The 57,671-nt window shown below is 68.0% G+C and carries 41 protein-coding genes (1 of these 41 running past the window's edge); 20 read left to right on the plus strand and 21 right to left on the minus strand.

All coding sequences use genetic code 11. The annotated features are described in order from the left end of the window. Positions 1 to 46: 46 nt before the first annotated feature. Together rhaS and LC066_RS04760 are read right to left on the minus strand one after the other, a co-directional pair. Entirely contained in the window at positions 47 to 1,042 is a 996-nt protein-coding gene (gene rhaS, locus LC066_RS04755) for a rhamnose ABC transporter substrate-binding protein (protein WP_224896842.1), read from the minus strand. Between the two features lie 43 nt (positions 1,043 to 1,085). Continuing rightward, on the minus strand, positions 1,086 to 1,892 hold the full coding sequence (locus tag LC066_RS04760) for a DeoR/GlpR family DNA-binding transcription regulator (RefSeq protein ID WP_222476376.1): 807 nt from the start codon (positions 1,890 to 1,892) through the stop codon (positions 1,086 to 1,088). Between the two features lie 191 nt (positions 1,893 to 2,083). Between LC066_RS04760 and LC066_RS04765 the strand changes: the two genes are divergently transcribed. After that, positions 2,084 to 4,186, plus strand: a complete 2,103-nt coding sequence (locus tag LC066_RS04765) for a bifunctional rhamnulose-1-phosphate aldolase/short-chain dehydrogenase (protein ID WP_224896844.1) — start codon at positions 2,084 to 2,086, stop codon at positions 4,184 to 4,186. 59 nt (positions 4,187 to 4,245) lie between these two features. Next, on the plus strand, positions 4,246 to 5,520 hold the full coding sequence (gene rhaI / locus LC066_RS04770) for an L-rhamnose catabolism isomerase (protein ID WP_224896846.1): 1,275 nt from the start codon (positions 4,246 to 4,248) through the stop codon (positions 5,518 to 5,520). A gap of 58 nt (positions 5,521 to 5,578) precedes the next feature. On the opposite strand, the gene LC066_RS04775 is transcribed toward rhaI, so the two are convergent. The 4 genes from LC066_RS04775 to LC066_RS04790 form a co-directional block, all read right to left on the minus strand. Next, complete coding sequence (locus LC066_RS04775; RefSeq protein WP_222476388.1) at positions 5,579 to 6,103, minus strand: winged helix DNA-binding protein; 525 nt, start codon at positions 6,101 to 6,103, stop codon at positions 5,579 to 5,581. Positions 6,104 to 6,105: 2 nt separating this feature from the next. Continuing rightward, positions 6,106 to 7,401, minus strand: a complete 1,296-nt coding sequence (locus tag LC066_RS04780; protein WP_224896848.1) for a TRAP transporter large permease — start codon at positions 7,399 to 7,401, stop codon at positions 6,106 to 6,108. Further along, positions 7,401 to 7,943 (minus strand): TRAP transporter small permease subunit, encoded by a 543-nt coding sequence (locus LC066_RS04785; RefSeq protein WP_224896850.1) that lies wholly within the window; start codon positions 7,941 to 7,943, stop codon positions 7,401 to 7,403. The genes LC066_RS04780 and LC066_RS04785 overlap by 1 nt, the downstream gene beginning before the upstream one ends. Before the next feature lie 106 nt (positions 7,944 to 8,049). Next, the gene (locus LC066_RS04790; RefSeq protein ID WP_224896852.1) at positions 8,050 to 9,027 is read right to left on the minus strand and encodes a TRAP transporter substrate-binding protein; all 978 of its coding nucleotides are present in this window, start codon (positions 9,025 to 9,027) and stop codon (positions 8,050 to 8,052) included. A 139-nt stretch (positions 9,028 to 9,166) separates the two neighbouring features. On the opposite strand from LC066_RS04790, the gene LC066_RS04795 reads away from it, so the two are divergent. Then, entirely contained in the window at positions 9,167 to 12,763 is a 3,597-nt protein-coding gene (locus LC066_RS04795; RefSeq protein ID WP_224896853.1) for a hydantoinase B/oxoprolinase family protein, read from the plus strand. Between the two features lie 77 nt (positions 12,764 to 12,840). On the opposite strand, the gene LC066_RS04800 is transcribed toward LC066_RS04795, so the two are convergent. Continuing rightward, on the minus strand, positions 12,841 to 15,036 hold the full coding sequence (locus tag LC066_RS04800) for a xanthine dehydrogenase family protein molybdopterin-binding subunit (protein WP_224896855.1): 2,196 nt from the start codon (positions 15,034 to 15,036) through the stop codon (positions 12,841 to 12,843). A 3-nt stretch (positions 15,037 to 15,039) separates the two neighbouring features. After that, positions 15,040 to 15,486, minus strand: coding sequence for a (2Fe-2S)-binding protein (locus tag LC066_RS04805; protein WP_224896857.1), 447 nt, complete (start codon positions 15,484 to 15,486; stop codon positions 15,040 to 15,042). A gap of 263 nt (positions 15,487 to 15,749) precedes the next feature. On the opposite strand from LC066_RS04805, the gene LC066_RS04810 reads away from it, so the two are divergent. After that, positions 15,750 to 17,420 carry a GMC family oxidoreductase gene (locus LC066_RS04810; protein WP_224896859.1) on the plus strand — a complete coding sequence of 557 codons (1,671 nt, stop codon included), beginning with the start codon at positions 15,750 to 15,752 and terminating at the stop codon, positions 17,418 to 17,420. Between the two features lie 394 nt (positions 17,421 to 17,814). Beyond that, positions 17,815 to 18,873, plus strand: coding sequence for a GlxA family transcriptional regulator (locus LC066_RS04815; protein ID WP_224896861.1), 1,059 nt, complete (start codon positions 17,815 to 17,817; stop codon positions 18,871 to 18,873). 209 nt (positions 18,874 to 19,082) lie between these two features. Here the strand turns inward: LC066_RS04815 and LC066_RS04820 are convergent, their stop codons facing one another. The 5 genes from LC066_RS04820 to LC066_RS04840 are packed head-to-tail and all read right to left on the minus strand — an operon-like array spanning position 19,083 to position 23,459. After that, complete coding sequence (locus LC066_RS04820; RefSeq protein ID WP_224896862.1) at positions 19,083 to 19,856, minus strand: gamma-glutamyl-gamma-aminobutyrate hydrolase family protein; 774 nt, start codon at positions 19,854 to 19,856, stop codon at positions 19,083 to 19,085. Then, positions 19,853 to 20,866, minus strand: coding sequence for an amidoligase family protein (locus LC066_RS04825; RefSeq protein ID WP_224896864.1), 1,014 nt, complete (start codon positions 20,864 to 20,866; stop codon positions 19,853 to 19,855). The genes LC066_RS04820 and LC066_RS04825 overlap by 4 nt, the downstream gene beginning before the upstream one ends. A 59-nt stretch (positions 20,867 to 20,925) precedes the next feature. Continuing rightward, positions 20,926 to 22,659 (minus strand): sensor histidine kinase, encoded by a 1,734-nt coding sequence (locus LC066_RS04830; protein WP_224896866.1) that lies wholly within the window; start codon positions 22,657 to 22,659, stop codon positions 20,926 to 20,928. 15 nt (positions 22,660 to 22,674) lie between these two features. Then, on the minus strand, positions 22,675 to 23,232 hold the full coding sequence (locus LC066_RS04835; RefSeq protein ID WP_224897497.1) for an RNA polymerase sigma factor: 558 nt from the start codon (positions 23,230 to 23,232) through the stop codon (positions 22,675 to 22,677). A gap of 50 nt (positions 23,233 to 23,282) precedes the next feature. Continuing rightward, positions 23,283 to 23,459 (minus strand): NepR family anti-sigma factor, encoded by a 177-nt coding sequence (locus tag LC066_RS04840; protein ID WP_224896868.1) that lies wholly within the window; start codon positions 23,457 to 23,459, stop codon positions 23,283 to 23,285. 96 nt (positions 23,460 to 23,555) lie between these two features. Here LC066_RS04840 and LC066_RS04845 point away from each other — a divergent pair, with 96 nt between their 5' ends. Then, positions 23,556 to 24,380, plus strand: a complete 825-nt coding sequence (locus LC066_RS04845) for a response regulator (protein ID WP_222476424.1) — start codon at positions 23,556 to 23,558, stop codon at positions 24,378 to 24,380. Between the two features lie 122 nt (positions 24,381 to 24,502). Here LC066_RS04845 and LC066_RS04850 read toward each other — a convergent pair whose 3' ends face one another. From LC066_RS04850 to LC066_RS04860, 3 genes are all read right to left on the minus strand, one after another. Then, on the minus strand, positions 24,503 to 24,700 hold the full coding sequence (locus LC066_RS04850) for a DUF1328 family protein (protein WP_222476425.1): 198 nt from the start codon (positions 24,698 to 24,700) through the stop codon (positions 24,503 to 24,505). Between the two features lie 147 nt (positions 24,701 to 24,847). Beyond that, entirely contained in the window at positions 24,848 to 25,873 is a 1,026-nt protein-coding gene (locus LC066_RS04855) for a biotin-dependent carboxyltransferase family protein (RefSeq protein ID WP_224896870.1), read from the minus strand. After that, on the minus strand, positions 25,870 to 26,610 hold the full coding sequence (locus LC066_RS04860; RefSeq protein ID WP_224896872.1) for a 5-oxoprolinase subunit B family protein: 741 nt from the start codon (positions 26,608 to 26,610) through the stop codon (positions 25,870 to 25,872). The genes LC066_RS04855 and LC066_RS04860 overlap by 4 nt, the downstream gene beginning before the upstream one ends. Positions 26,611 to 26,776: 166 nt before the next feature. Here LC066_RS04860 and LC066_RS04865 point away from each other — a divergent pair, with 166 nt between their 5' ends. From LC066_RS04865 to LC066_RS04880, 4 genes are all read left to right on the plus strand, one after another. Further along, a complete protein-coding gene (locus tag LC066_RS04865; RefSeq protein WP_412103229.1) occupies positions 26,777 to 28,042 on the plus strand; it encodes an N-acetylmuramoyl-L-alanine amidase in 1,266 nt (421 codons plus the stop codon). A 160-nt stretch (positions 28,043 to 28,202) separates the two neighbouring features. Beyond that, complete coding sequence (locus tag LC066_RS04870; RefSeq protein ID WP_222476433.1) at positions 28,203 to 30,734, plus strand: penicillin-binding protein 1A; 2,532 nt, start codon at positions 28,203 to 28,205, stop codon at positions 30,732 to 30,734. Positions 30,735 to 30,953: 219 nt separating this feature from the next. Further along, entirely contained in the window at positions 30,954 to 32,075 is a 1,122-nt protein-coding gene (gene prfB, locus LC066_RS04875; protein WP_222476435.1) for a peptide chain release factor 2, read from the plus strand. 448 nt (positions 32,076 to 32,523) lie between these two features. After that, a complete protein-coding gene (locus tag LC066_RS04880; RefSeq protein WP_222476437.1) occupies positions 32,524 to 32,739 on the plus strand; it encodes a hypothetical protein in 216 nt (71 codons plus the stop codon). 30 nt (positions 32,740 to 32,769) lie between these two features. Here LC066_RS04880 and LC066_RS04885 read toward each other — a convergent pair whose 3' ends face one another. Next, complete coding sequence (locus LC066_RS04885; protein ID WP_224896874.1) at positions 32,770 to 33,594, minus strand: lytic transglycosylase domain-containing protein; 825 nt, start codon at positions 33,592 to 33,594, stop codon at positions 32,770 to 32,772. 205 nt (positions 33,595 to 33,799) lie between these two features. Between LC066_RS04885 and LC066_RS04890 the strand changes: the two genes are divergently transcribed. Continuing rightward, positions 33,800 to 34,603, plus strand: a complete 804-nt coding sequence (locus LC066_RS04890) for a DUF2189 domain-containing protein (RefSeq protein ID WP_224896876.1) — start codon at positions 33,800 to 33,802, stop codon at positions 34,601 to 34,603. 194 nt (positions 34,604 to 34,797) lie between these two features. On the opposite strand, the gene LC066_RS04895 is transcribed toward LC066_RS04890, so the two are convergent. Beyond that, positions 34,798 to 38,967: a translocation/assembly module TamB domain-containing protein gene (locus LC066_RS04895; protein ID WP_224896878.1), complete on the minus strand. Its 4,170-nt coding sequence runs from the start codon at positions 38,965 to 38,967 to the stop codon at positions 34,798 to 34,800. Then, positions 38,967 to 40,829: an autotransporter assembly complex protein TamA gene (locus tag LC066_RS04900; protein WP_224896880.1), complete on the minus strand. Its 1,863-nt coding sequence runs from the start codon at positions 40,827 to 40,829 to the stop codon at positions 38,967 to 38,969. Before LC066_RS04900 ends, LC066_RS04895 begins: the two co-directional genes overlap by 1 nt. A 429-nt stretch (positions 40,830 to 41,258) precedes the next feature. Between LC066_RS04900 and LC066_RS04905 the strand changes: the two genes are divergently transcribed. The 3 genes from LC066_RS04905 to LC066_RS04915 all read left to right on the plus strand — a co-directional run bounded on the left by LC066_RS04905 (position 41,259) and on the right by LC066_RS04915 (position 48,812). Next, positions 41,259 to 44,645: a cytochrome c gene (locus LC066_RS04905; RefSeq protein WP_224896882.1), complete on the plus strand. Its 3,387-nt coding sequence runs from the start codon at positions 41,259 to 41,261 to the stop codon at positions 44,643 to 44,645. Between the two features lie 127 nt (positions 44,646 to 44,772). Next, the gene (locus LC066_RS04910) at positions 44,773 to 47,340 is read left to right on the plus strand and encodes a caspase family protein (protein WP_224896884.1); all 2,568 of its coding nucleotides are present in this window, start codon (positions 44,773 to 44,775) and stop codon (positions 47,338 to 47,340) included. A gap of 80 nt (positions 47,341 to 47,420) precedes the next feature. Continuing rightward, the gene (locus tag LC066_RS04915) at positions 47,421 to 48,812 is read left to right on the plus strand and encodes a hypothetical protein (protein WP_224896886.1); all 1,392 of its coding nucleotides are present in this window, start codon (positions 47,421 to 47,423) and stop codon (positions 48,810 to 48,812) included. Between the two features lie 68 nt (positions 48,813 to 48,880). Here the strand turns inward: LC066_RS04915 and LC066_RS04920 are convergent, their stop codons facing one another. Further along, entirely contained in the window at positions 48,881 to 50,113 is a 1,233-nt protein-coding gene (locus LC066_RS04920) for a ferric reductase-like transmembrane domain-containing protein (RefSeq protein WP_224896887.1), read from the minus strand. 126 nt (positions 50,114 to 50,239) lie between these two features. Further along, positions 50,240 to 50,941: an isochorismatase family protein gene (locus tag LC066_RS04925; RefSeq protein ID WP_224896890.1), complete on the minus strand. Its 702-nt coding sequence runs from the start codon at positions 50,939 to 50,941 to the stop codon at positions 50,240 to 50,242. A 487-nt stretch (positions 50,942 to 51,428) separates the two neighbouring features. Between LC066_RS04925 and LC066_RS04930 the strand changes: the two genes are divergently transcribed. The 6 genes from LC066_RS04930 to urtB form a co-directional block, all read left to right on the plus strand. Beyond that, complete coding sequence (locus tag LC066_RS04930) at positions 51,429 to 52,856, plus strand: circularly permuted type 2 ATP-grasp protein (protein ID WP_224896892.1); 1,428 nt, start codon at positions 51,429 to 51,431, stop codon at positions 52,854 to 52,856. A 5-nt stretch (positions 52,857 to 52,861) separates the two neighbouring features. Further along, a complete protein-coding gene (locus LC066_RS04935) occupies positions 52,862 to 53,803 on the plus strand; it encodes an alpha-E domain-containing protein (RefSeq protein ID WP_224896894.1) in 942 nt (313 codons plus the stop codon). A gap of 4 nt (positions 53,804 to 53,807) precedes the next feature. Continuing rightward, a complete protein-coding gene (locus tag LC066_RS04940; protein ID WP_222476468.1) occupies positions 53,808 to 54,614 on the plus strand; it encodes a transglutaminase family protein in 807 nt (268 codons plus the stop codon). Between the two features lie 52 nt (positions 54,615 to 54,666). Next, complete coding sequence (locus LC066_RS04945; protein ID WP_222476470.1) at positions 54,667 to 55,437, plus strand: proteasome-type protease; 771 nt, start codon at positions 54,667 to 54,669, stop codon at positions 55,435 to 55,437. A gap of 525 nt (positions 55,438 to 55,962) precedes the next feature. Further along, positions 55,963 to 57,228 (plus strand): urea ABC transporter substrate-binding protein, encoded by a 1,266-nt coding sequence (gene urtA, locus LC066_RS04950; RefSeq protein WP_412103230.1) that lies wholly within the window; start codon positions 55,963 to 55,965, stop codon positions 57,226 to 57,228. Positions 57,229 to 57,340: 112 nt separating this feature from the next. Continuing rightward, positions 57,341 to 57,671: the start of an urea ABC transporter permease subunit UrtB gene (gene urtB / locus LC066_RS04955; RefSeq protein WP_224896899.1), read on the plus strand. 1,667 nt of this gene lie beyond the right edge of the window; only the first 331 of its 1,998 coding nucleotides appear in the window; the start codon lies at positions 57,341 to 57,343; its stop codon lies off the right edge, out of view.

Below are 57,671 nucleotides of genomic sequence, written 5' to 3' on the forward strand. Positions count from 1 at the left end.
CGCGCGGGGCAGGGGATCTGCCCCGCGCGCGAACGGGATCAGAGGATCAGAAGATGCTCTTGAACTCGTCGATGTTGCTCGAGTCGTAGGTGAAGGGCTCGGACATGGCGGCGGTGTTGCTGTCGTCCAGCGTCACGCTGCCCATGCGGCCCGTCGGGATCTCGGCGCCCGGCTCGGCCTCGGCCGCGTCTGTGGCCAGGGCATGGGCGATCATCGCCGTGGTGTAGCCCAGGTCGACCGGGTTCCAGATGGCGAAGGACTTCGACGCGCCGCTTTCGACCGCGCCGGCCATTTCCGACGGAAGGCCCAGGCCGGTGACGTTCACCTCACCCACCTTGCCGGCGTCCTGCACCGCCTGGGCGGCGGCAACGATGCCGACAGAGGTCGGCGCGATGATCGCGTCGAGGTCGGGATAGGACTGCATCAGGCCCTGCGCCTCGCGGTAGGACTTGTCGGCCAGGTCGTCCCCATAGACCGTCGCCACGACTTCGATGTCGGGATACTGGTCCATGACCTTGTTCATTTCCTCGATCCAGGTGTTCTGGTTGGTCGAGGTCGAGGTGGCCGACAGCAGGGCCACCTTGCCACCATCGGGCAGCTGGTCGGCGGCCAGCTTGATGATCGTCTGGCCGATCAGCTCATCCGAAGAGGGCGCGAGGTGCATTTCCCGGCCCTCGGGCGCGACGCCGGAATCCCAGGAAATGACGGTGATGCCGCGTTGCATGGCCTTCTGCAGGGCCGGGGCGACGGCGTCGGGGTCATTGGCGGAAATCGCGATGGCGTCGACCCGCTGGGCGATCAGGCTGTTGATGACCTCGATCTGGCCCTCGGCGGTGGTCGAGGTCGGCCCGGTGTAGATGATCTCGGTATTGCCGAGCTCCTCGGCGGCCTCCTCGGCGCCACGCGCGGCGGCCTCGAAGAACCCGTTGCCCAGCGACTTGGCCACCAGCGCAATGCGGACATTGTCCTGCGCCATGGCGGTCGATCCCGTCAGCGACGCGGCAAGGCCGAGCCCGATGGCGAAACGTCTTGTCAGTGTCATTTGCATTCCTCCCTTGAAATGACTCCCGAAATGACCGGGCGGGTCAGCCCGCCTCGGCCTCCTCCTCGGTCGCGGCCCCCGAGGGCGCCACGACCAGTGTCACGCCGGCGCTTTCCAGCATGGCGGCGTGGACATCCGTGATGCGGTCGTCGGTGATCAGCGTGTCCACCTGTTCAAGCGGGCACAGGATCAGGCTCGACCGTTTCTCGAACTTCGAACTGTCGGCCAGGATCACCACCTCTTCCGCCTGTCCGATCAGCTTCTGCTCGGACTGGATGACCAGCGGGTCGGGTTCCATGATCCCCAGAGGCGCGATCCCCTGGCAGCCCATGAACATGCGCCGCGCGTAGAAATTGCGGGTCACGTCGTTGTCGAAGGGCGACAGGATGATGTTCTGTTCGCGGTAGATCGTGCCGCCCGGCAGGACGACCGTGTTCTTGGTCTGCTTCAGCAGGTGTTCGGCGATCGGGAACGAGTTGGTGAAGACCTGGCAGCGGCGCGTGGCCAGCGGGTGCACCATCTGGAAGGTGGTCGTGCCACCGTTGATGATGATCGCCTCGCCTTCCTCCAGCATCTCGACCGCGGCGCGCCCGATGGCGCGTTTCTGCGCGGCGTTCTTCGACTGGTTCACCGAAAACGGCCGGCCCAGCAGGCCCGTCACGGCAGGCGGCGCGACCGACTCGGCCCCGCCGCGCACCCGGCGCAGCTTCTTCTGCATGTGCAGCGTCGCGATATCGCGCCGGATCGTCGCCTCGGACGATTCCGTCATCTCCACCATCTCGGCGACCGATACGAACGGCTTGGCCTCGACGGCGGACAGGATCACGCGATGTCGCTCATTCTCGTGCATGGATGCCTCCCTTGGTGGTTCAGCATGACGCGGTGATCCGATCATTGTCAATCATAAATGATCGTAACCGATCTTTCTGCACCTGCATAATGATTGGTCTTGATCGTTTGTGATTGACAATGGCGGGCGGCGAACTCATCCTGCCCTCGACATCACGACCGGCCCTCGCGGGCCTGATGGGAGGAAACGCCATGCTCAAGACAGTGTCCGGAACCGGGCTCGATAACCTGTGGGACGACGCCAGGACGTCCGGGATGACCGAGTCCGACAAGTTGCTTTACCGTTCGAACCTGCTGGGCTCGGACAAGCGGGTCACCAACTACGGGGGCGGCAATACCTCCGCCAAGGTGATGGAAACCGATCCGCTGACCGGGGAGGCGGTCGAGGTGCTTTGGGTCAAGGGATCTGGCGGGGACATCGGCACCATGGACAAGTCGGGGTTCGCCACGCTTTACATGGAGAAGCTGGAGGCGCTGAAGGGCCTCTATCGCGGCCTCGAACACGAGGACGAGATGGTGGGCTACCTGCCTCACTGCACCTTCGATCTGAACCCGCGCGCCTCCTCGATCGACACGCCGCTGCACGCCTATGTGCCGAAGAAGCACGTCGATCACGTCCACCCGGATGCGATCATCGCCATTGCCGCCTCGAAGAACTCGAAGGAGCTGACGCAGAAGATTTTCGGGGATGAGATCGGCTGGCTGCCCTGGAAGAAACCGGGGTACGAACTCGGCCTCTGGCTGGAGGATTTCTGCAAGAAGAACCCGGACGCCAAGGGCGTCGTGCTGGAAAGCCATGGATTGTTCACCTGGGCCGATGACGCGAAAGAGTGCTACGCGCTGACCCTCGACACCATCAACCGTGCCATCGCCTGGTTCGAGGAACAGACCGAGGGCGTCGCCCCCTTCGGCGGGTCCGTGCACCCGACGTTGCCGGAGGCCGAACGCCGCCGCGTCGCCGCAGCCCTGATGCCCGCGATTCGCGGCATGATCTCCGAAGACAGCCACAAGGTTGGCCATTTCGACGACCAGGACGCGGTGCTGGATTTCGTCGGCGCCCAGGACATGCCGCGCCTCGCCGCGCTTGGCACCTCCTGCCCGGACCACTTCCTGCGCACCAAGATCCGGCCGCTGGTGGTCGACTTCGACCCGTCAAACCCGGACATCGACGCCACCCTGGACAAGCTGAAGGGCATGATCGAGGACTACCGCGCCGACTATGCCGCCTATTACGACCGCTGCAAGCATGCCGACAGCCCGGCCATGCGCGACCCCAACGCGGTGGTCTACCTGGTGCCCGGCGTCGGCATGATCACCTTTGCCAAGGACAAGGCGACGGCGCGGATCTCGGGCGAGTTCTACGTCAACGCCATCAACGTGATGCGCGGCTCTGACGCCGTCAGCGATTATCAGGGCCTGCCGGAGCAGGAGGCCTTCGATATCGAGTACTGGCTTCTGGAAGAGGCCAAGCTGCAACGCATGCCCAAGCCCAAGAGCCTGGCGGGCCGCATCGCCATCGTCACCGGCGGCGCGGGCGGCATCGGCATGGCCACCGCCGAACGCTACCTGGCGGAAGGCGCCTGCGCCGTGCTGGCCGACATCGACGCCGAGGCCCTGGCGCAGGCGACCGAGGCACTGGTACAGCGCTATGGCCGCGACATGGTGCGCAGTGTCCAGATGAACGTGACCTCGGAGGAGGCGGTGGCCGCCGCCTATGCCGACATGGCCGTGGAATTCGGCGGCGTCGACATCGTTGTGTCCAATGCCGGGATCGCCTCCTCGGCCAAGGTCGAGGACACCACGCTGGAGCTGTGGAACAAGAACATGTCGATCCTGTCGACCGGCTATTTCCTGGTCGCACGGGAGGCCTTCCGCGTGCTGAAGGCCCAGGGCATTGGCGGGTCGATGGTCTTCGTGGCCTCGAAGAACGGGCTGGCCGCCAGCCCTGGCGCCTCGGCCTATTGCACCGCCAAGGCGTCCGAGATCCACCTGGCCCGTTGCCTCGCGCTGGAGGGCGCGCCGGAGGGCATCCGGGTGAACGTGGTGAACCCCGACGCGGTGCTGCGCGGCTCGAAGATCTGGACCGGCGAGTGGCTGGATCAGCGCGCGGCGACCTATGGCACCGACAAGGACGGGCTGGAGCAGATGTACCGCGACCGCTCGCTGCTGAAACGCAGCGTGCTGCCCGAGGACATCGCCGAGGCCTGCTATTTCTTCGCCGCCGACACGAGCGCGAAATCGACGGGCAACATCCTGAACGTCGATGCCGGCAACGTGCAGGCCTTCACGCGCTGACACTGACGGGGCCGCGCCCGCCCGATGGGGCGGCGCGCACACCCCGAGGGAGGAGACCCATGATCGACGCAACCACTATCACCGCTGCCAACGCGGCGGCGGACGCCACCCTGCGCGCGGATTACGACGCGCTTGGCGATCACCTGGCCCGCCGCGGAATCGACATCGCCAGCATCAAGGACAAGGTCGCCGCCTATGGCATCGCGATCCCCTCCTGGGGCGTGGGCACCGGCGGCACCCGCTTTGCCCGTTTCCCCGGGGTGGGGGAGCCGGCCAGCGTCTTCGACAAGCTCGACGACTGCGGGGTGATCCACCAGCTGACCGGCGCCACGCCGCGCGTGTCTTTGCACATCCCCTGGGACGATGCCGACCCGGCCGACCTGCTGGCCAAGGCCGAGGAAACCGGGCTGGCCTTCGACGCGATGAATTCCAACACCTTCCAGGATCAGCCGGGGCAGGCGCACAGCTACAAGTACGGCTCGCTGTCGCATACCGATGCTGCGACCCGCGCCCAGGCGGTGGAGCATAACCTCTACTGCATCGAGCTGGGGCGGAAGATCGGCTCGAAGGCGCTGACCATCTGGGTTGGCGACGGATCGAACTTCCCCGGCCAGAGCAACTTCACCCGCCAGTTCGAACGCTACCTCGGCAGTGCCAGGGAGGTCTACGCCGGCCTGCCCGCGGATTGGCGCCTTCTGACCGAACACAAGATGTTCGAACCGGCCTTCTATTCGACCGTCGTGCAGGACTGGGGCACCAACTACATGATCGCGCAGGAGCTGGGGCCGCAGGCACAGTGCCTTGTCGATCTGGGCCACCATGCGCCCAATGTGAACATCGAGATGATCGTCGCGCGGCTGATCCAGTTCGGCAAGCTGGGCGGCTTCCACTTCAACGACAGCAAGTATGGCGACGACGATCTCGACACCGCCTCGATCGACCCCTACCGCCTGTTCCTGGTGTTCAACGAACTGGTGGAGGCTGAGGGCACGCCCGATTTCGACCCGGCGCATATGCTGGATCAGAGCCACAACGTCACCGACCCGATCGAAAGCCTGATGAATTCGGCGATGGAGGTGCAGCGCGCCTATGCCCAGGCGCTGCTGGTGGATCGCGCGGCGCTGGCGGGCCACCAGGACGCGAACGACGCGCTGATGGCGTCGGAAACGCTGAAGGCGGCCTTCCGCACGGATGTGACCCCGATCCTGAAGATGGCCCGGCTGGAGAAGGGCGCGGCGATTGATCCGGTCGCGGCCTACCGGCAGTCGGGCTACCGCGCGGCGGTGGCCGAAACGCGGCCGGTCTCGGACGGCAGCGGCGGCGGGATCGTCTGAACCCGGGGTAAACCCTGGTCCTGCCTGTCCCTGGGACGGGCAGGGCTGGCGTATCGCGTCAGAGGCTGGCGGCGGCGCGGGCGGCCTGGTCATAGCCGCCGGACATGGCCCGCAGGAGGGCGGCAAGGCGCGACACCTCCGCCGGGTCGATGCCCGTGGCCTTCAGCGACCGGATCAGCAGCGCCTCTCGCACCGTGCCGTACTTGCGGCACAGCTCGGCGCCCGCATCGGTGATCGAGACGGTCTTTTCCTTGCCCTTGCGCCCCGTGGTCACCAGCTTGCGCTCCACCAGCTTGCGCAGGGCGTAGTTGACCGTGTGGGTGTCCTCGATGTTCAGGACCAGGCAGATGTCGGCCAGGGTCTTGGGCCGTTCGCGGTGATGGACCAGGTGCAGCACCTGGATCTCCAGCGGGGCCATGCCGGACGCACCGGCGGCGTCCATGCAGCGGGTCATCCAGCGCTGGAAGGCGTGGTTGCCCATGGCCATGGCGAACTCCATCTCCGAGACCTCGGGCATGGCGGAGTTGGCGAGGTGGGCCGATGACACCACCGGCCCCACGTTGAAACGGTCTTCGTCGGTCATGGTCACATCGTCCTCGGCAGCCACAGCGCGATTTGCGGGAAAACCGACAGAAGTGCAACGGCCGCTACCAGGATCAGGAAGAAGGGCAGGGCGTAGCCCGCCAGCTGCAGGATGTCGCGCCCGGTGATCTTCTGCAGCACGAAGAGGTTGAAGCCGACGGGCGGGGTGATCTGGCTCATCTCCACCACGATCACCAGGAAGACGCCGAACCAGATCGGGTCGAGGCCCACGGCGGTGACCATCGGCAGGATGATCGACACGGTCAGCACCACGATGGAAATCCCGTCGAGGAACATCCCCATGATGATGAAGAAGACCGTGAGGGCGGCCAGCAGGGCGTAGGGCGACAGATCCATCGCGCCGATCCAGGCCGCCAGGGCACGCGGGATGCCGGTGTAGCCCATGGCGACGGTCAGGAAGCCCGCGCCGGCCATGATGAAGGCGATCATGCAGGTGGTGGTCGAGGCGGCCATCAGGCTGTCCCCGATGCCGCGCCAGCTGGCCGCGCCTGTGGCCCAGGCCAGGATCATCGCGCCGACGACGCCGATCACGGCCGCCTCGGTGGGCGAGGCGATGCCGGCGTAGATCGAGCCGATGACGGCAACGATCAGCCCCACCACGGGCAGCAGCCGGGCCAGCGCCCGCAGGCTGTCGCGCCCGTTCACCGCCGGTTCGATGTCGGGCATGCGGGTGGGGTTCAGCATCGCCCAGATCATGATGTAGCCGGAGAACATCGCGGCCAGCATGACGCCCGGCACAAGACCGGCGAGGAACAGCTGCGCGATGGATTGCTCGGTCGCGGCGCCATAGACGATCAGGATGATCGACGGCGGGATCAGGAAGCCGAAGGTGCCGGCGCCGGCCAGGGTGCCGATGGCCATCTTCGGGTCATAGCCGCGCGCCGTCAGTTCGGGGATGGACATGCGGCCGATGGTGGCCGTGGTCGCGGCCGACGAGCCAGACACGGCGGCGAACAGCGCGCAGCCCAGCACGTTGACATGCAACAGACGGCCCGGCAGGCGGCGGGTGAAGGGGGCCAGCCCCTCGAACATGTCCGACGACAGCCGCGAGCGGACCAGGATCTCCCCCATCCAGATGAACATCGGCAGCGAGGTCAGGTCCCAGACGGTCAGGCTGCCCCAGACCTTGGTGGCGAAGACCAGCGTGACCGGCGCGGTGGAGGCCGCCAGCATGGCCACGAGGCCCACGGCGATCAGGGCAAAGCCGATCCACAGGCCGGCGGCCAGGGCGGCGAAAAGGACGACGACGAGGAGCGGGGCAAGAACGGCGATTTCCATCAGGCCTCTCCCTGTTCCTGGGCCGCGTAGCCGGGCGTGCCGCCGCGCAGCAGCGTCACCAACCCGTCCAGCAGGGCGACCAGTAGCAGGATCAGGCCCAGGGTCATCACGCCCTGCGGCAGCCACAGCGGCACGCGCACCATGCCGAAGGACACGCTGTCATAGGCCCAGCTGTCCCAGGTCTGCAGCACCGAGGACCAGGTGGCGAAAAGGCACAGCCCGGCGGCGAGGATCAGCACCAGCGCCTCCAGCGGGCGGGCGACGCGCGGCGGCAGGGCCCCGGTCAGCAGGCCGACGCGGACATGGCCGCCCCGGCAGAAGGTGCCCGCAAGGCCCAGAAAGACCGCCGAGAGGAACAGCATCCCGCCGATTTCCGCCAGCGACGGCACGGTGATACCAAGGGGGGCGGCGCCGATCAGCCGGGCGCCCCGGTCGATCAGGCGGCCGAGGATCTGCACCAGCACCAGCGCGGCGATGGCGGCAAAGGCCGCCGCGGCCAGCATCAAGGCGCCGGTGTAAAGCCGGTCGAGTGTCTGTCTCATCTGTCTTGCTTCCCTGCGCGGCGCCGGTGTGCCCCGGCTTTGTCCATATGGAGGATGCAAACCGGCCGGGGCACGGCATCCGCGCACCCCGGCCGGTCCGGTGGTCTTACTCGGCGTGGTAGGCGTCGACGACCGACTGGCCTTCCTCGCCGGCTTCTTCCAGCCATTCGGCGGTCATCGTCTCACCGATCTCGGCCAGTTCCGCCGACAGGGTCTCGGAGGGATCCGAGATGGTCATGCCGTTCTCTTCCAGCACCGCCAGCTTCTCGGCGGTTTCGGCCATGGACATCTCCCAGCCACGGGTTTCGGCGGCGGCGGCGGCCTCCATCACGGCGGCCTTCGTGTCGTCCGACAGCGCGTCGAAGGCGCGGGAGTTCACGATCACCATGTTCTTCGGCAGCCAGGCCTGAAGTTCGGTGTAGTTCGACACGAAGTCCCAGGCCTGCGAGGAGACACCGGTGGAGGGCGAGGTGATCATCGCGTCGGCGCGCCCGGTGGAGAAGGCGGTGGGAATGTCGCCGGTCTCGATCTGGGTGGGCACGGCGCCCATCAGCTGCGCCAGGCGTTCGGTGGCGTTGTTGTAGGCGCGGAAGGCGGCGCCTTCGAGGTCGGCGGTGCTTTCCACGGGGCCGGCGGTGAACAGGCTCTGGCCCGGCCACGGCACGGCATAGAGCAGGGTCAGGCCCTGTTCGGCCAGCTTCTCTTCGACCATGGGGCGCGAGGCCTCCCACAGCTTCATGGCGTCATCGTAGTTGGAGGCCAGGAAGGGGATCGAGTCGATGGCGAAGATCGGATCCTCGTTCGCCAGGCGCGACATCAGGGTCTCGCCGATCGGGGCCAGGCCGCGACGCACGGCGTCCTTGATTTCCGGGTGCGCGAAAAGCGAACCGGCGGAGTGCACGGTGATCTCCAGGTCGCCATCGGTGGCCTCGGTGACGTCCTCGGCAAACTCGATGATGTTGGCGGTGTGGAACACGCTGTCGCCATAGGGCGTGGGCATGTCCCAGGTTTCCGCCATGGCGGCGGGGGCGGCCAGGGCGGCGAGGGCCCCGGCGAAGAGCGGCATGCGAAGGTGTTTGGTCATCTTGGGTCTCCCAGTTGTCGATTTTCTGAGCAGCGGATCGGGTCCGCCACCTCGCTTCGTGCCCCGACCTTGACAGATACACTGAAAGTTCGTCAACAAATTGTCAGCGAAATGACTGCGAGATGCAGGGAGAAGATGAATGAATAAGCAGCAGCGCGGCGCGGAATGGGATTTCTGGATCGACCGTGGGGGCACCTTTACCGATGTGATCGCCCGTTCCCCCGAAGGGGGACTGACCGCGATGAAGCTCCTGTCGGAGAATCCCGGAGTCTACGAGGATGCCGCAATCGAGGGGATTCGTCGCCACCTGGGCGAGGATGAGATTGATTCGTCCCGCGTCGGCACCGTCCGCATGGGCACCACCGTGGCGACCAATGCGCTGCTCGAACGCAAGGGCGACCGGACGCTTCTGCTGATCACCAAGGGGTTCCGCGATGCCCTGCGCATCGCCTACCAGGATCGGCCCGACATCTTCGCCAAGGAAATCATCCTGCCCGAACAGCTCTATGAACGGGTGATCGAGGTCGAGGAACGGGTGCGCGCCGACGGTACGGTCGAGGTCGCGCTGGATGCGGAAGGCACCCGCGCCCAGCTGGAAGAGGCGAAGGCCGACGGGATCGACGCGGTGGCCATCGTGCTGATGCACGCCTGGGCCGCGCCTGATCACGAACTGGCACTGGAGGCGCTGGCGCGCGAGGTGGGCTTCGGCCAGATCTCGGTCAGCCACGAGGTGTCGCCGCTGATCAAGCTGGTGGGCCGGGGCGATACCACCGTCGTCGACGCCTACCTGACGCCGATCCTGTCGCGCTACGTCGAACGGGTGGCCAGCGCCCTGGGCGCCACGCCCCCGGACGAGGCGGGGCCGACGCTTCTGTTCATGATGTCCTCGGGCGGGCTGACCGCCGCCGACCGTTTCAAGGGCCGCGACGCGATCCTGTCAGGCCCCGCGGGCGGGGTCGTCGGGATGGCGCGCACCGGGCAGATCGCCGGGCACGACAAGGTGATCGGCTTCGACATGGGCGGCACCTCGACCGACGTGGCGCATTTCGACGGCGCCTTCGAGCGTGCCTTTGAGACCCAGGTGGCGGGCGTCCGCATGCGCACGCCCATGGTTCAGGTGCATACCGTCGCCGCCGGGGGCGGGTCGATCCTGCATGCCGATCCGGGTCGCTTCCGCGTCGGTCCCGACAGCGCCGGCGCCCATCCGGGGCCGGCCTGCTACCGGGGCGGCGGGCCGCTGACCGTGACCGATGCCAACGTCATGCTGGGCAAGCTGAACCCCGACTACTTCCCCGCCATCTTCGGCCCTGACCAGGATCAGCGTCTGGACCGCGACACCGTGGCGGCGAAGTTCACCGAGATTTCCGATGGCCGCGCGCCCGAAGAGGTGGCCGAGGGATTCCTGCGCATCGCCGTGGAAAGCATGGCCAACGCGGTGAAGAAGATCTCCGTGCAGCGCGGCCATGACGTGACGGGCTACCTGCTGAACGCCTTCGGGGGCGCCGGCGGGCAGCACGCCTGCCTCGTTGCCGATGCCCTGGGGATGAGCCAGGTTCTGATCCATCCTCTGTCGGGCCTCCTGTCGGCCTACGGCATCGGCCTGGCCCGCGTGACCGAGGCGCGCCAGCAGGGGCTGGAAGGCACATTTGGCGAAACCACCGAGATCCCCCCGGCGCTGGAGCGGCTGGAGGATGAGGTGCTGACCGCCCTGGCCGAACAGGGCGTGCGCGACGGTGTCGAGATCCGCCGCCGGTTGCACCTGCGCTATGCGGGCACCGACACCGCCCTGCCGGTCGCCTGGGATGGCGACGAGCGGGCCGCGCGGAACGCCTTCGAGGCCGCGCACCTGGCCGAGTTCGGCTTCACCGATCCGCAGGCGGCCCTGATCGTCGAAGCGGTGGAGGTCGAAGGCGAGGCGCCCGAGGGCGATCGTATCGACGGCACCAGCGCCCTGACCGAAGGCGCGGCGGAGATCGAGGCCCGCGTGCCGGTCTTCTCGGGCGGCACCTGGCACGAGGCCGCCGTGGTGCGCCGCGACGCGCTGACGCCCGGCCGTCACGTGCAGGGCCCGGCGCTGGTGATCGAACCCAACCAGACCATCGTCGTCGAGCCCGGCTGGCGCGCCGAGGTCAGCCAGCATGACCACGTCATCATGACCCGCACCGAGGCCGCCAACCGCGCCGAGGCAGCGGGGACCGAGGCCGATCCGGTCCTGCTGGAGGTGTTCAACAACCTCTTCATGAACATCGCCGAACAGATGGGCGTCGCCCTGCAGAAGACCTCGCGCTCGGTCAACATCAAGGAACGGCTCGATTTCTCCTGCGCGGTCTTCGATGCCGATGGCGCGCTGGTGGCCAATGCGCCGCACATGCCGGTGCACCTCGGCTCCATGGACCGCTCGGTTGAGGCGGTGATCCGGCAGAACAAGGGCCGCGTCCGTCCGGGCGATGTCTTTGCGCTCAACGCGCCCTACAACGGCGGCACCCACCTGCCGGACATCACCGTGGTGACGCCGGTTTTCGAGGGGGAGGAGATCCTCTTCTGGACCGCCTCGCGCGGGCACCACGCGGACGTGGGCGGCATCGCCCCCGGGTCGATGACCCCGCGCGCCACCAGCGTCGACGAGGAAGGCGTTCTGATCGACAACTTCCTGCTGGTCGAGGGCGGGCGCTTCCGCGACGGCCCGCTGCGCGAGCTGCTGACGGATCACGCTTACCCCTGCCGCAACCCGGATCAGAACATCGCCGACCTGAAGGCCCAGGTGGCCGCCAACGCGCGCGGCGCGGCAGAGCTGCGCCGGATGATCGAGCAGTTCGGGCTGGAGGTCGTGCAGGCCTACATGGGCCACGTGCAGGACAACGCGAGCGCCGAGGTGGCGCGGGTGCTGGGCCGGCTGGACGACGGCGAGTACGAGTACCCCACCGACACTGGCCAGACGATCCGCGTGAAGATCACCATCGACCGTGACGCGGGCGAGGCCACGGTGGACTTCACCGGCACGTCGCCCATGGCCGAGAACAACTTCAACGCGCCGGAACCGGTGACGCGGGCGGCTGTTCTCTACGTCTTCCGGGTCATGGTCGAGGCGCCGATCCCGATGAACGCAGGCTGCCTGGGGCCCATCCGGATCATCGTGCCCGAAGGCTGCATGCTGGCGCCGACCTACCCGGCGGCAGTGGTGGCCGGCAACGTCGAGACCTCGCAGCATGTCACCAACGCGCTTTTCGGGGCGCTTGGCGCCATGTCGAACAGCGAGGGCACGATGAACAACCTGACCTTCGGCAACGACGCCTACCAGTACTATGAGACGATCTGCGCGGGCTCGCCCGCCGGTCGGTTCAACGACGGGCGAGAGTTCGCGGGCCAGGCGGGGGTGCATGTGCACATGACCAACTCGCGCCTGACCGATCCGGAGATCCTGGAAAGCCGTTACCCGGTCCTGCTGGAACGCTTCGGCATCGACGAAGGGTCCGGCGGGCAGGGCCGGGTCGCGGGCGGCGACGGCACCAGCCGGGTGATCCGCTTCCTCGAACCGATGGACCTGTCGATCCTGTCCTCGCACCGGGCGAACCCGCCGCAGGGCCTGAAGGGCGGCCAGCCTGGCCGCTGCGGCAAGACCGAGGTGCGGCGCCTGTCTGGCGAGGTCGAGGCGCTGAAGGCCTGTGACCAGACCGAACTGGCCGCCGGCGAGGCGGTGATCGTCACCACCCCCACCCCCGGCGGTTACGGCGACTGATCCCGGGGGCACGGCCTGAAACGAAAAAGACCGGCGCAGATCGCGCCGGTCTTCTTTATTCTTAAGGGCAGGTTGCCTCAGCCGAAGTCGTGTTTCGACAGCGGCAGGCTGCGCACCCGCTGGCCGGTCAGCTGGGCCACGGCGTTGACCACCGCAGGCGGCACCGCAGGCAGGCCGGGCTCGCCCACGCCACCCATCTGGGCGCCGCTTTCGATCACCTCCACGTGGACCTCGGGCATCATGTAGGGGCGCAGGATCTCGTACATGTCGAAGTTGCGCGCCGTCGGCTCGCCGTTCTCGTAGACCAGTTCCTCGACCAGCGTTTCCGACAGGCCAAGCGCCACGGCGGATTGCACCTGTGCCTCGATCACCGCCGGGTTCACGATGGTGCCAGGGTCGATGGCCGTCCAGATGTTGTGGACCCGCACCGCGCCCCGGTCGAGGGAGACCTCGGCGATGGCTGCTGCCTCCGACCCGAAGGGGGAGGCCATGGCGACGCCGCGGGCGCGCGTGGTGCCGTCCTCGGCCTCGTAGGGGCCGGGTTTCCAGCCGCCCGAAAGCTCTGCCGTGCGGGTCAGCAGCGTGGTCAGCCGGTCGTTGCCCGACAGCAGCTGCAGCCGCATCTCGTAGGGGTCCTGGCCGGAGGCCTCGGCCAGCTCGTCGAGGAAACCTTCGTACATGAAGTCATGCATCGAATGCCCGACCGAGCGCCAGTAGCCGATCACCGCTGGATTGGCGACGGGGATCTGGCCGATGGCCTTGTTGGCCAGCGCGTAGCTCTTGCCCGAGATCCCTTCGGAGGCCGAGGGGTCGCTACCCGGAGGAGCGTTGTACCAGCGTTGCGTCGGGCCTTCGCCGACCACCGTCGCCTCCAGCGAGACCGCGCGGTCCTCGCCCACGGCGCCGCGGAACTTCGCCAGGCCCAGAGGGCGGGGGGCGTCGCGCAGGAAATCCTCCTCGCGGGTCCAGATCAGCTTCACCGGGCGGCCGGTGGCCTGGGCCAGGGCGATCGCCTGCGGGAAGGGATTGGCCGTGCGGTAGAGGAAATGGCGCCCGAAGAAGCCGCCCAGCATCTGGCTGTGCAGGGTCACCTGCGCCGGGTCGATCCCGGCGGCCTCGGCGGCGGCGCCGACGAACTGTTCAGGGGCCTGGTTGGGCAGCCACAGCTCCAGCGTGCCATCGTCGTTGAAGCGCGCGGTGGCCGAGGGCGGCTCCAGCTGGCCGTGGACGACGAAGGGCGCGTCGTAGACCGCCTCGATCACCGTGTCGGCGGCGTCGAGGGCCGCGGCTGCATCGCCCTCCGCCTCGATCTCGACGACCTCGCCACTGGAGCCGGCCAGGGTGTCGCGGAACCCGGTGGAGGAGAAGTCGGCGGGCATCGGCCATTCGGCCTCGCCCTCGGTCCATTCGACCTCGGCCGCTTCGACGGCGCGGCGGGCCTGCCAGAACTTTTCGGCCACGACAGCCACGGCCCCATCCAGCATATGCACCGAATGCACGCCACGCATGCCCTCGATCTCGGCCTGGTTGGTCACGGCCGAGGGGGTCATGCCGAGGCGCGGGGCGTGCTGGACGGCGGCCAGCAGCATGCCGTCGACCTCGACATCCAGGGCGTAGCGAGCCCGGCCGGTGGACTTGTCGCGCACGTCGAGACGCGGCATGCCGGTCTTCAACCAGCGGAAGTCGGCCTCCTCCTTCAGCGTGACCTCGGTGGGCACGGGCAGGTCCATCGCCGCCTCGGCCAGCTCACCATAGCCCAGACGGTTGCCCGAGTCCGGATCGACCACGGCGCCCGGTTCGGTGATGAGCGTGGCGGCCTCCACGTCCCAGCGGGTCGCGGCGGCCTCGATCAGCATGGCGCGGGCCGAGGCGCCCAGTTGGCGCATGATCGGATAGGCCGTGCGGGTGGAGGCGGAGCCGCCGGTGATGCGGTAGCCGCCCATGACACCGAAGGGACCGCCCGGCGGGGCGCTTTCGACGGTGAAGGCCATGGGATCGAGGTCCAGCTCCTCGCCCACGATCTGCGCCATGGCCGAGTAGATCCCCTGGCCCCCTTCGATGAAGGGGCTGCGCAGGACGGCGGTGCCATCGGCGCGCAGTTCCAGGAAGGCCTGCACGGCGGCCGGTTCAGCCGCGGCGCCGGCCTCCTGCGCCTTCGTGGGGCGGACGGGCAGGGTGGTGGCCAGCACCAGCGCGCCGGAGCCGGCCAGGAAGCCGCGGCGCGAGACGTTCAGCGGCGCGGCACGGGCGGTGATCTTGTCGAGGATACCCATGGATCAGGCCTCCGATGCCTTGTGCACGGCGGCACGGATCTTGTTGTAGGTCCCGCAGCGGCAGAGATTGGTCATCGCCGCCTCGATGTCGCCATCGGTGGGCTGGGGCGTCTCGGTCAGCAGGGCGGTGGCGGCCAGGACCTGGCCGGACTGGCAGTAGCCGCACTGGGGCACCTGGTTTTCCACCCAGGCCTCGACCACGCGGCGGCCGGTTTCGGTTTCCTCGACCGTCTCGATGGTGCGGATCTGGGTGCCCTCGACGCTGTCGGCGGGGGTCACGCAGGACCGGGTGGCATAGCCGTCGACCAGCACGGTGCAGGCGCCGCATTGCGCCACGCCGCAGCCGTATTTCGTGCCCAGCAGGCCCAGTTCCTCGCGGATGACCCACAGCAGCGGGGTATCGGGTTCGACATCCACCTCATGTTCGGTGCCGTTGACTGTCAGCTTCATGGGAGCCTCCTTGCAGGTCCTCGTGTGGCATATCCGGCGCTGGCATCCCGCGAGGGGCAGGGCGCGCCGGCATAGGGTCGTCGGCGCAAAGATTACTCCCACGGGCGCCTTATGCTAAGGGCGGCGGCCCGATAGGACCAATGAGCCTGCCTCATGAATGGGGCGCCCCTGGGCCGCAGGACCGACGGCGGGGCGCGCATTTTCCGTTGGAAAGCGTCCGACGGCCCTGTAGCACCGAAGGGGTACAGGGCAGGGAGGGGGCCATGTCGCAGGCAACACCGGAGGCGGAGACCTTCGATTACGTCATCGTCGGCGCGGGCACGGCGGGCTGCCTGCTGGCCAACCGGCTGAGCGCCGATCCCGGCACCCGCGTCCTGCTGCTGGAGGCCGGTCCGAAGGACAGCTACCACTGGATCCATATCCCCGTCGGCTATCTCTATTGCATCGGCAATCCGCGCACCGACTGGATGTATTCCACCGAGGCTGCGCCGGGGCTGAACGGGCGCAGCCTGCTTTATCCGCGCGGCAAGACCCTGGGCGGCTGTTCCTCGATCAACGGCATGATCTACATGCGCGGCCAGGCGCGGGACTATGACGGCTGGGCGCAGATCACCGGAGAGGACGCCTGGGGCTGGCAGGCCTCGCTGGAGGATTTTAAGCGCCACGAGGATCACTATAGGCTCGACGGCGGGGCGGACCCGGCCACCGGTGACAACGGCCGCTTTTCGGATCTGCACGGGTCGGGCGGCGAGTGGCGGGTGGAGAAACAGCGCCTGCGCTGGGACGTGCTGGACAGTTTCGCCGAAGCCGCGGCCGAGGCGGGGATCGAGCCGACCGAGGATTTCAACACCGGTGACAATTCGGGCGTGGGTTATTTCGACGTGAACCAGCGCGCGGGCTGGCGCTGGAACGCTTCCAAGGCCTTCCTGCGGCCCGCGCGGCACCGTGCGAACCTGACCATCTGGACCGGCGCGCAGGCAGAACGGCTGACCTTCGACCGCAGCGGCGCCCTGCGCTGTGATGGCGTGGTGGTGCGGCGCGGCAGCGCCAGCGTGACGGCAAGGGCCCGGCGCGAGGTGGTGCTGGCGGCGGGGGCGGTGAATTCCCCCGCGTTGCTGCAGCTCTCGGGGTTGGGGCCGGCGGAGCTGTTGCGGCGTCACGGGATCGAGGTGCTGCGGGATATGCCCGGGGTGGGGGAGAACCTGCAGGATCACCTGCAGATCCGCGCCGTCTACAAGGTGGCCGGGACGAAGACGCTGAACGCGCTGACCGCCAGCCTCTTCGGTAAGGCGGCGATCGGGCTGGAATACGCCCTGCGCCGCTCGGGCCCGATGAGCATGTCCCCCAGCCAGCTGGGCGCCTTCACCCGGTCCGACCCGGACCGGGCGCATGCCAACCTGCAATACCACGTCCAGCCGCTGAGCCTCGATGCCTTCGGCCAGCCGCTGCACGGCTTCCCGGCGATCACGGTCTCGGTCTGCAACCTGAACCCTAGTTCGCGCGGGCATGTGCGGATCGGATCGGGGGATTTCCGCGACGCGCCGAAGATCGCGCCGAATTACCTGTCGACGGAGGAGGACCGCCAGGTCGCCGCCGCCAGCCTGCGCCAGGTGCGCGGGATCATGGAACAGCCCGCCATGGCCCGCTACCAACCAGAGGAATACAAGCCCGGGGTGCAATACCAGAGTGACAAGGAACTGGCGCGGCTGGCCGGCGACATCGCCAGCACGATCTTTCATCCCGTCGGCACGGTCCGCATGGGGGCCAAGGAAGATGCCAGCGCTCCGCTGGATCCGCATCTGCGGATGAAGGGGGTGGCCGGGCTGCGGGTGGTCGATGCCTCGGTCATGCCCCGGATCACCAGCGGCAACACCAATGCGCCGACGCTGATGATCGCCGAAAAGGCCGTCGGCTGGATCCGCGCGGGGGCGTGACGCGGCCGCGCCGCCATCACCGGGTCGATCCCCTTGGTCCGGGCGCCGCCGGCGACCGATCGACCGACCACGGTGGGGGGCTCCATGGTCTGCGCCCATGCCCTGAGCCTGCATCCGGGTGGCGTGCCGGAGATGCCAGCGCCGCGGGGCTGAGGGAAAGAGATTCGCTCCGGCCCTGCTGTCAACGGATCGCGGGGGCTGGCGTGAGCCTCTGAAACGGGGCGCAGGGGCGTCTGATGCCCGTCCGGTGGGCGGGTTTGCAGGGAAAGGGGCGGCCTCTCGCGCTTCTGTCTTGACCGATCTGTCATGCTGACGTCACACGGACGCGAAGGGCTGCCGTTCCGACACCCGTCCCCGACCCCCTGCCGCCTTGGCACAGCAGAAGGCTGATCCCATGGACAACAGTTTCAAGGACCGCTTCACCACCGCCGCCCCCGTGGTTCCGCAGGGCGACGCCTTCTTCCCCTTGCCGGCGCCGGAGAAGTCGACCGTCTTCGCCTTCCTGCTGGTGCCCGGGTTCACACTGCTGGCCTTTTCGGCCGCGGTCGAGGCGCTGCGCATCGCCAACCAGCTGTCGCAGCAACCGCTGTACCAGTGGCGCGTGCTGTCGGTGGATGGCGAGCCCGTCTATTCCTCCTCCGGCATCCCGATCGGGGTCGAGGGGGCGATCGACAAGCTGCCGCGCGACACGGGCCTCTTCGTCTGTTCCGGCAACCCGGCGGCAGAGGCGATGACGCCGGCCGTGGTGGGCGCGGTGCAGCGGCACCACCGCTTCGGCGGCATGGTCGGCGGGATCTGCACCGGCGCCGTGGCGCTGGCCCGCGCGGGCCTGCTGGGCGACAAGGCCTTCACCCTGCACTGGGAAAACCTGCCCGCCTTCCGCACTCATTTCCCCGATCTGCTGCCCAAGGAAACCAAGTACGAGATCGACGGCCGCCTGATGACCTGCGGCGGCGGCTCGGCGGCGATCGACATGATGCTGGACCTGATCGGCCGCGATCATGGCGAGGCCTTTGCCGCGATGGTGTCGGAGATGTGCCTGCGCAAGGTGGCCGTGGGCCGCGAGGAGGAGCAGCGCAGCTCGACCTCTGTTCTGATCCGCACGCGTCACCCGGGCCTGCTGTCGATGGTGGAACTGATGAAATCCCACCTCGAAGATCCGCTGACCATGGAAGAGCTGGCGCTGACCTCGGGCTATTCCCGGCGCCATATCGAGCGGCTGTTCATGTCGGTCTTCGGCAAGACCCCGGGGGAGTTCTACCGGGGGCTGCGGCTGGACCACGGGCGGATGCTGCTGAGCTCGACCGACCTGGAGCTGATCGACGTGGCCACCGCCTGTGGCTATGGCTCGGTCGGGCATTTCTCGCGCTGCTTCAAGGCGCGTTTCGGCGTGGCCCCCACGGCCTACAACCGCGCCCTGGGACGCGCGCGGCGCACGACGCGGCGGGGCTGACGGAGGTTCGCCTGTCTGGGACGCGAGCCTGGCTCGGCAGATATTGAAAGGGGGTAGGGCACCGGAGACGGGGGGACATGTCTCCGGTGCCAAGTCCGGGGGCGAGACGAGGAAAGAAACACGACCCCAGAACCGATGCACGATCTGTACGGGACGAGGACATCGGACGGAAAGCTAACGCGTGGTCTCGGCGCGGGTTCCAAGAAAAATCAGGATTTCTCGAAAAAAGTTGTCGGGGCGTCGACGGCGGGCATGCGGTCGACTTCCTGCATCTGGCCGAGGCCCTGCTGACGAGCCCGCGCGGCGGACACCAGGGCGCGGAAAATGCGGCGCTGACGGCGGGCATAGACCAGGTGTTCGGGGTGCCATTGCACGCCGATGGCAAAGGGATCCGACAGGCTTTCCAGGGCCTGGGGCATGCCTCCCTGGTCGCGGGCCGACAGGCGCAGCCCGTCGCCCAGCCGGTTCACGGCCTGGCTGTGCAGGGCGTTGACCTTCATCGGTTCGGTGCCGGCCAGGTCAGCCAGGCGGGTGCCGGGCAGCACCTCGACCTCGCGGCGGGGCAGGATGGTGCGGTAGCGGCGCGAGCTGTCGTAGACCTCGAAGGCATCCTGGTGCAGCGTGCCGCCCAGCACCACGTTCAGCATCTGGGCGCCGCGGCAGATGCCCAGCACGGGCAGGCCATGGCCGCGCGCTTTTTCGATCACCCGCGATTCCATCCGGTCGCGGGCCGGGTCCAGGGTGACGCCCGCGCGAACTTCGCCGCCGTAGAGCATCGGCGCAATGTCATCGCCGCCGCCGATGACCACGCCGTCGACCTTGTTCAGGTCGACCTCATCCTCCTGGATCCAGCGCAGGGCCTTGCCGCCCGCCAGGGCCACCTGCAGCCGGATCAGCGGAAAGATCCGCCAGGCCGACTTGGCCGAGACGGTGACACCGATCCTCGGGCGCGGGCGATCCCGCTTGCCGAACAGCAGGCTCATGAGCGCAGCGCCTCGGCCAGCTCTCGCAGATCGCCATGACCGGCGCGCGTCAGGATGTCTTCCGAGGCCTCGACCCAGCCGTTCAGCTGCAGGCGCAGCCGTTCCATCGGGTCGTCGCGCATCTCGCGCCAGCGGGTGCAGAGCGCCTCCAGCGTGTCGTGGTCCTCTGCCAGCCGTTCGACGGCGCACCACAGGGCCCATTCGCCGGCCAGGCTCCAGCTCGGCTCGTCGATACGGCAATCGGGCATGCGGTAGTGATAGGCGGGGCGGGCCGAAACTGTTCCCCCCGCGCCGCGGGCCAGGGCGTCGCGGGTCAGCTCCGGGCACAGGTGGGCGAAGATCGGGAGCATGTCGAGTGCATGGTTGCGCGAATGCGTGGCCCCCAGGTAGCTCTCCACCAGGGTATCCAGCCGCTCGGGACAGCCCTGGGCCAGGACATCCAGCAGGCGCTGCGGGTAGGGATCGACGAAGGGCAGGGCGCGACGCGACACGTCCAGGTCGTAGGCGTCGCGCAACAGCGGTTCGGCCATGGCGAAGGCGGTGGTGACGGACCACAGATGCGCAGCCGTGGGCGCGGCGATCTGCACGTTCAGATGCACGCCGAAGCCCAGCAGGATCCCGTCATGGGTGCCGCTGGCCCCGGCGGCACGATAGCGCGCCAGTACCTCGTCCAGCTGGCCCAGACGGTCGGGCGGGAAGGGGGAGGTGACCAGCTCCACCGGCACGACGTTGCGCGCCAGGTCCAGGGCGGCCCGGCCAAGCGCGGTGTCATCCTGATCGCGATAGGTCGTGTCCATGTAGAGCTTGCAGGTGCCGAAGGGCGTCTCCTCGACGCGGTAGTCTTCGTCGCCCTGCGTGACCTCGCGGTCCGTCATCCCGGCCAGGATCTCGGCGGCACGGCCCTCGGTCAGCCCACCGAATTCCACCTCGACGCCCAGCAGGCGGGTCTCGCCCTTCTCGTTCTGCGGAGAGGGCAGGGGGGAGATCGCGGAGCTGTGGTGCGAGGACATCGGGGGCGTTCCTTTCGGGGGAGCGGGCGGGGCCGCTGTCGGCGCCCGCCCGGTCGGGGTCAGTAGTCCAGCGGCTCCGGCTGGAAGCTGGCAACTTCGAAGCTGATCGAGGCGCGGTACTCCGTCTCGGTTTCCTCGATCTCGATCGCGCTGCCCAGCTGGGTTGCGAAGGCGCGGATCAGCTGGTTGCCCAGGCCCGTGCTTTCACCATCGGTTTCCAGGTGATGCGCGCCGCCCTTGGAGTTGACGACCACCAGGTGCGCCCGGGTCCCCTCCTGCACCAGCGACAGGGTCATCCAGGGCGGACCTTGGTCGCTGCCGGTGTATTTCACCCCGTTGGCCATCAGTTCCGAGGCCAGCAGCGACAGGGGCACGGCCTGGTCGGGGTAGAGGATCACGTCGGCCACATCGTATTTGACCCGGATGCGGTGCCCGCCCGAGGCGGAGGCCTGCAGGGTCTGGTTCGCGACTTCGCGCACCAGCTTGCCCACGTTGACCTGGCCCTGGCTTTCGACCTGATGCAGGTTGCGGTGGATCGACGCCATGGCCAGCACGCGATCCTGCAGGCGGGCGAGGATCGCCTTGGTTTCCGGCGAATGGGCGCGGCGGATGTTCATGTTCATGATCGAGCTGATCAGCTGAAGGTTGTTCTTCACCCGGTGGTGCACTTCCTTCAGCAGCACATTGCGCTGGCGCACGGCGTTTTCCAGCTCCGCCTGGTCGTGCAGGATCGTCTCGGCCATGAGGATGAAATCCTCTTCCATGTTCTTGAGCTCGTCGGCGGCATAGCGCATCGAGCGCTGACCTTCGAAGGTGCGCACCCGTTCGAAGCGGCGCATGCGGCGGCTGAGCTGGCGGATATGGCGGCCGGCCATGCGGTCGATGGCCACCAGCCCGACCACGGCGGAGGCAATCCACATCAGCAGCGGGAAGAGAATGACGGGGACCTGGACCTGGTCGCTCATGTTCTCGAAGGAGGGCCAGATCCCCAGGGCGAAAACCTCGTCCTCGACGATAGGGACGACGACGTAGAGCTGATCGCCCTCGGCGCGGCTCTGTCCGGAAAAGACCATCGGGGCCAGCCGCGCCATATCCTCCAGCGAGGAGCGGATCGGCAACAGGCTCTGTGTCCGTTCCCCATCCGGCGCGGCGTCCTCGATGCTGCTGGTCAGCACCTCGCCGGACGCATTGAAGGTCATCAGGTAATCGGGTGCGGCTCCGAAGCTGGGTTGTTGCCCCAGGTTCAGGTTGGCATGGGGCACCGAGATGGCGGTATAGCCGACGTAGGTGCCGTCAATCTCGACCGGATGGGATACGACCAGAACGGAGGTGTGGCTGATCGCGCCTTCGTTCACGACCATCACGCGGGGGCGCTTTTGCTGGATCACTTCCAGATGCGAGGGCCGTTCGGACACGTCCTGCCCGACGCCGCGCGAGGAGCAGCTTACCTGGCCGTCCACGGGGATGAACGCCGCCAGGCTGAAATCTGGCATGGCGGCGTTGAATTCCTGCATCACCTCGCGGCAGCCCTGCGTGTCAGGGCCCTGGGTCTGGACCATGCGCGCCAGCGCCGCCGTTGCGCCGAAGGCCTGCTGCAGCACGGCGCGCTCTTCCTCGACGCCCTGCTGGGTCAGCGCCAGCAGGGACAGTCGTGTGACTTCTTCGGCCTGGGAAGAGACCTGGTTGGTCTGATAGATCGCGATGGACCCGATGGGGACCAGCGCCAGAGAGAGGATCCCTGCGATCCGGAAGGACAGTGACCGGAACCAGGGCGTATTCGCGCTATGCGGCATTTGGGCTCCCGCCGGTCAGCGAGCCGTCATGGGCTTCGACGTCACCACGGCCATCGTGGCGGGGTCGGTCAGTTCCAGGGCTTCATCTTCGTTCAGCTTCATCAGTTCGGCCAGTTTCGCGCGGCCACGGTTGGCGCGGCTCTTGATCGTGCCGACCGCCACACCGCAGGATTCCGCGGCTTCCTCGTAGGAGGCGCCCAAGGCACCGACCAGAACCAACGCCTCGCGCTGTTCGTCGGGCAGCTGGTTGAAGGCGGTCCGGAAATCGGCCATCGCAAGGCGGCCATCGTGGGCCGGCTTCTCGGACAGGCTTTCGGCGAAAACGCCGTCGACGTCCGCGACTTCGCGGCGCGTTTTGCGCAGCGAGGAATAGTAGGTGTTGCGCAGGATGGTAAACAGCCAGGCGCGCAGGTTGGTGCCGACCTGGAATTTCTCGATATTGGTCCAGGCTTTCACGATCGCGTCCTGAACGAGGTCGTCGGCGGTGGCCGAGTTCCGGGTCAGACCGAGGGCGAAGGCACGCAGCGCGGGCAGGTGGTTGACCAGCTCATCGCGCGGGTTGGGGCCAGACAGGCCGCTGGTGTCGTCGCCGGCGCCGCCATTGGCGGAGGTCGCTCGCGTCGTCATTCCCGGTGCTCCTCGTTATCAGCGGAAGCACTTTGAGGCTCCTGCTCCTGCAGTTGCTGCAACAGATCCTTGAACCGGTCGGGGATGTCCTCTTCCAAAGTGGATTGGAACACGCGACGCAGGTTGTCGTCGATCCCGCCGTGTGAGCTTGATTTTGTCTGACCCAATGTCATGTTCCTCTTTCGATAGTCCGAGAAATTCTCATCGCTGGCGGAACCCAACGCGCCATCCGGAGTTAGGTTCCTGAAAAATGCAAAAAAGGGGATAAAATGTCAGTCTCTTCCGGCAACGCATCGAACACCGGTGATCTTGCGGCACTGATCGGTGCGCACCTGCCCTTCCTGCGCCGTTACGCGCGGGCGCTGACGGGGGCACAGTCCAGCGGTGACGCCTATGCGGCCGCGACGTTGGAGGCGATCCTCCAGGACCGGTCGGTCTTCGAAGGGGGCATTGGCGAGAAAGTTGCCCTTTTCAAGGTCTTCCACACGATCTGGGCCAGCTCCGGGGCCCCCGTTGCCATCGAGGCTTCGGGGCTTGAGGCGCAGGCGCAGCGGCACATGGCGAAGCTCAGCCCGAACACCCGCGAGGCGCTGCTGCTGCACACCATCGAAGATTTCAACGTAAGCGAGGTGGCCAGCGTCATGGGAACCGACGAAGCCGAGGTCGAGACCCTTCTCGATACCGCCCGCCAGGAGATGGCCGACGCCGTCTCCGGTCGGGTCATGATCATCGAGGACGAGGCGATCATCGCCATGGACCTGGAGGCCCTGGTGGCCGAAATGGGCCACAAGATCACCGGCGTGGCGCGCACCCACGGCGAGGCGGTGGAACTGGCCAAGGCGGAAACGCCGGACCTGATCATGGCGGACATCCAGCTGGCCGACAACTCCAGCGGCATCGACGCGGTGAACGAGATCCTCGGCGAGCTGGGCGACCGCCCGGTGATCTTCATCACGGCCTTCCCCGAGCGCCTGCTGACCGGCGATCGTCCCGAACCCGCCTTCCTGATCTCCAAGCCCTACCGCGAAGACCAGGTGCGCTCGGCCGTCAGCCAGGCGATGTTCTTTGCCTCCACCGAGACGCTGAAAACCTGAGGAAGCTGCGGGTCCCGGCTGTACCGGGTGCCCGCCATATCCCTGTTTTGACGAAAGAAACGCCCCGCCGATCTTCGCGATCGGCGGGGCATTTTCGTTGACGTTTCTTGCTCTGCCCGAGGTCAGTACCAGCGGGAGTTCTCGTCGAACTCGTCCTGGTTCTGATCCTCCGTCATATGCAGCAGGAGCGACAGGATCCCGAGACCTGCAAAGAGCAGGAACAGGATCTGTGCGATCCCCGCAGAGGCTGCCGCGATCCCCGCGTATCCGAAGATTCCGGCGATGAGCGCGACAGCAAAGAAAGTGATTGGCCAGATCATGGCGCACCTCCGTTTTTCGTGTCGCTTCAGGTGTTTCCACCCGTCTTGGATAATTCAACGCGGTACACAGGTGCTGGTTCCGCAGAGTCATCTCGGAATCCGGAGATTTTAGGTGAAATGTGAGATAATTTTTCTGGGGCCGGGGGATCAGGGACGGTCCAGATCGTCCCCGGCGGTGACGCCGGAGATCAGCTGGTAGGACAGCAGGTCCTGCATCTGCGCCGGGTCGCGCAAGAGCGGCGTGACGCTGGCAGCAAGGCGTTTCAGTCGCGCGGCAGGGGGCACGGGCAAGGGGACGGCTCCTGCATCATCGAGCAGGGTGAACTGCAGCGGGCTGCGCGCGTCGGCCTGGATCAGGCGGGGCAGGTCCTCTGGATGGATGGACCCGATACGGGGATACCCGCCGATGGTCTGGCATTCCGGACCCAGCACGAAGGGGGTGCCATCCCCGGTGATCTGCACGTCACCGGCCTGGATCGGCTCGGACGCCATGCCGCCGGCATCCAGGTGCCAGTCCTGCGCCGCATCGCAGAGCAGTTGGATGGCCTGACGGTTGCTGCGCGGGCCGCGTGTGAACCGCGCGGCCAGGAAGCTCTGCATCCGGGCGTGGTCGAACAGGTGGGTCTGCGGGCCGTGCAGCAGCCGCAGGGACCCGCCGCCGAAGCGTGGCTCGGGGCGCAGGGTGCAGGCCGGACGGTGCGGTGTGGGGTCGTCTCCGGTGGGCAGCGAGGTGCCATCGGACAGGAGGGTGCCGATCCCGGCGGCCAGGTGCGCGGCGCGGCTGCCCATCAGGGGCGGCGTGGCGATGCCGCCGGCGGGGGTCAGGTAGCCCACGGTGCCGCCTGTGGTGCCGCCGATCCGCAGGATCTGGCCCGGCTGGACCGGGTGGGCGGCGTGCCAGACCAGCGGCTGACCATCCAGCGTCGCCTGCATCGGCGCCCCGGTCAGCGCCAGGCGCATCGGGGCCGTGACCTCGAAGGCGGCGCCCATGCCGGGCATTTCCACCGAAGCCACGGGGCCTTTCAGCCCCAGCAGGGCGGCGGCCTCCCACAGGGCCAGCGGGTCCAGCGCCCCGCCGCGGGACAGGCCCTGACCCGCGTGGCCCGGGCGGCCCAGATCCTGGACGGTCAGCGCCGGGCCGGGGGCAGAGACGATCAGCGCGGCGCCGGTCACGACAGGACCTCCAGCCGGGCGCCGCCCATGGGATCGGCGCCGAGGGCCTCCAGTTCGCTGTCCGAGACGGCGTGAAAGCGGATCTCGTCACCGGTGCACAGGGGCATCGGGTCTGTCGCGTCCGGTTGGAACGGGCGGAAGGCGGCGCGTCCGATCTGCATCCAGCCGGTCGGCGAGGCGTTTGAAAACAGCACCATCTGCCGGATCGCCAGGGTCAGGGCACCGGCGGGCACGTCCTGCAGCTGTGCGCGGCGGGGCAGGTCGAAGACCGGGGGCAATTGGCCCAGGTAGGGCTGCCCCGGGGCAAAACCGATGGCCAGGACGCGGGGCCGCTCCGCCAGGATACGGGTCACCACCTCGGCCTCGGGCAGGCCGGTGATCCGGGCCACCTCAGGCAGGTCTGGTGCATGCGCCGTCGCGAAGGAGACCGGCAGGTGCCAGCAGCGGGCGGCCGGCGCGGGTGGCAGGGACAGCCAGTCGCGGCTGTCTAGCAGGGCGCGTGCGGCGCCCTGGACCTGGTCGGCGGGCTGGTCCAGCGGATCGAGGCGCAGCAGGACCGAGGCCGGGGCCGGCACCACCTCCGTCACGCCGTCCAGCGCCGCGGCCTCTGCCGCGAAGGCGCGGGCGGCCCGGTTCGCCTCTTCGGTGAAGGTCGTGCCGAAACGCACGAGCACGCCATCCAGGCCAAGCGGCAGGAGCGCGGGCAGGGCAACAGGATCACGGGCGGCGGCGGGCATCGGGGCGGGCTCCGGCGGGGGCGGACGGGGAGGGGCACAGGTTGCAATTCCGCTCCCCGTTGTCAACGTGGCGTGCCCGACGGCGGCGGCTGGCCCAGGGTGCTGCCGGGGCTTCGATCCGCCGCCCAGATCGGATAGCATGGGCCGGAGCAGACGAGGTGGGTGCATGAGAAAGAGACCGGACGGCGCGGGGGCCCTGCGCCGGATCGCCCTGTGGCTGGTGGTGACCGCCGGCGTAATGCTGGCCGGCGTTTCCGGCAGCACCGCGATGGCGCAGGACTTCACCGCGCGCGCCACGGTCCTGCCGGGCGACAGCGGGATCCGCGACCGGCGCGGCCGGCTGGAGTTGTCGCTGCACCTCAGCCAGGGGGTGCCCTACCGTATCTTCACGCTGGAGGATCCGCGTCGCATCGTGCTGGACTTCCGCGAGGTCGACTGGCGCGGCGTCGATCCGGCGGTCCTGCTGAACTCCGATCTGGCGACGGCGGTACGCATGGGGCAGTTCCGCCCCGGCTGGTCGCGCATGGTGATCGACCTGGCAGAGCCCCTGGCGCTGGAGGAGGCGGACCTGCGCCTGGCCGAGGACAGCGGTCGCGCCCGGCTGACCGCGCGGTTCGGGCCCGTGGCGGCGGAGGATTTCACCCGGCTCTCAGGCTATCCCGAAACTCCGGGCTGGGGCCGCGAGGGCCTGGTGGCCCTGCCGTCGCAGGTGCCGCCCAAGGCGCCCGACGGGCCGATGCGCATCCTTCTGGACCCGGGCCACGGCGGCATCGATCCGGGGGCCGAACGGGCGGGCGTGGTCGAGGCCGACCTGATGCTGACCTTCGCCCGCGAGTTGCAAGAGGCGCTGGTGCGGTCCGGCGCCGAGGTCTATCTGACGCGCGAGGACGACAGCTTCGTCAGCCTGGAAGGGCGGGTCGCCATGGCCCATGCGCTGGAGGCGGACCTGTTCCTGTCCCTGCACGCGGACGCGCTGGCCTCCGGACGGGCGCTTGGCACCACGGTGCATACCCTTGCGCGGTCGGCCAGCGACGAGGCCAGCCGGCTGCTGGCCGAACGGCACGACCGCGCCGACCTGCTGGCAGGCATCGACCTGAGCGACAGCGACGACCAGGTGGCCGGCGTTCTGATGGACCTGGCCCGGACCCAGACGCAGCCGCGCAGCGAGCAGCTGGCCGATGCCATCGTCCTTGCGCTGCGCAGCGAGGGGATGCCGCTGAACACGCGCCCGCGCCGCGCCGCCGGCTATTCGGTGCTGAAGGCGCCCGACGTGCCGTCAGTCCTGGTCGAGACGGGCTTCCTGTCGTCGCCCCGCGACCGGGAGAACCTGGTTGACCCGGTGTTCCGTGCCCGGCTGGCCAATGCGATCCGCGACGGCATTCAGGCCTGGAAGATCGCCGATGACACGCTGGCCCCGCTCAGGCTGAAGTAGCGAGGCAGGCCGGATCCCTCTCCGCCCTGTCCATAGCGGGGGCGAGGGCTGCGCGAGCGGCAGCATCGGACCGCCGGTGACGCCTCCTTGCGGGGATGTGTTTTGACCGTCATGGGCCCGCGGTCTATATGGTCGAGCCTAATCAGAGAGGCCCGGGCGCGTGATCAGATTCGTACTTTCCTTCCTCGGCGGCATTTTCACCCTGGTGACCGCCGGCATTGCCATGGTGGCCCTGTCGGTGGGCGCCATCTTCTGGGTCTATGGCCGGGACCTCCCCAGCCACGAAGCTCTGGCGCGATATCAGCCGAAATCCATCTCCCGGATCTATTCCGGCGAGGGGCAGCTGATCGACGAATTTGCCCGCGAACACCGCCTCTATACCCCCACGGACGAGATCCCCGACCTGGTGAAGAACGCCTTCATCTCGGCGGAGGACAAGAACTTCTACACCCACGCGGGCTATGATCCTCGCGGCATCGCCGCCGCGATCTTCGAGGCGATCCAGACCCGCGGCGAAAGCGTGCGCGGCGCCTCGACCATTCCGCAGCAGGTGGCCAAGAACCTGTTCCTGTCCGGCGACCGGCGGATCGAGCGCAAGGTGAAGGAGGTCATCCTGGCCTCGCGCCTCGTGGAAAGCCTGCCCAAGGACGAGATCCTGGGCATCTATCTGAACGAGATCTTCCTCGGCCAGAACTCCTACGGTGTGACGGCCGCGGCGCGGGTCTATTTCAACAAGTCCCTGACGGAACTGGCCCCGCACGAGGCCGCGATGCTGGCGGCCATGCCGCAGGCGCCTAGCAACTACCACCCCGTGCGCGCCCGCGAACGGGTGACGCAGCGCCGCAACTACGTGCTGCGCGAGATGCTGGAGAACGGCTACATCGACCAGGCGACCTACGAGACCGAGGTGGCGCAGCCGCTGCGCTCCGTCCAGGCGGGCGATTTCGAGCCCTTCCGCAACCAGCTGCCGCCGCGCGACTACTTCACCGACGAGATCCGCCGCCAGCTCTCCGATGACTTCGGCGAGGAGGAATTTTTCTCCGGCGGCTACACCGTGCGCGCCACGGTCGATCCCGACATGCAGGATGTCGCCGCCCGGGCGCTGCGTCACAAGCTGGAAGAGGTGGACCGCAACCTGGGCGTCTGGCGGGGCACTGGCGCGGCCCTGACCGAGGATCAGCTGGCCAGCGAAGAGGCCTGGCGTGCGGCGCTGGACAGTGCCGACGTGCCGCGCGACATCGACCTGGGCGGCCAGTGGCGCCCGGCGGTGGTGCGCGAGATCGCGGCCCAGAGCCTGACCATCGGGATCGAGGACGTGGCGCTGGACGATCCGCGCGGCGCCTCCGTGCCCCGCAGCGACATCCAATGGCTGCGCGGCGACTTCTTCGACAACTTCGAGGTCGGCGATGTCGTCCTGGTGCGCGAGGCGAAGACCAGCGGCGGCGAGTTCGACCACTGGTCGCTGCGCCAGGTGCCTGAGGTGCAGGGCGGCTTCATGGCGATGGACGTCAACAACGGCCGCGTCATCGCCATGCAGGGCGGCTTCAGCTATCAGGATTCGGTCTTCAACCGCGCCACCCAGGCGCGCCGCCAGCCCGGGTCGAGCTTCAAGCCCTTCGTCTATGCCTCGGCGCTGGACAGCGGTTATACCCCTGCCACGATCGTCATCGACGCCCCGATCGAGATCGACACGGGCGAGGGGCTGTGGCGGCCCAAGAACTCGTCGAACAAGTTCTACGGGCCCACGCCCCTGCGGACCGGAATCGAGATGTCGCGGAACCTGATGACCGTGCGCCTGGCGCGCGAGGTGGGCATGGACGTGGTGGCGCAATACGCCGAACGCTTCGGCGTCTACGACGACATGAGCCCCTATCTCGCCAACTCCCTCGGCGCGGAGGAAACCACGCTCTACAAGATGGTGGCGGCCTACGCGATGTTCGCCAACGGCGGTGAGCGGGTGGAACCCACCCTGGTCGACCGGGTGCAGGACCGCTACGGCAAAACCATCTACCGCCACGATCAGCGGATCTGTGTCGACTGCGAGGACCTGTCGCTGACGCCCAGCCAGAGCCCGCGGATCCTGCCCAACCGCCAGCGGGTGATGGATGCGATCACCGCCTACCAGCTGACCTCGATGATGCAGGGCGTGGTGCAGCGCGGCACGGCGGCCCGCGTGGTCAACCTGCCCGTACCCACTGCTGGCAAGACCGGGACGTCGAACGATGCCCGCGACGCCTGGTTCGTCGGCTTCACCTCCAACATCGTGGCGGGCTGCTACATCGGCTATGACACCCCCCGGCCGATGCTGGGCGGGCGCGGCTATGGCGGCACGCTCTGCGGTCCGGTCTTCCAGGAGTTCATGACCGAGGCGGTCAAGGAGTTCGGTGGCGGGCCCTTCGAGATCCCCGAGGGCGGGCATTTCATCAAGATCGACCGCTACACCGGCGCGCGTCTGCCGCAGGAGGCGTCGGGTGCTAATGTCGTGGCCGAATACTTCCGCGATGGCGAGGAGCCGATCTTCGGCATCTTCTACGATGGCGGCTTCGCCATGGGCTCTGACCTGCCGCTGTTCGACGGCGCCGCCGAGGCGCGCAACCAAGCGCAGCGCCAGGTCACGACGTCCACCGGCGAAACGGCCACCGTGGGTCCGAACGCGGGCTTCGGTACGCTGTCCTCGGGCGGGTTGTACTGACCCAGCCTGCCGGGCTGCACGGCCGTCTGACGGGGCGGGGGCTCTGCCCCCCCCCTCACCGGGCCGGCACCCCCTCCGGGATATTTGCGACAAGGAGAAGACGGGGCCGGGGCGTTGCCGCAGGGGGCTGCGCGCCACGTCCGGCGATGCGGCCCGCTCTTGTTCCGCCCCGGGCCATGGGATACACCCCGGGCTCAGACCTGCCAGTAAGGAACCACGATGCGCGCCGAGGCACAGAACACCGTCACCGAGATCGAGAAATCCCTGGAGCTGCTGCGCCAGCGGGTGGATTGGGACACGGCCCAGCACCGCCTGGAGGAGTTCAACGCCCGGGTCGAGGATCCGAACCTCTGGGATGATCCTGCCAAGGCCCAGGCGCTGATGAAGGACCGCCAGGCCCTGGTCGATGCCATCGACACCCACAACGCCCTGCAGCAGGAGCTGTCGGACAACGTCGAGCTGATCGAGCTGGGCGAGATGGAAGAGGACGAGGATGTCGTCACGGAGGCCGAAGAGGCGCTGAAGGCGCTGAAGGAGAAGGCCGCTGAGAAGGAGCTCGAAGCCCTGCTGAACGGCGAGGCCGATGCCAACGACACCTTCCTGGAGATCAACGCCGGCGCCGGCGGCACCGAGGCCTGCGACTGGGCCTCGATGCTGCAGCGGATGTATGTTCGCTGGGCCGAGAAGCGCGGCTACAAGGTGGAGCTGCAATCGGAGGAAGCCGGCGGTGAGGCGGGCATCAAGTCCTGCTCCTACAAGATTTCCGGCCATAACGCCTATGGCTGGCTGAAGTCCGAAAGCGGCGTGCACCGGCTGGTGCGCATCTCGCCCTTCGGCAAGGGCACGCGCGAGACCTCCTTTGCGTCCGTCTGGGTCTATCCGGTGGTCGACGACAATATCGAGATCGAGGTGAACCCCGCCGACATCCGCATCGACACCTACCGGTCGTCGGGCGCGGGCGGTCAGCACGTGAACACCACCGACTCCGCCGTGCGGATCACCCACCATCCCACGGGGATCGTGGTGACCAGCTCGGAGAAGTCGCAGCACCAGAACCGCGACATCGCCATGAAGGCGCTGAAATCGCGCCTCTACCAGCTGGAGCTGGATCGCCGCAACGCGGCCATCAACGAGGCCCATGACAGCAAGGGCAGCGCCGGCTGGGGCAACCAGATCCGCAGCTACGTCCTGCAGCCCTACCAGATGGTGAAGGACCTGCGGACCAACTACGAGACCTCCGACACCTCCGGTGTGCTGGATGGGGCCCTGGACGGTTTCATGGCCGCCACCCTGGCGCAGAACGTTGCCGGCAAGAGCCGCGCCGAGGCCGCGGGCGAGTAAGCCCCGGCGCGAGGCCCGGGCTGGCCGGCCCGGGGCCTTCCGGGGGTGCTGCGGCAAGGCGGTGGGCCCCTGAAATTTGGTCGCAACTTACATTACCTTTTGGTCACTGTTGCGAATCTCAATTCAGTGTATTGGGACGGGTTGCGCTTTTGGGGGCCAAACCTGATCAAATTCGCCATTTCCCCCGGCAATACTGCCTGGCGGGCTGCGTCATCGGGTCACAATTTCGTTCCCACGCGCCCGACATCCGCTCGAATGTTCCGGGAATGGGGTAGGGTAATCCAGTACGTCGTGAAATCCATTTGATTTCGTCGGGACGTTGCGCGACGACGCCGGATGCGTGTTGCAGCCCGTTCCGGCGCGGCGCGCCGTACAGTGTTTGTGTGTGGGCGGGGCTGGCCAAGCTCTCTTTCGATCCCGCCCGTGGGTTTTCTGAAAAGGTGGGGCAATGAATCGGAAAGTAGTGATCAAGGGCCATTTCGGCACCATGCACAAAGGCGGCTGGACCCGCTCCTTTCCTCCGGGAAGTGTCACCGGCGGCAGCTGGATGCTCGACGTGGTCGAGGACCTGAAGGCCTATGCCGCCCATCACGACATGGAAGAGGCAGAGCAGATCCTGGCCGACACCCAGGCACGCCTGTCCCGGGTCGTCTTCACGGGCTGAGGCCCGGCGGTGCCGCCGGGCGCGACTGTCTCAGCCGTCGATCCGGGCGGCCGCATAGGCGATGGCCTTCTGATAGACCGTGGCCGCGTTCCAGTCGTTCAGCACCCGGAAATTCGCCGTGCCCTCGTGGTAGGGCTGACCGCGCTGCCAGCCGTGGCCGCGCAGGTAGTTCGCCGTCGAGGCCAGCGCATCCGCCGCGTCGTAGAGGTTGACCCGTCCGTCGCCATTGCCGTCGCGCCCGTATTTCACCACGTTGCCGGCCAGGAACTGGGTATGGCCAATCTCGCCATGGGCGGCCCCGATGGCATCGGCGGGCAGCCAGCCGCGATCGACCATCTCCAGCGCCGACAGCAGATGCGCGGTAAAGAACTCCGACCGGCGGCAATCATAGGCCACCGTCGCATTGGAGGAAATCACCGGGTATTTGCCGAAGAACTGGCCAAAGCCGCTTTCCATCCCGTGAATGGAAATGAGGATCCCGGCAGGTACCCCGTACTCCGCTTCCAGCGCATCGAAGAAAGCCGCATTGCGGGCGCGACGTTTCCGGCCCTGGGCGGCGATGTAGTCGACTCCGCGGATCCGTTTGAACTCTTCGAAGGAATAGCGCACGCCGGTCTGCTTGCGATCGGCGCCGATGGTGCCATGGGAATACTGCGTGGCAGCCAGGGCCGAGAGCCCGGCCGGGCCGATGCCGGCAGCGCGGGCCTCCTCCGCGAAGGCGGCCTTCCAGGCGGCGAAGCCGGCGGAGGTGTCACCGCAGGGCGCGGCAGACAGCGGTGCGGCCAGGGCCAGAAGGGCGGCCAGTGTGGGGGAAAGGGTCGGCGCAAGGCGGCGGAACAAGGAAAAAGGGATCATGAAAAACCTGCGGAAATCTTCGGATAAGGCGGAAGAAGCCTAGGCTGCGCCGGGCAACGGGGCAAGCCTGCGCAGGTGCCTGGCCGGTTGCGCCCCGTACGGAAAGCTTGATCGGCGCGGCAGAAGGGGGGCATCCTGTCACCGCGCCCGCGAGGCGACCGGAGGAGGGTCGGGGCGCGCCGGGGTATGAGGGAGGAGGACACGAATGGACACCATGACGCCGGGCGCACTGCCCGAGAATGCGCTGCCAGAAGAGGGCGTGCCGCCGCTGCGCCCCGTGACCGCCGGAATGCTGCGCGAGGCGCTGCGCCGGGGCTGGGCGGATCTGACACGCGCGCCGGTCTGGGGGCTGTTCTTCGCCGGTGTCTACGTGGTGATCGGATGGATCCTGGCCTGGGTCACCCTGGCCACCGGGCAAAGCTACTGGCTGATCTTCGCGGCCCTGTCCTTCCCGCTGGCCGGCCCCTTCGCGGCGGTCGGTCTTTACGAGGTATCGCGCCGACTGGAACGCGGGCAGCCGCTGGATCGCCGCGCGATCCTGACGGTGGTGCTGCGCCAGTCGCGGCGGCAACTGCCGTCGATCTGCGCCATCATCATCTTCCTGCTGCTCTTCTGGTTCTTCCTCGGTCACATGATCTTTGCCCTCTTCCTGGGGCTTTCGGTGATGACCAATGTCTCCAGTTCGATGGAGGTCTTCCTGGCGCCGGAGGGGCTGATGATGCTGGGCTTTGGGTCTGTCGTTGGGGCGGGGTTTGCCCTGTTGCTCTACATGATCACGGTGATCGCCCTGCCGCTGCTGCTGGATCGAGAGGTGGATTTCGTCACCGCGATGATCACCAGCTTCGGCACCGTGACCGGCAATCCCGGCCCGATGATAAGCTGGGGGGTCTTCATTGCCGTCGCGACCTTCCTGGCGTTGATCCCGGCCTTCCTGGGTCTCTTCCTGGTGCTGCCGCTTCTGGGGCACGCGACCTGGCATCTCTATGACCAGATCGTGGGCGAGGGCTGACGGGCCGCGCCGTCGCGCGATACGCGAGACATAGAGGGGGGCGGGGGGCTCTGCCCCCTTGAGCCCTGGCGGGCTCAATTCCCCCCGGGATATTTCTGGCCAGCAAATCGAGGGATGGGGGAGGCGCCTGGTGGAGAGCGGCGCGCCCGGGGGACCGGGCCGCCGTTTCGCTGTCGAACCTGGGCGTGAGGGGATCAGTAATCCTTCTCGAAGAAGACGCCCAGCCCGGTGCCGCCGTCGGTATCGACGGAGCCCTTGGCGCGGATGTTGTCCGTCAGGTCGAGGTTGATCGACAGCGAGGTCTCGCCCTCTGCCGTCACCTCGGTTTCCGTGTAGACGTTTTCCGACAGATACTTGCCCGCGGTGAGGGAGGCCGAGCCATCGGAGTCGGTCGCCACGTCCAGGTTGTCTAGCCCGGTGCTTTCGCGCAGGCGACCCAGGACGCCGCCGCCGCCCTGGCCGGTCAGCGTGGCGACCGCCGCGGCCAGCTGGGCGGCCTGCACCGCCGACAGCTCCGACAGGGGCCGGTCGAAGAAGAGGCGCGAGAGGATCTCGTCCTCGGGCAGGCCGGGATTGGAGGAGAAGGTGATCTCCGGCTCTGACGCCGTGCCGGTGATGCCGATCTGGTAGACGTAGCTGCCCGATTGCGAGGTGGCGACGAAGCGCAGGATCGGCTCGAACCCGCCCGCGAGGCGCAACTGGCCTTCCGACAGGTCGAGGCGCTTGGTCAGGATCGACAGGCGGCCGCGCACCAGCTCGAACTGGCCCACCGGGCGCGGATCGGAGGTGGTGCCGCCGACCGTCAGGTCGCCGCGCAGCTCGGCGTCGAGGCCACGGCCCCGGATGAAGACCGAGCCGTCGGTGACGACCCGGATGTCGAGGCCGAGGCCCCCGGACCCGCCGCTGCCGGAGGAGACAACCGAGGCGCCATCGCCCGATCCCGTCAGCCCGGCCCGATCGCGGGTGATGCGGCTGGCGGCAGGCTCGGCCACATGGGTCATCTCGGGGATCGCTTCCTGGCCGCCGAAGCCACCGGAGGGCACGCGCACCTCGGTGTCCGTCAGGCCGATGCGGCCCGAGATCGCGCCATTGCCGGTCAGCGGGCCGGAGACCTCCAGCGCGCCGTTCAGCGTCGTCGTCAGCAGGCCCGCCTGGGTGAAGACCACGCCGTCGATGCCGACGTCGAGGCCCGCGGTATAGGGCGCCGACAGGGCCAGCGGGCCGGAGACAGTCAGCCGGCCACCCTCGGCGGGGCGCGCCGCGAGGTCGAGCCGCGCCTGGCCGCCGGACAGCTGCACGCTGCCCGAGATCCCCTCGATCACCTGGCTGAGGCTGGGCGCGATCAGGCGCCCGTCCGACAGGGTGATCTGGCCGGAGACCGACGAAAGTGCCGGCTGGCCTGCGACCGACAGATCGAACCGCGCCAGCCCCGCGACGGAGCGCGGCGCGACGAAGGGATTGGCCAGGCCAAGCGGGGCCGAGCCGCGCAGGGTGATGTCGACGGAGCCGTCAGGCCGCGCCACCAGACCCGAGAGCGTCGCATCGGAGCCCGCGGGGCCCGTCGCCTGGGCCTCGACCCGCAGCGCCCCGTCGGGGCCGGGGGCGACGTTGCCGGTGATCTCCAGCGGGCCGGAGAAGCCGTCGGCCAGCCGTGCCACGTTGTCGAGGCCGGCGGAGAAATCCATCTCGATCTCGCTGCCCGCCACGGTGCCCGAGGCGGAGGCATCCAGCGCGGTCGAGGCGACCTGTGCGGTTTCCACGGTCAGGACACCGTCGGGGGCCAGCGACAGCAGGGCCGAAAGGGTCGTGTCACCCGCAAACAGCGCGTCGATCTGCGGGTTGCCGATGCCGATGTTGCGCCCCTCGCCACGCGCGTCGATGCGATAGGCGCCGCTGTCGTCGGCGCTGACATTGGCCGTCAGTTCCAGCGGACCGGCGGAGGCGCCCAAGGGCGCGGCGGAGTTGGGCAGCGTCAGCGCCACGTCCAGAGCGGTTTCGGGGCCAGCGACGAGGCCCGAGGCGGTCAGGTCCAGCCCGCCCGCGTCCAGATCGGCACGGCTGACGGTGATACGTTCGCCCGCGATGGTCACATCCGCGTCCAGACGGGTCGGGCCGGTCAGCAGGGCGTCCACGGCCTCGATGCCGGTGCCGATGCGATCGCCGCCACCCGAGATCGTGGCGCGCAGGGCCTCGCCCTCGCTGGTCAGGCGGCCCGACAGCTCCAGCGGGCCGGCAGTGCCGCCGGTGAAGGTGGCGGAGTTTGCCAGCCAGGCGCCGAAGTCGAGCGCCATCTTGCTGTCGTCACCGGCCAGCGGGCCGGAGGCCGTCAGGCGCAGGGCGTCGTTCTCGATCCGGGCACGGTCGATGCGCGGGGCCCCGTCGCCGGGCAGGGTCACCAGGGCGTCCAGCGAGAGGCCCGACGACAGCAGGTCGTCCAGCGCGTCGATGCCGAGGGCCAGGCGGTCGCCGCCGCCCTGGGCGGTCAGGGTCATTGCCTGCGCCGTCTGCGTGATGGCGCCCGCCACGGTGAAGGGCGCCGGATCGCCCGCAGCGCCGGTCAGCAGATTGGCGTCGGTCAGCGCCAGCTCATAGGTGATCTGGCCATCATCGGAGGCCAGCCGACCCTCGCCGGTCAGGGACATCTCGTCGGTGCCGATGGCCAGCTCCGACAGGGTGATGCCGGTCTCATCGCGGGTCAGGTCCAGCGCCAGCGTCGCGGGGGAGGCCAGAAGGGCATCGGCCTGGGGGATGCCGGTGGCCAGGTTCTCACCCGTGCCCTCGGCGGTGATGCGCCCGGTGCCGGCGGGCAGCTGCATGTCGGCGGTGACCGACAGATCGGCCTGGCCGGCCAGATCCAGCCCGGTGAGGGACGCGAAGGCCGCGAGATCCGCGACCTCGGCCCCGGCCTCCACCGTCAGCCCGGCCTGTTCGCCCGCCTCGGTGGTGCCGTCATAGCGCGCGGCGCCGGTCAGGCGCAGGGCGGGGCCCTCGACCACCAGGTTCTCGATGCTGACAGGGCCCTCGCCGAAGGTGATGTCGGCGGCGCCGGTGATACGGTCGCCCAGGGCCTCGGCGACGGCCGGGTCCTCGGCGGAGAGGCCCGAGGCCTCCAGCGCCAGGGCCAGGTCGCTGGCGCGACCCTGGCGCAGCGGGCCCGAAAGGCTCAGCGACAGGGTGTCGGCGGAAAAGCCGGTGGCGCGGGCGGCATTGGCATCCAGCCGCGCCTCCATCTGGTTGGAATTGTCCCGGTCGAAGGTGGCGGTCAGCTCGCCCGAGGCCAGCGAGAGGCCATCGCCCATGGGCAGGTCCAGCCGGTCGGAGCCGTCGGGCGCGGCCATCAGGCCCCGCAGGTCGAAGCTCTGCGGGCTGCCCTCGGCGTCCAGCGCCAGCCGCCCTTCGAGGTTCACCGAGGCCGAGCGCAGGCGGAACAGCTGCAGGTCCAGCGCGCCGTCGGCGGCGGCCGTGCCGGTGGCGGTCAGGCCGATGTCGGTCCCCAAGAACTCGCGGTAGTCGGGCGCCAGCAGGGCTGTCAGGTCGCCGCCCAGATCGGCGGTGAATTCGCGCCCGCCATCGTCACGGCCGCGCAGGGCCACCTGGCCGGTCAGCCGTTCCTCGCCATCGGTCAGCAGCAGCAGGTTCGCGTCGTAGTCGTCCAGAGGGCCGGCGCCGGCCACGGTCAGCTCGACCGAGGGGGTGCCCGGCAGCCCCATGAGAGAGGCCACCAGCCCGCCCTCGGGTTCGGAGGCGCTGATGTCCACCGCCAGGCGTTCGTCCTCGGGGGCGTAGTCGGCGGAGATCGCGATCTGGCCGGGCCGGTCGAGGCGGTCGATCGCCAGGTCCGTGGCCAGCGCGCCGTCGGCCAGGCTGGCCGAGCCGTTCAGCGACAGTTCGGCGGCCTGGCCCACCACGGCCTCGCCCATGTCGAAACGGCCGATCGACAGCTCGCCGATGTCGATGGCGACCGGCAGGTCGGGAATGGCAAAGCCCGAGGCCTCGGGCGAGGGGGCGGCAGGTTCGCTTTCGGGCAGTCGGGTCAGCGTGATGCTGTCCGCCGACAGGGTGTTCACGTCCAGCCGTCCGCGCAGCAGCGCGGAGCGGTTCCAATCCAGCGTGGCGCCTTCCAGGTCCAGCCAGATGCCATCCTCGTCGGCAATGGTCAGGCGCTGCATCGTGGCCTGCGACGACAGCGCGCCCTCGAAGCCGGTGATGTCCACCGTCATGCCGTCCGAGGACAGCGCGTTCTGCAGGGTGCGGGTCAGGAACCCCTCGCCGTCGTCATCGGCCGAAGGGGTCTGCTGGGCCGCGGCGGGCGTCAGGGCGAGGGTGGCGCAGGTGGCCAGCGCGAGGGAGCGGGAAAAACGCATCAGAAGCTCTGTCCAATTCCGACATAGACCGAAACCGAATCCACCGAGCCGGTGACCGGCACGGCCAGATCGGCGCGGATCGGCCCGATGGAGGTGAAGTAGCGCACGCCGACACCGGCGCCGCCGTGCCATTCGCCGCCCGCGAAATCGGGATCGGCGGAGACATATCCGTAATCGACGAAGGCCGCCGCGCCCCAGCTTTCGCCGATCCGCGTGCGCAGTTCGGTCGAGATGGCGGCGAAGCCGCGCCCGCCAGTGGCGGTGTCACCCGATCCGACGCCCAGCGACTGATAGCCCTGGCCGCGCACCGTGTCGCCGCCGCCCGACCAGAACAGCCAGTCCGCGGGCACTTCCTCGATCTCGGGACCGGCTACCACGCCCATCTGAAGCCGTGCCGCCAGGACGAAGCGTCCCTCGGCAAAGCCGCGGTAGCCGCGCAGGTCGGCGGTGCCCAGCACGCCGCTTTCGGTATCCGAAAGCCCGAGGAAGGGCATCGCCGTCACCTCGGCATAGGCGCCGTCGGTGGGGTTGGTGCTGTTGTCGCGATTGTCCCAGGTCAGCCCGCCGGTCAGCAGTAGGTGGGTGAAGTCGCGGGTGCCGTTGGCATCCTCGGTTTCCGAGATGCGGAAGCCCAGCTCGTAGTTGGCCGACAGGGTCTCGGTCAGGTAGCGGTCGACGCCCACCGAGGCTTCGGCGAAGGTCGAGATATAGTTGGGCTCGTCCTCGCGCGCCAGGTCTAGGCCGAAGATCAGGCTGCGGTCCGGGCTGAGGAAGGCGGGGTAGGTGTAGGTGGCGCCCAGGGCATAGTCGATGCCGCCGGTCTCGCCGCCGATGCCTGCCACCTCTGCGTCGAAGCGCAGCCGGTCGGCGGCGCCGGAGATGTTGCGGTGCAGCCAGTAGCCCGACAGGGTCAGCCCGTCGGTGGTGGCATATTCGATGCCGGTGCCCAGGCGGCGGGGCTTGGCGTCCTCCACCTCCAGCGTCATCGGCAGGGTGTTGTTGGGCCCGATCTCCTCGGCCTCCGTCACCACGGCGCTGGCGAAGGCGCCGGCGGTGCGCAGGCGGGATTCGGCGCGGTCGATTTCCGAGGGCGCATAGACCTCGCCCTCGGGGAGGCCCGCGATGGCGCGGATGCGCTCGGGGCGGACCGCGCTCATCCGTGCGGTTTCCGACAGCAGGGTCGGCCCGAAGGTCAGCCGGGGGCCCGGGGCGATGGTGAAGGCCGCGTCGACGCGGCGGTCGGCGTGATCGGCGGTGATGCGTTGCTCGGTGATCTCGGCCTTGGCGTGGCCACGCTCGGCCCAGGCCGTGCGGCCCGCCTGGGCAGACTGGCGCATGACGACGGTGCCGGCCGGGTCGCCGGTGGCGAAGCCCTCGGGCGGGCTGACGCCTTCGGGCAGAGGCGCGACCGATGTGGCGCCGAAACTGAAACGCGGCCCGGGCGTCACGGAAATGTCGATCCGGTTCACCTGGGCGTCGCGGTCCAGCACCGACATCGAGGAGGCCTCGCGCCCGTCGATACGGATCGAGATCGCGCCGGAGAAATAGCCATCCTCGTAAAGAGCGGCCAGCAGCCGGCGGTAGTCGGCCTGGGCCGCCGCGATCAGCTCCTGCGCGTCGGTGGTGCCTTCGTCCTCTGCCGAGACAGAGAGAGAGGCCGCGCGCATGCGATCCTCCAGGTCCTCGTCGCCCGCGACACTGACCGAGACATCGGCCGCCGACAGCGGGCCGGGCAGGGGCAGCGTCAGGGTGGCGGCCCCCAGTGTCGTGGCCCAGAGCGCGGCGCGCAGGGCGCTGCGGCGGCCGGACCGTTGGCGGCGGGACGAGGCAGATGCGGGGGCAGCGGGGCAGCGAGGCGTCATCGGGCGCGGGGCCTTTCCTGTCGGCACGAGGCCGGTGGTCGTCATCGGCGACGCCCGACCGCGCCGGGGGCAGATCCCGTTCCGCGCGCGATGACGCAGCGGAATGGCGCAGAGAGAGCGTCAGGGAGCAAGCTAGTTCGGCTGAAGGTAAATGACCAGCTTTGGCCGTGCTCCCTGACCTCCCAAAAGCGGAAAATCGCGGCATGCGCGCGACGCCGTGCAGCCTTGCATCCCAAGGTTTTGCAGCGCGTGACACGCGCGGTGAGGCAAGCGGCGCCAGACGGCTGCCCAGGGCAGGAAAACCGGACTTGTCGGGGCAAAATGACTCCGCGGGAGGTGACAAAAGCCGTCAGGCCGGGAAAAGTTGTCTCCGGGACGGCGCTTTTTCGCCTATCCTGCCTCGGAGTACAGATTCTGACCGGTGCGATTATGCCAAAAGCAAGTTCTTCAGCCCGGCCCTTCTGGGTCATCGCCTGTCTCGGAGCCGCCCTGCCGGGTGGCGCCCTGGCCGAGCCCTTCGAGGCCGGCGCCTTCGACAGCTATCAGCCCGACATGGTCCGGGGCGAACGCTTGTTCCAGTTGGGCGCCTGCGCCTCCTGTCACCAGGATCCGGCCGCCGCGCTGGACCCGGCGGCGCCCCTTCTGGCGGGGGGGATGAAGATCGACAGCCCGAACTACGGCCTGATCTCCGTGCCCAATATCACCGGCAGCGCGGCGGGCCTCGGGGACTGGACCCGGGCCGATTTCCTCAACGCGATGCTGTATGGCCAGTCGCCGGACGGGGGCGAGTACACGCCGCTCTTTCCCTACGAGTTCTACTCGGGGATGAAACCCGAGCACGTGGTGGACCTGTTTGAATACCTGAAGGCCGAGGCACCCAGATCCGACCGGCCCAGCGAGGATCACGAGCTGACCCTGCGCTACCGACTGAAACGGTCGAACCCCTGGCGCTATTCCTTTGAACCCGCCAGCTATGACGGCGCGGGCGACAGCGAGGCCGATCCGGTCGCCTGGGGGCAATACGTGGTGGAAAACGTCGCCGCCTGCGGCAGTTGCCACACGCCGCGCAACTCAGCCTTCATCCTTCAGGAGGATCAGGCGCTGACCGGCGGGATTTCCGTACTGGGCGAGGTCGCGGGCGACATCACCAAGGGCGCCGTCTCGGGCCTGGCGCCGGAAGATTTCGTGGCCCATGTGCTGGGCGACGGCCTGGGGCTGGACCTGACGACCCCGGTCAAGGGCTCCATGGCGCGGGTCGCGGGGCAGCTCGGTCAGGCACCGGAAGAGGACCGGCAGGCGATCTTCCAGTACCTCGCGGATATGCCGGAGCTGCCAAAACCCGTGATCGAGATGGAATGCGCGGCGCCCACGCCCCTGGTGCAGGCCGCCTCGCCGGATCTGACGGCCAGGGTCGACGCCTATTTCAATTCCGACTGCAAGGCCTGCCACGCGCGGGGCGGATCGGCGGCGGCCCAGGCCACGCTTGTATCGGCCGCCAAGACCGCCGCCGACAGCTCGCTCGTGGTGCCGGGCGACCCGGGCGCCTCGGCCCTCTACAAGTCGCTGAACCGCATGCCCACGAGCCAGGCGGCCAGCGACGCCGACCGCGCGCTGATCGCCGACTGGATCGAAAGCCTGGCGGTCAACAAGGAGCTGCTGACGGCCGAGGTGAAGCCGCCGCCGCGTGATCCCAGCCGGATGCACGAGGGCTTCGCCGCCGAGTTTGCCGCCGTGCAGGGCCACCTGACCGCCCAGGATCAGCTGGACCGTCCCTTCCTGCGCTACTTCTCCTTCGGCCACCTGGAAAACGGCCAGCTGCCGTGCCAGTCGATGGACGACTTCCGCATGCAGCACCTGTCGGGCTACGTGGCGGCGCTGAACAAGATGGTGAACTCCCTGTCGTGGGAGCCGCGCATCACCCAGGTCGAACCGATCGCCGAAGGGGCCTCGATCTTCGTCATCGACATCCGCGACTTCGGCTGGACGCCTTTCCAGTGGGAAGTGCTGGTCTCCGGCCAGATCCCAGGGATCGAGACGGCGCGGCCCTATCCCTACGGCATGGACCCGCAGGGCCTGAACGCCGACCCCAACCTGAAGATGCTGGCCTCGGTCACCGGGACGCAGGTGCCGGTGATGCGTGGCGACTGGTTCGTGTCGAACGCCGGTCTGCCCTTCACCTACAAGTTCATGTTGGGCCTGCCCGATGATGTCGCCACGCTGGAGGCCACGCGTCTGCGCGTCGACCGCATCGCCGACATCCGCAATTTCGACGTGATGCGGGCGGGGTTCCTCGAAGGGGCCTCGGCGGTCAGCCAGAACAACCGCCTGATCGAGCGACTGGAACAGCCCGCGGGCGGCTACTACTGGACGTCCTACGATTTCGACCGAGGGGTCGATCCGTCGCGGCGGCTGAAGGAAACGCCCCTGGGACCGGCAGCGGCCTTCCCCAACTCACCCCATTTCGAGGAAGACGGGGGCGAGATGATCTTCTCGCTGCCCAACGGGATGCAGGGCTATTACCTGACCGATCCGGCCGGCGGTTATCTGGACAAGGGGCCCACGGCGGTGGTCTTCCTGAAGGACCCCAGCCCGATCTACGGCACCACCATTTCCAACGGCAAGGCCTGCATGGTTTGCCATACGCGCGGCCCGATCGAGGCCTATGACAATGTCCGCGAGGCGGTGGAGGCGACCGGGGCCGATGCGCTGACCCTGATGGCGGTGCAACGGCTGCACCCCGAGGACGACGTGCTGGAGGCGGCCTATGCCGAGGATACCGACCGTTACCTGACGGCGCTGTCGCGGGCCGGGGCCGACATGACGATCATGGAAGGGCCGGGCCAGTTCCATCCCGAACCTGTCACCCATACCGCCAGCGTCTATGCCGAGAACCTCGACCGCGACCTGCTGGCGGCGCAGTTCGGCCTGACCTGGGAGACCTTCCAGCAACAGATCCTGTCCCTGCCGCGCCACAGCGAGGCCTTCGCCCGTGTCTCCGGCTGGCTGGCGGAGATCGACACGCGGGGCGAGGTGGAACGGCTGGACGTCGAACTGGCCTGGCAGCAGGTGGCGGCGGGCCTCTACCTGACCTCGCCGCGTGGGCATCCGGGCGTCGACGCGCAGGAGATCCAGCAGCATCTGGCCGCCTATGTGCCGGGACATGCGGGCACTGTCACTGGCGCAACCCCGGCCCAGCCGGTGCAGGCCGCCGCCCATGTGCCGGCGCCCCCGCCCGCGCCGAAACCCGTTGCGCAGGATCGCCAGACCGTCACCAGCGCCCCCGGCGCGGTGAAGGCGGGCCGCCCGGGGCTGACCATCAACGTCGCGAACCAGCATCTGAAGGTCTGCGAGGGCGTCAGCTTCACCGTGCAGACCGACCAGGCCTGCCTGCTGGACGTGATCTATCCCGACACCTCGGTTGGCAGCTTCTTCCGTCTCAGCCCGGCGGCCATCGGCAACCCGGTGCTGCAACCGGGCGAGGTGCGCCAGGTGCCCCAGCCGGGGCGGGAGCTGCAATCGCATACGCCCTCCACCGGCGTGGACATCGCGGTGAACTGCTATCCGGGCCTGACCAGCTATGACCAGCTGGGCACCGATCTGATGAAGACGCTGGAGGACTACCAGCGCACGGCGCCGACCCAGACCAAGAACTTCTCCGAGGTGGTCAGCACCGTGACCGAACAGACCCTGGCGCCGGACCGGGACGGCCAGCGCGATCCGCTCGCGGCCTCTCAGGTGCCGATCACCTCGGTGCTGCGGTTCACCATCGCCGAGGACCGCTCGGCGCTGGATGCCAACGGGTCCTGCCTGCCGTGAGGCGGCCAGGGACGAAAATCTGCCTTGGGGGCGCTGCCGGTGGCACCGGCGGCGCTCGTACCAACTGCGCCCAGACGACTTGCCGCCGGTTCTGCCCCGGTGGTTCGAAGACCATGGAGAAAGACGGATGACCCCGCTGCCCGCTGCCCGCCGCCTTCTGATGCTGCCTGTCCTTGCCCTTGCGGCGCTGCTGCTGGCCCCCTTCACCGCGCCCGCCCAGGCCCAGGACGTGGCCTTCAAGAACTTCTCGGAGGTGCGTGTCACAGGTCCCGTCACCCGAGAGGCCAGCGCCGACAACTACGCCCTGATCGTCTACAACTCGAACTACGACGACGACGCGATCAGCGACCTGGCGGTGACCGAACTGGATGCCAAGGCGATGCAGAAGCTGTTCATCGACATGGGCTATCCCGAAGAGAACATCATGGTCGTGGGCGACGGCACCAAGCAGGAGATCGAGGACCAGGTCTATTTCTTCGCCGAGAAGCTGGATGCCGACAGCACGGTGGTCATCTACTACTCCGGCCACGGGATCACCTTTGAAGGGGATCCGTCGAACTACATCGTGCCGGTCAACATGACCGCCAGTGCGCCGGGCGCCGAACGGGCCACGCGCGAGGCGTTCTTCAAGCGCCGCGCGGTGAACTTCAACCGCGACATCCTGGGGGTGGTGAAGGCCGCGGGGCCCAAGGGCGTCGTCGTCTTCTACGACGCCTGCCGCAACTCGCCCCTGGCCTCCGCCGATCCGACCAAGGCCGTGGGGCAGGAACAGGGGTTCGTGCCGGCCAAGGTCGAGGGCACCGCGATCTTCTATTCCGCCCGCAACGGCGAGACCTCTTTGGCGGCCCTGTCCACCGACGATGACGTGCGCCTGTCGGTCTACACCCGCGTTCTGGTGACACAGCTGTCGCGCAACCCCACGATCCGCCTGTCGGATCTGCACCGAGAGCTGCAATCCAGCGTTGCCCGCATGGCCCGCAACAAGCCCGGCGGGTCCCATTCGCAGAACCCGGTGATGGAAAACGGCCTCGATTACTCGCGCTCGGAACGCAACGAGTTCTGCCTGGCGGTGGCCAATATCAACGGCGCCCCGGGCTGTACCGGGCCGGGCGGCGTGCCCGCGCCGATCGCGCCCGGCGCGCTGGACGCGGTCTGCACCTCGGCCCCCATTCGCGGCAATATCGACGCCATCGCCACCATCGAACAGGCCCGGGCCGAGCGCGATCGCTACATCCAGTGCGACGATCTGCGCGAGCAGATCAACGCCCGGATCGCCACGCTGGCCTGGGAGGAGACCAAGGCCGAGAACACCTGCGCCGCCTATCGCGCCTACCTGACCTTCCACGAGGGCAGCGCCCACACCGAGGCCGCCCGCGCCGCCGAGGCCGAGGCCTGCCGCCAGATGACCCGGGAGGAGATCAACGCCCATGTCGTGCGCTGTGAAACCACTGCCGCGCGGTTGGGCTCCGTCTTCTCCAGCGTCGATGCCGCAACCCTGGCCGAGGCCGACCAGAGCTGCGCCATTGCCGCCACCGCCGACACGGTGGACGGTCGGGCGATTGCCTTCAGCCGGGCCCTGATCCTGTTGGAGCAGGGGGAACAGGCGCGCGGCCTCGACGCGTTGAAGTTCGCCGCAGGCACCGTGCCCCGCGCGGCGCTGAAACTGGGTGATGTGCTGTCCTCGCCCGAGATCCCGCTGCCGCAGCGCGACCTGAACGAGGCGCTCTTCTGGTACGAACGGGCCGCCAATTCCTCCACCATCTCCTCCGAGGACCAGCGCCGGGCGCTGTTCCGGGTGATCGAGTTGCAGAACGAGATGGGCAATCCGGCGGCGGCGATGGATGCCTATGCCCTGCTGATCAATCGCGCCAGCGAGGCGCGTCAGGTCATGGCCCATCTGCGGCAGTTCCCGGAAGGGCAGGCGGGCAAGCTCTCGCCCTCCGACGTCTACGAGATCCTGTTCTTCCGCTTCCAGGACGGCAATCTGGCCTACCAGATCGGCGAGGCCTGGGAGACCGGGGTGCATGGCGGGCAGAACCTGGAACAGGCGCGGATCTGGTACACCCGCGCGCAGGAACGCGGCAACATGCGCGCCCAGGCGGCGCTGGAGCGGGTTGGCGCGGGCGGCGGTGGCGCGGTGGACGCCGAAAGCCTCTGGTCCGAGCTGATCTCCTGCCTGCAACAGGCCGAGCAATCCCTCAGCGAGGAAAGCAAGTTGGAAAAGGGCGTGGCTTGCACCGACCGCTGGCTGACCCGCGCGGGCCGTGACGATCACCGCCGACCGGAGGTCGAGGAACACCGCGAGGCCCTGCAGATGGATCTGGCCGCCATCGCCCGCCCGGCCAGTGGCGGCGGCAGCCTCGACCAGTTCCGTCAGTCCTCCGACCCGTGGGACGGGCGCAACGGCAGCTACCCCGGCCAGCGCGGCTATACCGACAACGGGCGCCGCAGCCCCTCGGTCGAATGCAAGAACCGCTATGATTTCACCGCCGAGGTGGACAATGGCACGATTACCTTCTGGTCCGACGGGCGGACCTTCACCGGACAGATCGACCTTGCCGGCAATATCTCGCTGGATCGCAACGGCCTCAGCCCGAGGTCGCGCACCGATTTCTGGATTCAGGGGAATGTCGGTAATGCGGCGATGTATTCGGGCTATTGCGGCAACGGCTATTTCCGCCTGAGCGGGTATTGAGGCGCGCCGATGACGCCGCCCAAGAGCTGCCCTTCAGGTGCCTGGAGGGCGGCCAGACAGCAGAAAGCGAGACGACCCAGATGACCCCGTCCAAGGATCCGGCCCGGCCTCTCCCTTCGTCGCGACGCCGGTTTGGCCCGGCAGCCCTGGCGTGCCGCCTTCCCGTTCTGTCGGACCTGCGTCCGACCGCCCGTGCGATGGTGCTGCCGCTGGCGCTGGCCGCGGGGGTGCCCGCCTGGGACATGGCCCGCGCGCAGGAGGCTGGCGGCGCGTCGCTTGTCCCGCTGACCGCTGCAGGGGACGCGCCCGCTGTCCTGCGTCCCGTGGCCCGGCCCGCCGACCTGGTCGCGCGCCCGGCCTCCGCCTCTGCCACCAGTCTGGCCCGGACCGCCGCGGAAGGTCCGGCCGGGTCCGCGGTCGCCGTGGAGGCCCCCGATCCCGAGAGCCGCAGCCTGGCGCGGTCGGTCATGGGGGTGCTGTCGACCACCACCGCGCCCGGGCGCGACGGTGTGGTGGCCGCTGCCCTCGCCGTCGAAAGCGCCCTGAACCCCGCGCCTGAGGGGGTGTCCCCCGCCGAAGCCGTCGCCGCCGTGACGCCGCTGCGCCCCCGCGCCCGGCCCGAGGGGCTGGCCGCCACGCCAGCCGCCTGGTTCAGCAAGCCCGATGCGCCCTGCTTGCCGGCGGCGGGTTTTCCGGATCCGGATGTGCGCCGCAACCTGGCCAGTTTCCAGGCCGATGCCGGCCTCTGCCTGTCCCGCGCGGGTTTCACCGAACATGGCCGCAGCTGGCAGCTGACCGTGGTGCGCAACCTCTCGGCCCGGCGCGGGCCGGTCTGGGCGGTGCTGCACGACAATGAAAACGCGGCCTTCGACAGCGCGCTTTACGCCGTGCGGCGCTACGGCGGTGCTCTGGTCGCGGTGGAAGCGGGCGAAAGCCGCACCTTCCAGGGGCAGGACCCGAACCGCAACTTCTCGCTCTCCGCATCCACAGCCGCAACCTGCCGGGACATTTCGGCCAAGCCGACACCCGGCTTCACCAAGGCGATCACCAGCTTCTTTTCCGACCGCTACCCGGTTCTGACCCTGCACAACAATGACGAGGGCTATTCCGGCGCGGGTGGGCGCGGGCATATCTCGGCCCGGCGCAGCTCGGCCTCGATGACGGGCATGATGACCCCCACGCCCCAGGGCGCCCTGTCGGATGAGGACAATGCGATCCTGCTGGCCGACACGCGCCCTTTCGCGCAGAGCGCCGCCTCGCGCAAGGCGACGGCGGCCTTCCATGCCCAGGGGGTCAACGTGATCTACGAACACGTCCGGCCGGAGCGGAACGATTGTTCCTTCTCCTTCTTCACCCGGATGAACGGGCTGGGGGACTACTACAACATCGAGGCGCAGTTCGGCGCGGGCGAGGCGCAGCGGCGGATGGTCGATGTGCTGATGGCCTACCTGGGGATCGCACCGCTGCGCTAGGGTGCTCCACGCCTCGGCCCCGCTCGATGCGGGGGCGGGGCGTCCCTCCGGTGTCGCCGGGCGGGGGATCAGAACTCGAAATACTCGAAATGCAGCTTGCGGCCGAAGCGTTTGCGCAGCGCGTCGCGCACCATCGGCGGGCCGCAGAAGAGGACGGCGCGCAGGTCCGTAGGCGTTTCCTCGGGGGCTTGCCAGCGGCCCTTTTCCTTCGAGGCATGCAGGGTGAAGGAGAAATTGGGCACGCGTGCCGCGGCCGCCTCCAGCTCATCCAGGGCCAGGGCCTCGTCACGGGTGCGGACCAGGTAGACCATCTCCACCTCGCCCTTCAGATCCTCGGGCAGGGAGCGGACGAAGCTGAGGAAGGGCGTCACCCCGATCCCGGCGGCGATCCACAGCTGGCGCCCGTCGCGGGCGGGATAGCGGAAGTGGCCGTAGGGTCCTTCGACGGTCAGCCGGTCGCCCGGTTGCAGGTCGGGCAGCCGCCCTGTGAAATCCCCCAGGGCCTTGATGTTGAACTGCAACTCTCCATCTCGGCCCTCTCTGCCGGAGATGGAGAAGGGATGCGCCTCGCGCAGGCCGGCGCGGTTGGCACGGATATAGGCGAACTGCCCGGCGCGGTGGTTGAGCGGTCGCCCCAGGGGCCGGGCACGGATGCCGGTCACGTCGCCCAGGCGGGTGACCTCGACCACCTCGTACTTTCGCGCGCCGATCATCCGCCAGGCGAAGCTGACGATCCACAGCAGCGCACAGATCGCACCGAGCGCGGCAAACCCCTCGGCCAGGGTCTGGTAGGTCACCGGCATCTTCATGTTGAAGGCCAGGTGGAAGGTGGCCGCGCCGAAGGGCAGCAGCATCAGATAATGCGTCCGCTTCCACCAGTGGTAGGGCAGGCCGTGGCCGCGGATCTTCACCCGGCGCAGAGCGCTGACCAGACCCAGGACGATCAGCCAGTTGAAGGCCAGCTCCCCCCCCTCGATCGCCGCCTGGCAGCTGTCGTCGCAGGGGTAGAGACGTCCGGAGAAGTCGGGCGGGCCGATCCAGTGCAGCACGGCGGCGATCAGCGCCAGGTAGCCGAACTGCCGGTGCTGCAGGAACATCTTGTCCATGCCGCCGAAGGCCCGTTCGACCGGGCGCAGCCGGGCGCCCAGCAGGATGTTCAGCGCCATGGCGGCATAGGTTACCAGCCCGGCGTAGACCGCCCCGATGGCATCCAGGTCGCCGGTGGGGTTCACCGCCAGAAGCACGGCGCCCACGATCAGCACCAGCATGATCTGCGGCAGCAGCCGCCTTGCCCAATCCATTGCCTGAAATCCCCCGGCGTCGCTGCGTCAATATCCGTCGCTCACCGGGCATATCGGTCCGGCGCCAGGGCAGGATAGGCGGACAGCCGCCGATCGCGCAAAGCTTTTCCGGCCCGGCGGCTGTGCCTAAAGCCCGTCATAGACCTCGGTGATCGTGTGCCCGTCGAAGCGCAGCGGCGCGGCCCCCTGCAAACGCCAGACCGGCGCCGTTTCCCCCGCCAGCAGGCGACAGGCGGTGTCGGTGTCGCAGACCGCCCCGCCATAGAGCCGGTTGGCCAGGTTGATGATGCCGGTCTCGTGCATGTGGCGGCTGCCCGATCCGCAGGCATCCTTGACCAGCAGCACCCGGTATCCGGCCGCCACCGCATCACGGCAGGTGGCGGCGACGCAGGCCTCGGTCCAGACGCCGCAGATCACTACCCATTCGGGCGCCGTCCCGGTGACGGCCTCGCGGAAGCCCTCGTCGGTGAAGCAAGACAGGTCGTTCTTCAGTACCACGGTTTCTCCGGCCTCCGGGGCCACTTCGGCACAGAAATCGGTCAGGGCGGAGCCGGGAGCGGAGAAGGCCGGCGTGCCGCAGGGCAGGACAGGCTCGAAGGGGCGCGGCGGTACGCGGGTGAAGTCACGCAGGTAGCCGGCGTGCAATACGCCCGCACCATGCCGGCGGGCGGCTCTCAGCAACCGGGCAGATCTTTCCAGAACCCGGTCGTAATCCGCCACGAGGTAGCGCGGGTCGGCGCGATGTTCTTCCTGCATGTCGATGGGCACCAGCAGGCTGCGATCTGGCTGCAGGGCGAGGGGCTGGTGAGGCAGGGCGGGCGTGGTCATGGGGGGCGGATCCTCTGGCGGCACGGGGTCAGGCTGGCCGATGCCGCGCTGCGGCGCTGCCCCGGATGCGTCATCGGGCGGGCAGGAAACGGCGCGTTTCGGATGCCCTTTCAGGGCCTTGCCGTGGCGTCGGGCGGCCTCGCGTCCCGCCGCGCCTGCCCAAACCCTTGACCTTTGACGCCAAAACGCGCCTCCTTGGTCCAACCGCATTGCTGGTGGGAGTGATGAGGCGCGACAGACCCACAGGACCGGAGCCAACCGGGCCGGGGCCGAGCGCCCGAGAATTGGGCACAGACCCGGATTTTCAACGACCCGCCGACGACATGCGGTGATCCGCCCCTCGCTTCGCCTCCGGGGCTCTGCGAGGATCGGGGTCCGGACGCCGCGGCGAGACCCGTGGCGCCGGGGTCGGGTGAGAGTGACGGTTGGCTGGCCCGCCTGCCGCACCTGGGTGCCGTGACAGGGACAGCAAGGGCTGAGGGAGACCATGACCGACAATCGGTTCTTTGACGAGATGCTGACCGGCGCCGGCGGTGCGCGGGTCCCCTATTCCGAATACGCCAAGTGGTTTTCCGGCGAGGATCCCAAGGTCCTGCTGAAGAAATCCAACGAGGCCGAGACGTTCTTCCGACGCATCGGGATCACCTTCAACGTCTATGGCCAGAAGGAGGCGCAGGAACGCCTGATCCCCTTCGACATCGTGCCCCGGATCATCGCCGCCCGCGAATGGCGGCAGCTGGAGAAGGGCATCGAACAGCGGGTGCGGGCGCTGAACGCCTTCCTGGCCGACATCTATCACCGGCAGGAGATCATCAAGTCCGGGCGCCTGCCGGAACATATCATCTCGCGCAACGACGCCTTCCTGCCGCAGATGGTGGGCATGACGCCCCCGGGCGGGGTCTATACCCATATCGTCGGCACCGACCTGGTGCGCACCGGCGAGAATGAATTCTACGTGCTGGAAGACAACGCCCGCACGCCCTCGGGCGTCTCCTACATGCTGGAGAACCGGGAAACGATGCTGCAGATGTTCCCCGAGCTCTTCACCAAGATGAAGGTGCGGCCCGTCTCCGGCTACCCGGCCGAGCTGCGCCGGTCGCTGTCGGAATGCGCGCCGCCCAACTTCGACCGGGCCAAGCCGCGGGTGGCGGTGCTGACGCCCGGCATCCACAACTCGGCCTACTTCGAGCACAGCTTCCTGGCGGACCAGATGGGCGCCGAATTGGTCGAGGCGGGCGATCTGCGGGTGGTGGACGGCAAGGTGCAGATGCGCACCACCATGGGCTACAAGCCAATCGACGTGATCTATCGCCGTGTCGACGACGATTTCCTCGACCCGCTGTCGTTCAACCCCGACAGCATGCTGGGCGTGCCGGGCATCATGGATGTCTACCGCGCCGGCAACATCACCATCGCCAACGCGCCCGGCACCGGCATCGCCGACGACAAGGCGCTGTATTCCTACATGCCCGACATCGTTGAATTCTACACCGGCGAGAAGGCCATTCTGAAGAACGTGCCGACCTGGCGCTGCTCGGAACCCGACAGCCTGCAGTACGTGCTGGACAACCTGGATGAGCTGGTGGTGAAGGAGGTGCATGGCTCCGGTGGCTACGGCATGCTGGTCGGGCCCGCGGCCTCGAAGAAGGAACTGGCGGAGTTCGGCGCCAAGCTGCGCGCCAAGCCCGACAACTACGTGGCCCAGCCGACGCTGGCGCTGTCGACCGTGCCGATCATGACCAAGAAGGGGCTGGCGCCGCGCCATGTGGACCTGCGCCCCTATGTGCTGGTGGCGCCCGGACGGGTGCATATCACGCCGGGCGGGCTGACCCGTGTGGCGCTGAAGGAAGGCTCGCTGGTGGTGAATTCCAGCCAGGGTGGCGGCACCAAAGATACCTGGGTTCTGGGGGACTGACGATAATGCTGGGACGGACCGCAGGCGGACTTTTCTGGATGTTCCGCTATCTCGAACGCAGCGAAAACACCGCGCGTCTTCTGGAAACCGGCTTCCGCATGGCGCTGACCGTGCAGGACAATGCCGAAAGCGAATGGGAAAGCATCGTCACCACCGCCGGCGCGCGGGAGGAGTTCCTGGAAAAGTACGAGGACTTCGACCAGGCCAGCGTGACCAACTTCCTGCTGCGCGACCGCGACAACCCCTCGTCGGTGATGTCCTGCATCGAGGCGGCGCGATCCAACGGGCGGATGGTGCGCACGGCGCTGTCGACTGAGGTCTGGGAGGCCGTGAACGAGGCCTGGATGATCCTCAAGGAAGAGCTGAAACGACCTGTTTCGGTGAAGAACCTGGCGGAGATCCTGACCACGATCCGCCAGCATTCCAGCCTGGTACGCGGCGCGCTGCACGGCACGATGCTGCGCAACGACATCTTCGATTTCTGCCGCCTGGGCACCTTCATCGAGAGGGCCGACAACACGGCGCGGATCCTCGACGTGAAATACTACGTCCTGCTGCCCTCGGCGGCGCATGTGGGCTCTCGCATGGACAACATCCAGTGGGAAACGATCCTGCGGTCTGTCTCCGCCTTCCGCAGCTATCGCTGGCTGCACGAGGGGGAGGTCAGCCCCAACACGATCGCCGATTTCCTGATCCTGGACCGGCGGATGCCGCGCAGCCTGGCCTTCTGCTATTCCAAGATCGTGGGCAACCTGAACTACCTCAACGGGCCGGATGCGCCCGAACTGCCCTGCCTGCGTATGGCGACCCAGACCCATGCCCGGCTGTCGGGGCGCGACATCGACCGGGTGATCGACGACGGGTTGCACGAGTTCCTGAAGGTGGCGATCAGCGAGACCGGGCGACTGGGCAGCCAGATCCAGGAAGATTTCAGGTTCTACGGGTGACATCATGCGGCTGAAGATTTCCCACACCACCACCTACGCCTACGACCGTCCGGTCGACTACGCCCTGTTGCAGCTGCGGCTGACACCGCGCGGCGGGGTCGCGGGCCAGAACGTCATCTCCTGGTCGACCCGATACGAGGGCGCCACCCTGCAGGTCGCCTACGAGGATCACTTCCGCAACGCGGTCGAGATGGTCCAGATGGACGAGGGCAGCCAGAGCGTCAGTATCCACTGTTCGGGCGAGATCGAGACCGAGGATCGCACCGGCGTGGTCGGCCCCGGCTGCGGGCTGGCGCCGCTCTGGCTCTATCGTCAGCCGACCAAGGCCACCACCCCGGGCCCGGTGATCCGCAAGCTGGCCGCCGGCGCCAAGGACACCCTGGCCGAGAACGCGCTGTCTGGCGTGCACGACCTGTCGGCCCGCGTGGCCGAGGCCGTGCCCTATGCCAAGGGCACGACCCATGTCGCCACCTCCGCCGAGGAGGCCGCCAGCGCGGGGCAGGGGGTCTGCCAGGACCACGCGCAGATCCTGATTTCCGCCGCCCGCCACCTGGGCCTGCCGGCGCGCTACGTCTCGGGCTACCTGCTGCTGTCGGACCGGATCGACCAGGAGGCCGCCCATGGCTGGGCCGAGGTCTGGCTGGAGGGGCTGGGCTGGGTCGGTTTCGATGTCTCCAACGCCATCTGCCCCGATGATCGCTATGTCCGCGTGGCCGTCGGTCGCGACTATTCCGAGGCGGCGCCGGTGCACGGGTTGCGCCAGGGCGACGCGTCGGAAGAGCTTTGCGTTTCCTTGCAGGTTCAGCAATAGAGTGGCGCTGCCCGATTCCCTCGCGGGCCTGCTATCGGAGCTTTGACGCCAGATGACCTATTGCGTTGCCCTGCAACTGGATCGTGGCCTGCTGTTCATGTCGGACACGCGGACCAATTCCGGCGTCGATAATATCTCCACCTTCCGGAAGATGGTGCACTTCGAGGTGCCGGGGGAACGCTGCATCACCTTGATGACGGCGGGCAACCTGGCCACCACCCAGGCGGTGGTCAGCCTGCTGCAGGAACGCTCAAAAAGCCCCGACGAACGCAGCCCCGACATCCTGCAATTGCCGACGATGTTCCAGGTCGCCGGGCTGATCGGTCAGACTCTGCGCGAGGTGATCTCGCGCCATGACGACAACGGGCAGAAGGCCAGCTCGACCTTTTCGGCCACCATCCTGCTGGGCGGCCAGATCGCCGGGGGCGAGCCGCGGATCTACCTGATCTACCCCGAGGGCAATTTCATCGAAGCCTCTGCCGACACGCCCTTTTTCCAGATCGGAGAGACCAAGTACGGCCGCCCGATCCTGGTGCGCGCCTATGAGGCGGGCATGTCCTTCGAAGAGGCGATGAAACTGGTGCTGGTCAGTTTCGACAGCACCATCAAGGCCAACCTTTCGGTCGCCCTGCCGCTGGATTACCACGTCTACGAGGCCGACAGCTTGCGCCTTGGCCGGACCGGCCGGATCGAGGCCGACGATCCCTATTTTCAGGACATTTCCTCCGGCTGGGGCGTGGCGCTCCGCGATGCCTTTGCCGCGCTGCCCGAGTTCAGTTTCGAGGACAGTGCCGCGCCGCATGAGGACACCGGCGGCGCCTGAGCCGGCCCCTCGTCCGACACCTTCTGCTGTCTGACCCGCCGCGCGTCCCCGCCAACATAGGGGCGGCGCGACGCCGTAATCGCCCGGAAGACGCTTCCGGATCCCCCATTCAGGGGCGTTTTCCCGGAGGAGACGAGTCAGGGGCTGACGCGGCGACATCTTCACATCGAAGGTCGATGCCCTCGTTGGGTGCCCATTTTTAGGGCATTTGTCGCGAAAAATGCGTTCTAAATGTGCAATTGCCCGCAAGGCCCCGGCTTTCGCGCGGTCACTTGGCCGTGAATGTAGGAAAACTTTGCCGAACCGGCGTTCATCGAAACGCGCCGCGCAAGACGGCGTGAAAGCAAAATGTGCGGTGGCTTCCAATCTGGCGGTTCGGTCACCACCGCACGGAGAAGCAACTTTTATAAAAAGTCGCTCGGGGAGATATAGGACGGTTTGCCCGCGGTTCCAACCGTGGCCGATCCCCTGTGCCCGAGGCGGCGCCATGAAGGGGAATACCATCCAATGTCGCATTTCAAGAAAATGATGCTGAGCGCGACCGCTGCCACGGCCCTGATGTCGGGCGCGGCGATGGCGCAGGACGACACGATCAAGGTCGGCATCCTGCACTCGCTTTCCGGCACGATGGCGATCTCGGAAACCACGCTGAAAGACACCATGCTGATGCTCATCGAGCAGCAGAACGCCAAGGGCGGCGTCATGGGCAAGCAGCTGGAAGCCGTGGTTGTCGATCCCGCCTCCGACTGGCCGCTCTTCGCCGAAAAGGCGCGCGAGCTGCTGACCGTGTCCGAGGTCGACGTGATGTTCGGCTGCTGGACCTCCGTCAGCCGCAAATCCGTCCTGCCGGTGATCGAGGAACTGAACGGCCTGCTGTTCTACCCGGTCCAGTACGAGGGCGAGGAAAGCTCCTACAACGTGTTCTACACCGGCGCCGCGCCGAACCAGCAGGCGATCCCGGCCACGGATTACTACCTGGAGGAACTGGGCGTCGAGAAGTTCGCCCTGCTGGGCACCGACTACGTCTACCCCCGGACCACCAACAACATTCTCGAATCCTACCTGATGGACAAGGGGATCGCGGAGGAAGACATCTTCGTCAACTACACCCCCTTCGGCCATTCCGACTGGTCCAAGATCGTGTCGGACGTCGTGGCCCTGGGCGCAGACGGCAAGAAGGTCGGCGTGATCTCGACCATCAACGGCGACGCCAACGTGGGCTTCTACAAGGAGCTGGCCGCGCAGGGCGTCTCGGCCGAGGATATCCCCGTGGTTGCCTTCTCCGTGGGCGAAGAGGAACTGTCGGGCTTCGACACCTCCGAGCTGGTGGGCCACCTGGCCGCCTGGAACTACTTCCAGTCCGCCGACACCGCCGAGAACGAAGAGTTCATCGCCGCGTGGAAGGAATTCGCCGGTGAGGACCGCGTGACCAACGACCCGATGGAAGCCCATTACATCGGCTTCAACATGTGGGTGAACGCGGTCGAGGAATCGGGCACCACCGACGTCGATACGGTGATCGAGGCGATGGTCGGCCAGACCTTCCCGAACCTCACCGGCGGTACGGCGGAAATGCTGCCGAACCACCACCTGACCAAGCCGGTGCTGATCGGTGAGATCCTCGAAGACGGCCAGTTCGACATCATCTCGGAAACCGATCCGGTGCCGGGCGACGCCTGGACCGACTTCCTGCCGGAATCCGCGGTGCTGAAGTCCGACTGGCCGGGTCTCGACTGCGGCATGTACAACACCGACACCGAAACCTGCGTGCAGAAACAGTCCAACTACTGATCTGACGCCGAACGTCCCGGGCGGAACTCCTCCGCCCGGGTGGTCCGGGCGGGCCGGCACCCTCCTCCCTGCCGTCCCGCCCGGCTCGCTGACCTTCCGCCGCAGGACCAAAATGCCCAAACGTCTCATTCAGGCTGTCGCGACGCTGCTGATCGCAATCGCCGCTTTCGTCCTGCCGGTGCCGGCGGCCCTGGCCCAGACCGACAGCGCCGAGGACGCCGCCTCGCTCCAGCCGATCCTGCAGGAACAGGCCGAGCTTTTCCTCGACAGCTCCCGCCGCACGATCCAGCCCGCCATCGACGCCGTGGCCGGATCCGGCCTGCCGCAGGCCCCCGACTTTCTGGTCGCCTGGGCCGAACGCGAGATCTGGGTGAACGAGGCCGACCTGACCTTCTACCGGGTGACCCGCGACGATGACCGCATCTATCACCTCTTCGACGTCG

This window comes from Pseudooceanicola marinus, assembly GCF_020177265.1.
Classification (GTDB): Bacteria; Pseudomonadota; Alphaproteobacteria; order Rhodobacterales; family Rhodobacteraceae; genus Pseudooceanicola; species Pseudooceanicola marinus_A.

Excerpts from the sequence above, each read along its gene's own strand:
- rhaS (WP_224896842.1), bottom strand. The coding sequence starts at position 1,042 with ATGACACTGACAAGACGTTTCGCCATCGGGCTCGGCCTTGCCGCGTCG.
- LC066_RS04760 (WP_222476376.1), bottom strand. The coding sequence starts at position 1,892 with ATGCACGAGAATGAGCGACATCGCGTGATCCTGTCCGCCGTCGAGGCC.
- LC066_RS04765 (WP_224896844.1), top strand. The coding sequence starts at position 2,084 with ATGCTCAAGACAGTGTCCGGAACCGGGCTCGATAACCTGTGGGACGAC.
- rhaI (WP_224896846.1), top strand. The coding sequence starts at position 4,246 with ATGATCGACGCAACCACTATCACCGCTGCCAACGCGGCGGCGGACGCC.
- LC066_RS04775 (WP_222476388.1), bottom strand. The coding sequence starts at position 6,103 with ATGACCGACGAAGACCGTTTCAACGTGGGGCCGGTGGTGTCATCGGCC.
- LC066_RS04780 (WP_224896848.1), bottom strand. The coding sequence starts at position 7,401 with ATGGAAATCGCCGTTCTTGCCCCGCTCCTCGTCGTCGTCCTTTTCGCC.
- LC066_RS04785 (WP_224896850.1), bottom strand. The coding sequence starts at position 7,943 with ATGAGACAGACACTCGACCGGCTTTACACCGGCGCCTTGATGCTGGCC.
- LC066_RS04790 (WP_224896852.1), bottom strand. The coding sequence starts at position 9,027 with ATGACCAAACACCTTCGCATGCCGCTCTTCGCCGGGGCCCTCGCCGCC.
- LC066_RS04795 (WP_224896853.1), top strand. The coding sequence starts at position 9,167 with ATGAATAAGCAGCAGCGCGGCGCGGAATGGGATTTCTGGATCGACCGT.
- LC066_RS04800 (WP_224896855.1), bottom strand. The coding sequence starts at position 15,036 with ATGGGTATCCTCGACAAGATCACCGCCCGTGCCGCGCCGCTGAACGTC.
- LC066_RS04805 (WP_224896857.1), bottom strand. The coding sequence starts at position 15,486 with ATGAAGCTGACAGTCAACGGCACCGAACATGAGGTGGATGTCGAACCC.
- LC066_RS04810 (WP_224896859.1), top strand. The coding sequence starts at position 15,750 with ATGTCGCAGGCAACACCGGAGGCGGAGACCTTCGATTACGTCATCGTC.
- LC066_RS04815 (WP_224896861.1), top strand. The coding sequence starts at position 17,815 with ATGGACAACAGTTTCAAGGACCGCTTCACCACCGCCGCCCCCGTGGTT.
- LC066_RS04820 (WP_224896862.1), bottom strand. The coding sequence starts at position 19,856 with ATGAGCCTGCTGTTCGGCAAGCGGGATCGCCCGCGCCCGAGGATCGGT.
- LC066_RS04825 (WP_224896864.1), bottom strand. The coding sequence starts at position 20,866 with ATGTCCTCGCACCACAGCTCCGCGATCTCCCCCCTGCCCTCTCCGCAG.
- LC066_RS04830 (WP_224896866.1), bottom strand. The coding sequence starts at position 22,659 with ATGCCGCATAGCGCGAATACGCCCTGGTTCCGGTCACTGTCCTTCCGG.
- LC066_RS04840 (WP_224896868.1), bottom strand. The coding sequence starts at position 23,459 with ATGACATTGGGTCAGACAAAATCAAGCTCACACGGCGGGATCGACGAC.
- LC066_RS04845 (WP_222476424.1), top strand. The coding sequence starts at position 23,556 with ATGTCAGTCTCTTCCGGCAACGCATCGAACACCGGTGATCTTGCGGCA.
- LC066_RS04850 (WP_222476425.1), bottom strand. The coding sequence starts at position 24,700 with ATGATCTGGCCAATCACTTTCTTTGCTGTCGCGCTCATCGCCGGAATC.
- LC066_RS04860 (WP_224896872.1), bottom strand. The coding sequence starts at position 26,610 with ATGCCCGCCGCCGCCCGTGATCCTGTTGCCCTGCCCGCGCTCCTGCCG.
- LC066_RS04865 (WP_412103229.1), top strand. The coding sequence starts at position 26,777 with ATGAGAAAGAGACCGGACGGCGCGGGGGCCCTGCGCCGGATCGCCCTG.
- prfB (WP_222476435.1), top strand. The coding sequence starts at position 30,954 with ATGCGCGCCGAGGCACAGAACACCGTCACCGAGATCGAGAAATCCCTG.
- LC066_RS04880 (WP_222476437.1), top strand. The coding sequence starts at position 32,524 with ATGAATCGGAAAGTAGTGATCAAGGGCCATTTCGGCACCATGCACAAA.
- LC066_RS04885 (WP_224896874.1), bottom strand. The coding sequence starts at position 33,594 with ATGATCCCTTTTTCCTTGTTCCGCCGCCTTGCGCCGACCCTTTCCCCC.
- LC066_RS04890 (WP_224896876.1), top strand. The coding sequence starts at position 33,800 with ATGGACACCATGACGCCGGGCGCACTGCCCGAGAATGCGCTGCCAGAA.
- LC066_RS04895 (WP_224896878.1), bottom strand. The coding sequence starts at position 38,967 with ATGCGTTTTTCCCGCTCCCTCGCGCTGGCCACCTGCGCCACCCTCGCC.
- LC066_RS04900 (WP_224896880.1), bottom strand. The coding sequence starts at position 40,829 with ATGACGCCTCGCTGCCCCGCTGCCCCCGCATCTGCCTCGTCCCGCCGC.
- LC066_RS04905 (WP_224896882.1), top strand. The coding sequence starts at position 41,259 with ATGCCAAAAGCAAGTTCTTCAGCCCGGCCCTTCTGGGTCATCGCCTGT.
- LC066_RS04910 (WP_224896884.1), top strand. The coding sequence starts at position 44,773 with ATGACCCCGCTGCCCGCTGCCCGCCGCCTTCTGATGCTGCCTGTCCTT.
- LC066_RS04915 (WP_224896886.1), top strand. The coding sequence starts at position 47,421 with ATGACCCCGTCCAAGGATCCGGCCCGGCCTCTCCCTTCGTCGCGACGC.
- LC066_RS04920 (WP_224896887.1), bottom strand. The coding sequence starts at position 50,113 with ATGGATTGGGCAAGGCGGCTGCTGCCGCAGATCATGCTGGTGCTGATC.
- LC066_RS04925 (WP_224896890.1), bottom strand. The coding sequence starts at position 50,941 with ATGACCACGCCCGCCCTGCCTCACCAGCCCCTCGCCCTGCAGCCAGAT.
- LC066_RS04930 (WP_224896892.1), top strand. The coding sequence starts at position 51,429 with ATGACCGACAATCGGTTCTTTGACGAGATGCTGACCGGCGCCGGCGGT.
- LC066_RS04935 (WP_224896894.1), top strand. The coding sequence starts at position 52,862 with ATGCTGGGACGGACCGCAGGCGGACTTTTCTGGATGTTCCGCTATCTC.
- LC066_RS04940 (WP_222476468.1), top strand. The coding sequence starts at position 53,808 with ATGCGGCTGAAGATTTCCCACACCACCACCTACGCCTACGACCGTCCG.
- LC066_RS04945 (WP_222476470.1), top strand. The coding sequence starts at position 54,667 with ATGACCTATTGCGTTGCCCTGCAACTGGATCGTGGCCTGCTGTTCATG.
- urtA (WP_412103230.1), top strand. The coding sequence starts at position 55,963 with ATGATGCTGAGCGCGACCGCTGCCACGGCCCTGATGTCGGGCGCGGCG.